This is a genomic window from Arenimonas sp. MALMAid1274 (genome assembly GCF_049195245.1).
GTDB lineage: Bacteria > Pseudomonadota > Gammaproteobacteria > Xanthomonadales > Xanthomonadaceae > Arenimonas.
This window is the reverse complement of the sequence record NZ_JBMIRR010000025.1, coordinates 282,113-334,257: the sequence shown is the minus strand read 5'-3', so window position 1 is coordinate 334,257 and position 52,145 is coordinate 282,113. Positions and strand designations below refer to the sequence as shown.

45 protein-coding genes, 2 pseudogenes and 1 riboswitch (1 of these 48 cut by a window edge) are annotated in these 52,145 nt (G+C 69.3%); of the genes and pseudogenes, 24 read left to right on the top strand and 23 right to left on the bottom strand.

The window, feature by feature from the left end:
- Positions 1-463 (bottom strand): annotated as a pseudogene (locus ACOQFR_RS06380) (hypothetical protein); the annotation flags it as partial.
- Positions 460-2,079: a 4Fe-4S dicluster domain-containing protein gene (locus ACOQFR_RS06375; protein ID WP_421379784.1), complete on the bottom strand. Its 1,620-nt coding sequence runs from the start codon at positions 2,077-2,079 to the stop codon at positions 460-462. The gene ACOQFR_RS06375 and the pseudogene ACOQFR_RS06380, both read right to left, overlap by 4 nt.
- A gap of 101 nt (positions 2,080-2,180) precedes the next feature.
- Between ACOQFR_RS06375 and ACOQFR_RS06370 the strand changes: the two genes are divergently transcribed.
- The gene (locus ACOQFR_RS06370) at positions 2,181-3,527 is read left to right on the top strand and encodes an amidase (protein WP_421379782.1); all 1,347 of its coding nucleotides are present in this window, start codon (positions 2,181-2,183) and stop codon (positions 3,525-3,527) included.
- 72 nt (positions 3,528-3,599) lie between these two features.
- Entirely contained in the window at positions 3,600-4,193 is a 594-nt protein-coding gene (locus ACOQFR_RS06365) for an alpha-ketoglutarate-dependent dioxygenase AlkB family protein (protein ID WP_421379800.1), read from the top strand.
- Between the two features lie 82 nt (positions 4,194-4,275).
- Here the strand turns inward: ACOQFR_RS06365 and ACOQFR_RS06360 are convergent, their stop codons facing one another.
- From ACOQFR_RS06360 to ACOQFR_RS06340, 5 genes are read right to left on the bottom strand one after another with little or no spacing between them, the layout of a single operon-like run.
- Positions 4,276-4,887 (bottom strand): ABC-type transport auxiliary lipoprotein family protein, encoded by a 612-nt coding sequence (locus tag ACOQFR_RS06360; protein WP_421379779.1) that lies wholly within the window; start codon positions 4,885-4,887, stop codon positions 4,276-4,278.
- Positions 4,884-5,807 carry an MlaD family protein gene (locus tag ACOQFR_RS06355; protein ID WP_421379777.1) on the bottom strand — a complete coding sequence of 308 codons (924 nt, stop codon included), beginning with the start codon at positions 5,805-5,807 and terminating at the stop codon, positions 4,884-4,886. Before ACOQFR_RS06355 ends, ACOQFR_RS06360 begins: the two co-directional genes overlap by 4 nt.
- A gap of 2 nt (positions 5,808-5,809) precedes the next feature.
- Positions 5,810-6,619, bottom strand: coding sequence for an ABC transporter ATP-binding protein (locus ACOQFR_RS06350; protein ID WP_421379775.1), 810 nt, complete (start codon positions 6,617-6,619; stop codon positions 5,810-5,812).
- On the bottom strand, positions 6,616-7,725 hold the full coding sequence (locus ACOQFR_RS06345; RefSeq protein WP_421379773.1) for an MlaE family lipid ABC transporter permease subunit: 1,110 nt from the start codon (positions 7,723-7,725) through the stop codon (positions 6,616-6,618). Before ACOQFR_RS06345 ends, ACOQFR_RS06350 begins: the two co-directional genes overlap by 4 nt.
- A gap of 15 nt (positions 7,726-7,740) precedes the next feature.
- Entirely contained in the window at positions 7,741-8,625 is an 885-nt protein-coding gene (locus tag ACOQFR_RS06340) for a DMT family transporter (protein WP_421379771.1), read from the bottom strand.
- A gap of 94 nt (positions 8,626-8,719) precedes the next feature.
- On the opposite strand from ACOQFR_RS06340, the gene ACOQFR_RS06335 reads away from it, so the two are divergent.
- Positions 8,720-9,979 (top strand): threonine/serine ThrE exporter family protein, encoded by a 1,260-nt coding sequence (locus ACOQFR_RS06335; protein WP_421379769.1) that lies wholly within the window; start codon positions 8,720-8,722, stop codon positions 9,977-9,979.
- A gap of 276 nt (positions 9,980-10,255) precedes the next feature.
- Here the strand turns inward: ACOQFR_RS06335 and ACOQFR_RS06330 are convergent, their stop codons facing one another.
- The 4 genes from ACOQFR_RS06330 to ACOQFR_RS06315 form a co-directional block, all read right to left on the bottom strand.
- On the bottom strand, positions 10,256-10,492 hold the full coding sequence (locus ACOQFR_RS06330; RefSeq protein ID WP_421379766.1) for a hypothetical protein: 237 nt from the start codon (positions 10,490-10,492) through the stop codon (positions 10,256-10,258).
- Between the two features lie 17 nt (positions 10,493-10,509).
- A complete protein-coding gene (locus ACOQFR_RS06325; protein ID WP_421379764.1) occupies positions 10,510-10,893 on the bottom strand; it encodes an H-NS family nucleoid-associated regulatory protein in 384 nt (127 codons plus the stop codon).
- A 131-nt stretch (positions 10,894-11,024) separates the two neighbouring features.
- Complete coding sequence (locus tag ACOQFR_RS06320) at positions 11,025-12,725, bottom strand: proline--tRNA ligase (protein WP_421379762.1); 1,701 nt, start codon at positions 12,723-12,725, stop codon at positions 11,025-11,027.
- 116 nt (positions 12,726-12,841) lie between these two features.
- Positions 12,842-13,237, bottom strand: coding sequence for a DUF4124 domain-containing protein (locus ACOQFR_RS06315; RefSeq protein ID WP_421379759.1), 396 nt, complete (start codon positions 13,235-13,237; stop codon positions 12,842-12,844).
- Between the two features lie 102 nt (positions 13,238-13,339).
- Here ACOQFR_RS06315 and pssA point away from each other — a divergent pair, with 102 nt between their 5' ends.
- Genes pssA through rimI form a run of 3 tightly spaced genes read left to right on the top strand, consistent with a single transcriptional unit; the run spans position 13,340 to position 14,946 of the window.
- Positions 13,340-14,101, top strand: coding sequence for a CDP-diacylglycerol--serine O-phosphatidyltransferase (gene pssA, locus ACOQFR_RS06310; protein WP_421379757.1), 762 nt, complete (start codon positions 13,340-13,342; stop codon positions 14,099-14,101).
- On the top strand, positions 14,098-14,445 hold the full coding sequence (locus tag ACOQFR_RS06305) for a hypothetical protein (RefSeq protein WP_421379755.1): 348 nt from the start codon (positions 14,098-14,100) through the stop codon (positions 14,443-14,445). Before pssA ends, ACOQFR_RS06305 begins: the two co-directional genes overlap by 4 nt.
- Before the next feature lie 3 nt (positions 14,446-14,448).
- Complete coding sequence (rimI, locus tag ACOQFR_RS06300; RefSeq protein WP_421379753.1) at positions 14,449-14,946, top strand: ribosomal protein S18-alanine N-acetyltransferase; 498 nt, start codon at positions 14,449-14,451, stop codon at positions 14,944-14,946.
- A 40-nt stretch (positions 14,947-14,986) separates the two neighbouring features.
- On the opposite strand, the gene ACOQFR_RS06295 is transcribed toward rimI, so the two are convergent.
- Together ACOQFR_RS06295 and pepQ are read right to left on the bottom strand one after the other, a co-directional pair.
- A complete protein-coding gene (locus ACOQFR_RS06295; RefSeq protein ID WP_421379751.1) occupies positions 14,987-17,803 on the bottom strand; it encodes a valine--tRNA ligase in 2,817 nt (938 codons plus the stop codon).
- 116 nt (positions 17,804-17,919) lie between these two features.
- A complete protein-coding gene (pepQ, locus tag ACOQFR_RS06290; protein WP_421379748.1) occupies positions 17,920-19,239 on the bottom strand; it encodes a Xaa-Pro dipeptidase in 1,320 nt (439 codons plus the stop codon).
- A gap of 68 nt (positions 19,240-19,307) precedes the next feature.
- Here pepQ and ACOQFR_RS06285 point away from each other — a divergent pair, with 68 nt between their 5' ends.
- On the top strand, positions 19,308-21,953 hold the full coding sequence (locus tag ACOQFR_RS06285; protein ID WP_421379746.1) for a bifunctional diguanylate cyclase/phosphodiesterase: 2,646 nt from the start codon (positions 19,308-19,310) through the stop codon (positions 21,951-21,953).
- On the opposite strand, the gene ACOQFR_RS06280 is transcribed toward ACOQFR_RS06285, so the two are convergent.
- The 8 genes from ACOQFR_RS06280 to rph form a co-directional block, all read right to left on the bottom strand.
- A complete protein-coding gene (locus ACOQFR_RS06280; RefSeq protein ID WP_421379744.1) occupies positions 21,946-23,013 on the bottom strand; it encodes an FAD:protein FMN transferase in 1,068 nt (355 codons plus the stop codon). The genes ACOQFR_RS06285 and ACOQFR_RS06280 overlap by 8 nt on opposite strands.
- Before the next feature lie 7 nt (positions 23,014-23,020).
- On the bottom strand, positions 23,021-23,365 hold the full coding sequence (locus tag ACOQFR_RS06275; RefSeq protein WP_421379742.1) for a PilZ domain-containing protein: 345 nt from the start codon (positions 23,363-23,365) through the stop codon (positions 23,021-23,023).
- Positions 23,362-25,866: a DUF1631 domain-containing protein gene (locus tag ACOQFR_RS06270; protein WP_421379740.1), complete on the bottom strand. Its 2,505-nt coding sequence runs from the start codon at positions 25,864-25,866 to the stop codon at positions 23,362-23,364. The genes ACOQFR_RS06275 and ACOQFR_RS06270 overlap by 4 nt, the downstream gene beginning before the upstream one ends.
- 107 nt (positions 25,867-25,973) lie before the next feature.
- Positions 25,974-27,791, bottom strand: coding sequence for a TonB-dependent receptor domain-containing protein (locus ACOQFR_RS06265; RefSeq protein ID WP_421379738.1), 1,818 nt, complete (start codon positions 27,789-27,791; stop codon positions 25,974-25,976).
- Positions 27,792-27,924: 133 nt separating this feature from the next.
- Positions 27,925-28,113, bottom strand: a riboswitch (cobalamin riboswitch).
- Between the two features lie 13 nt (positions 28,114-28,126).
- Positions 28,127-28,312 carry a CPXCG motif-containing cysteine-rich protein gene (locus ACOQFR_RS06260; RefSeq protein WP_421379736.1) on the bottom strand — a complete coding sequence of 62 codons (186 nt, stop codon included), beginning with the start codon at positions 28,310-28,312 and terminating at the stop codon, positions 28,127-28,129.
- 51 nt (positions 28,313-28,363) lie between these two features.
- Positions 28,364-29,515: a radical SAM family heme chaperone HemW gene (gene hemW, locus ACOQFR_RS06255; RefSeq protein WP_421379734.1), complete on the bottom strand. Its 1,152-nt coding sequence runs from the start codon at positions 29,513-29,515 to the stop codon at positions 28,364-28,366.
- Complete coding sequence (rdgB, locus tag ACOQFR_RS06250) at positions 29,509-30,123, bottom strand: RdgB/HAM1 family non-canonical purine NTP pyrophosphatase (protein ID WP_421379732.1); 615 nt, start codon at positions 30,121-30,123, stop codon at positions 29,509-29,511. Before rdgB ends, hemW begins: the two co-directional genes overlap by 7 nt.
- Positions 30,120-30,848 (bottom strand): ribonuclease PH, encoded by a 729-nt coding sequence (rph, locus tag ACOQFR_RS06245; protein ID WP_421379730.1) that lies wholly within the window; start codon positions 30,846-30,848, stop codon positions 30,120-30,122. Before rph ends, rdgB begins: the two co-directional genes overlap by 4 nt.
- A 67-nt stretch (positions 30,849-30,915) precedes the next feature.
- Here rph and ACOQFR_RS06240 point away from each other — a divergent pair, with 67 nt between their 5' ends.
- The 9 genes from ACOQFR_RS06240 to ACOQFR_RS06200 all read left to right on the top strand — a co-directional run bounded on the left by ACOQFR_RS06240 (position 30,916) and on the right by ACOQFR_RS06200 (position 40,694).
- Complete coding sequence (locus ACOQFR_RS06240; protein ID WP_421379728.1) at positions 30,916-31,779, top strand: YicC/YloC family endoribonuclease; 864 nt, start codon at positions 30,916-30,918, stop codon at positions 31,777-31,779.
- Entirely contained in the window at positions 31,776-32,405 is a 630-nt protein-coding gene (gene gmk, locus ACOQFR_RS06235) for a guanylate kinase (protein WP_421379726.1), read from the top strand. The genes ACOQFR_RS06240 and gmk overlap by 4 nt, the downstream gene beginning before the upstream one ends.
- A 143-nt stretch (positions 32,406-32,548) precedes the next feature.
- Positions 32,549-32,851, top strand: a complete 303-nt coding sequence (gene rpoZ / locus ACOQFR_RS06230; protein ID WP_421379724.1) for a DNA-directed RNA polymerase subunit omega — start codon at positions 32,549-32,551, stop codon at positions 32,849-32,851.
- 166 nt (positions 32,852-33,017) lie between these two features.
- On the top strand, positions 33,018-35,189 hold the full coding sequence (locus ACOQFR_RS06225) for a RelA/SpoT family protein (protein ID WP_421379722.1): 2,172 nt from the start codon (positions 33,018-33,020) through the stop codon (positions 35,187-35,189).
- Between the two features lie 78 nt (positions 35,190-35,267).
- Positions 35,268-35,651 (top strand): RidA family protein, encoded by a 384-nt coding sequence (locus ACOQFR_RS06220; protein WP_421379720.1) that lies wholly within the window; start codon positions 35,268-35,270, stop codon positions 35,649-35,651.
- 4 nt (positions 35,652-35,655) lie between these two features.
- Entirely contained in the window at positions 35,656-37,785 is a 2,130-nt protein-coding gene (gene recG / locus ACOQFR_RS06215; protein WP_421379718.1) for an ATP-dependent DNA helicase RecG, read from the top strand.
- A 119-nt stretch (positions 37,786-37,904) separates the two neighbouring features.
- Complete coding sequence (locus ACOQFR_RS06210) at positions 37,905-38,837, top strand: nucleoside hydrolase (protein WP_421379716.1); 933 nt, start codon at positions 37,905-37,907, stop codon at positions 38,835-38,837.
- A gap of 87 nt (positions 38,838-38,924) precedes the next feature.
- The gene (locus tag ACOQFR_RS06205; RefSeq protein WP_421379713.1) at positions 38,925-39,167 is read left to right on the top strand and encodes a type B 50S ribosomal protein L31; all 243 of its coding nucleotides are present in this window, start codon (positions 38,925-38,927) and stop codon (positions 39,165-39,167) included.
- A gap of 237 nt (positions 39,168-39,404) precedes the next feature.
- Entirely contained in the window at positions 39,405-40,694 is a 1,290-nt protein-coding gene (locus ACOQFR_RS06200; protein WP_421379710.1) for a citrate synthase, read from the top strand.
- A 59-nt stretch (positions 40,695-40,753) separates the two neighbouring features.
- Here the strand turns inward: ACOQFR_RS06200 and ACOQFR_RS06195 are convergent, their stop codons facing one another.
- Together ACOQFR_RS06195 and ACOQFR_RS06190 are read right to left on the bottom strand one after the other, a co-directional pair.
- On the bottom strand, positions 40,754-41,380 hold the full coding sequence (locus ACOQFR_RS06195; protein WP_421379707.1) for a hypothetical protein: 627 nt from the start codon (positions 41,378-41,380) through the stop codon (positions 40,754-40,756).
- A 14-nt stretch (positions 41,381-41,394) separates the two neighbouring features.
- On the bottom strand, positions 41,395-43,920 hold the full coding sequence (locus ACOQFR_RS06190; protein ID WP_421379704.1) for a penicillin-binding protein 1A: 2,526 nt from the start codon (positions 43,918-43,920) through the stop codon (positions 41,395-41,397).
- Between the two features lie 244 nt (positions 43,921-44,164).
- On the opposite strand from ACOQFR_RS06190, the gene ACOQFR_RS06185 reads away from it, so the two are divergent.
- The 8 genes and pseudogenes from ACOQFR_RS06185 to ACOQFR_RS06150 form a co-directional block, all read left to right on the top strand.
- Positions 44,165-45,223 (top strand): pilus assembly protein PilM, encoded by a 1,059-nt coding sequence (locus ACOQFR_RS06185; RefSeq protein WP_421379702.1) that lies wholly within the window; start codon positions 44,165-44,167, stop codon positions 45,221-45,223.
- A pseudogene (locus tag ACOQFR_RS06180) lies at positions 45,223-45,834 on the top strand (PilN domain-containing protein); the annotation flags it as partial. The gene ACOQFR_RS06185 and the pseudogene ACOQFR_RS06180, both read left to right, overlap by 1 nt.
- Entirely contained in the window at positions 45,834-46,502 is a 669-nt protein-coding gene (locus tag ACOQFR_RS06175) for a type 4a pilus biogenesis protein PilO (protein WP_421379699.1), read from the top strand. The pseudogene ACOQFR_RS06180 and the gene ACOQFR_RS06175, both read left to right, overlap by 1 nt.
- 11 nt (positions 46,503-46,513) lie before the next feature.
- The gene (locus tag ACOQFR_RS06170) at positions 46,514-47,026 is read left to right on the top strand and encodes a pilus assembly protein PilP (RefSeq protein WP_421379798.1); all 513 of its coding nucleotides are present in this window, start codon (positions 46,514-46,516) and stop codon (positions 47,024-47,026) included.
- A gap of 15 nt (positions 47,027-47,041) precedes the next feature.
- Positions 47,042-49,207, top strand: coding sequence for a type IV pilus secretin PilQ (gene pilQ, locus ACOQFR_RS06165; protein ID WP_421379697.1), 2,166 nt, complete (start codon positions 47,042-47,044; stop codon positions 49,205-49,207).
- A gap of 90 nt (positions 49,208-49,297) precedes the next feature.
- A complete protein-coding gene (locus tag ACOQFR_RS06160) occupies positions 49,298-50,479 on the top strand; it encodes an EAL domain-containing protein (protein ID WP_421379694.1) in 1,182 nt (393 codons plus the stop codon).
- 32 nt (positions 50,480-50,511) lie between these two features.
- Positions 50,512-52,041: an alanine/glycine:cation symporter family protein gene (locus ACOQFR_RS06155; protein ID WP_421379692.1), complete on the top strand. Its 1,530-nt coding sequence runs from the start codon at positions 50,512-50,514 to the stop codon at positions 52,039-52,041.
- Positions 52,038-52,145, top strand: partial view of a dicarboxylate/amino acid:cation symporter gene (locus tag ACOQFR_RS06150; RefSeq protein WP_421379690.1) — the start only. Its footprint extends 1,209 nt past the window's final position; 108 of the gene's 1,317 nt are visible here — the first part of the coding sequence; its start codon is at positions 52,038-52,040; its stop codon lies beyond the right edge, outside the window. The genes ACOQFR_RS06155 and ACOQFR_RS06150 overlap by 4 nt, the downstream gene beginning before the upstream one ends.

The following is a 52,145-nucleotide window of genomic DNA, read 5'->3' as shown; positions in this document are numbered from 1 at the left end:
GGCGGGCATGGGCCAGCGCGGCCTCGCGCTCGCTGCGCAGGTAGCGCTGGGCATCGCGCGAACCCGCGCCGACGGTGGGCTTGACCACGAACTCTTCCAGGTCCGGCAGCGACGCGGGATCGTCGCCAGGCGCCAGGTAGTGGCTTTCGATCACCGGCACGCCGCGCGCGGCAAGTTCGCCCAGGTAGCGCTTGTCGGTGTTCCAGCGCACCACGTCCGGGCCGTTCCAAAGTCGCGTCACGCCGGCGGTGCGCTCGCACCAGGCCAGGAACTCCGGCAGGCGATCCACGTAATCCCAGGTCGAACGCAGCAGCACCGCGTCGAACCGGGCCCAGCTGACCGTGATGTCGTCCCAGGCCACCACCGTGGCGTCGATGCCGGCATCGCGGCAGGCGGCCAGCAGCGGATCGAGGTCTTCGTCCAGCGCGTAGGCCGCGATGGCGGTGGCGAGGGCGAGCTTCACAGGTTCTGGTAGTTCGGGCCGGCGCCGCCCTCGGGCGTGACCCAGGTGATGATCTCGTAGGGATCCTTCACGTCGCAGGTCTTGCAGTGCACGCAGTTGGCGGCGTTGATCTGCAGGCGCTTGCCGGTGGGCTGGGCGGCGTCGGCGACGATCTCGTACACGCCGGCCGGGCAGAAGCGCTGGCAGGGATTGCCGTATTCCTCGGCGCACTTGGTGACGCAGATGTTGGTGTCGGCGACCTTGAGGTGCACCGGCTGGTCCTCGTCATGCTCGGTGGCGGCGAAGTACACGCCGGCCAGGCGGTCGCGCGGCGGCAGCGTGCGCTCGACGTAGTCGCGTTTGGGCTTCTCGGCGTCGGAAAGCTTCTGCAGCGACGACCAGTCGGGCTTGCAGCGCCAGGTCCAGGGCGACAGGCCCGCAGTGATCGTTTCCCAGCCCGAGTTGGCCAGGCCGAACCACAGGCCTTTCTTGAAACCGGGCTTGATGTTGCGGACCTTGCGCAGCTCGGCCATCGCCGGCGACGCGCGCAGCTTGGCGTCGAAACCGGCGCTGCTGAGCGCGTCGGACTGCCCGGCCAGGTGCTCGGCCGCCAGCATGCCGCTGCGGATGGCCTGGTGCGTGCCCTTGATCTTGGGCACGTTGAGCAGGCCGGCGGTGTCGCCGATCAGCAGGGCGCCCGGCATCTCCACCTTGGGCAGCGACTGCCAGCCGCCGGTGACGATGGCCCGCGCGCCGGCGCTGAGGATCGTGCCGCCCTCGAGCAGCGGCTTCACCGTCGGATGGTTCTTCCACTGCTGGAAGGCTTCGTAGGGCTGGTAGTTCGGGTCGCGGTAGTCCAGGCCGGAGACGTAGCCCAGCGCGATCTGGTTCTTGTCCAGGTGGTAGAGGAAGCTGCCGCCGTAGGTGTGGCTGTCGGCGGGCCAGCCCAGGGTGTGCACGATCTTGCCGGGCTTCACGCGGCCCTCGGGTACCTGCCAGAGCTCCTTGATGCCGATGGAGTAGTTCTGCGGATCGGATTCGGCGTCGAGGCCGAACTTGCGGATCAGCTGCTTGGTCAGGTGGCCGCGCGCGCCTTCCGCCAGCACGGTCACCCTGGCCTTGATGTCGATGCCCTGGGTGTAGCCGGCCTTGTGGCTGCCGTCCTTGGCCACGCCCATGTCGCCGATGCGCACGCCGGCGACGGCGCCGGTGTCGTCATGCAGCAGTTCGGCCGCGGCGAAGCCCGGGTAGATTTCCACGCCAAGCGCTTCGGCCTGCGGCGCCAGCCACGCGCACATCGCGCCCAGGGACACGATGAAGTTGCCGTGGTTGTCCATCTGCGGCGGCACGATCGGCGACTTCGTGCCGCCGGTCTTGGTCAGGAACCAGAACTCGTCCTCGGTGGCGGGCACGCAGACCGGCGGCGGGTTGTCGCGCCAGCCCGGCAGCAGGGCGTCGAGCGGGCCGGGTTCGATCACCGCACCGGAAAGGATGTGGGCGCCGATGGTCGAGGACTTCTCGATCACGCAGACCGACAGCTCGGGCTTGAGCTGCTTGAGCCGGATGGCGAAGGACAGGCCGGCCGGGCCTGCGCCCACGGCCACCACGTCGTATTCCATGACATCCCGCTCGCTCATCTGGCTGGCTCCATACGCTGATGTCTGGATTGTCGCGGTTTGCCCGGGGCCGGGCAATCAAGGAAACTGCACGAAGCCCCCCGGACCGGACTGCCGTTCGCATGACCTCCAGCCCCGACGCCCTGCGCAAGGCCCCGCTCTATCGCGTGCTGCACGCCCTGGCCAAAGGCGAAACCAGCAGCGAGGCGCTGACCGGCGCCTGCCTGGCGGCGATTGCGCGGGATGGCCATCTCAATGCGTGGAGCTGGGTGGACGCGGCCGGCGCGCTGGCCGCGGCGCGGGCCAGCGACGAGCGGCGTGCCGAGGGCAAGCCGCTGGGGCGCCTGGATGGCGTGCCGATGGCGGTGAACGACAATTTCGACGTGGCGGCCATGCCCACCGGGCTGGGGCTGCCGGGACATCCGGGCCTGGCCGAACAGGACGCGCACGTGGTGCGGCGACTGCGGGGTGCCGGGGCCGTATTCCTGGGCAAGACGGCGATCGACGAGGCGGCCTTCGGCACCGTCGGGCGCAATCCGCACCATGGCGACGTGCGCAATCCGGTGCTGCCTGATCGCGCCGCCGGCGGCGCGTCGGCGGGCGCGGCGTCTGCGGTGGCCGCGGGGCACGCGGTGGCGGCGCTGGGCGCCGACACGCTGGGCGCGGTGCGGATTCCTGCGGCCTTCTGTGGACTGGTGGGCCACAAGCCCACCTTCGGTGAACTGAGCTGCCGTGGCCTGGCCGCGGGGTTGCGCCGGCTCGACTGCCCGGGACTGATCACGCGCACGGTGCAGGACGCGGCGCTGCTGCTGCCGGTGCTGGCGGGTTATGACGCGGGCGATGCGCGCTCGCGCAAGCGGCGCGTGCCGCTGTCGCCGCCGGACTGGGTGCCGGGCGAGCTGCGCGCGGGCGTGGTGGCGGATCTTTCGGTGCTGGGCGTGGATCCGTCGGTGGTGGAAAACTTCAGCGCGGTGATGGCGCGCGTGGCGCCGGTGTTCGGCAGTGCGCTGCCGGTGGCACTGGACGTGGCGCCGCTGGAAGTCGCGGTGACGCGCCGGGCCGCGCTGCTGCTGATGGAGGCCGAGATCCTGGCGGCGCACGAGCCGCGGCTCGACGCGGCGTCGACACGGCTGCGCTGGCTGCTGGACTTCGCGCGGCGCAAGACGGCGGTGGATTTCGCGCGTGCCGACCGTCGCCTGGACGAGCACGTGATCCAGGTGCGGCGCCTGTTCGAACAGTTCGACGTGCTGCTGCTGCCCACCACGGCCTCGCCGCCGCCGGCGTTCGGCGCCGAAGAGCCCGCGAACCTGGCCGACCTGACCGCGCTGGCCTCGCTGGCCGGCTGCCCCGCGCTCAGCCTGCCCCTGCCCGGCGGCCTGGGCCTGCAGCTGGTCGGCGCCCCCGGCAGCGACCTGCGCCTGCTCGAACTGGGCCAGGTCATCGCCTCCGTCGCCGACACCGGCGAATGATTCCCTACCCGGTATGTTTCCTTCCTGCCTGAGACAGGCAGGGAAAACATACCAGGTATGTTTTCTTTGACGATGAGACTTGAGCGGCTGCCGGTCGACGATGCCGAGCTGGCGTATGCGCCGGCCTGGTTGCCGCGCGAGCAGGCGGATGCGCTGCTGGCCGCGTTGACTGCGCAGATTCCCTGGGAAACCCACCGCATCACGCTGTTCGGCCAGCAGCATGACTCGCCGCGGCGCAGCTGCTGGATTGGCGATCCCGGCACCAGCTACGTGTACTCGCGCGTGCGTTTCGAGCCGCGGCCCTGGCCGGACGCCTTGCAGCCGCTTCGTGATCGCATCTCGGAAGCCAGCGGCGAGGCGATGAACAGCGTGCTCGCCAACCTCTACCGTGACGGCCGCGACGCCATGGGCTGGCACAGCGACGACGAACCCGAGCTTGGCCCTCGCCCGGTCATCGCGTCCCTGAGCCTGGGCGGCACGCGGCGCTTCGTCTTCAAGCACCGCGCCGACCCCTCGCGAAAATTCGAGCTGGCCTTGCCGCACGGCAGCCTGCTGGTAATGTCGGGGCCCACGCAGGCGCGATGGCGCCACGCCCTTCCGCGCACCGCCAAGCCGGTGGCGCCGCGCCTGAACCTCACCTTCCGCCGCATCCTCGGCGACCGCTGACCCGTCTCACCGAGAAAGAAAACATACCTGGTATGTTTTCCCCGCCTGTCTCAGGCAGGAAGAAAACATACCTGGTATGGATTCATTGCTTCAGGGTCTGGCCTTCGGTGAGGGTCCAGGCGACGAGGTCGGTGGAGATCTGGGACATGGCCTGGCCGAAGGCGTCGACCATGGATTCGATGTCGGGGGCGGTGCCGGGCACGGCGCGGCGGAAGCGTTTGGAGATCGAACCGTTGCCGCGCACGTTCACCAGCCGGGCCTGCACTTCGATCACCGCTTCCGGACTGCCCGAGGCGTAGTCGGTCTCGAACGCGCGCACCTCGACCACCAGCGCCATGTCGCTGCGGGTGCCGCCGCCGAAACGGGTGACCGTGCCGATCCGGTCGGAATCCTCGAAGCCCTCGACCAGTGCCGTCTGCAGCAGCTCCGGCGCCTTGTCGGCCCACAGCGCGCCCTTGTAGGTCTGGAACTGGTTGGGCGTGGGCCGCACCGCGATGCGCGGCGAATCCAGCAGTTCATTGGCCGCCTGCACGCCGATCGCCAGCTGCCAGTCGGCCTTCGGCCAGGACGGATCCGGTGTCACCGTGGTCGGCGGCGCGAACACCTTCACTTCCACCTTGGGACCGCCGATGGAACCGCACGCCGCCAGCAGCACGGTGGACACGCCCAGCGCGAACAGGAAAGCGCGGCTCATGGTTCGAACTCCTCGGGTTGTTCGCGGCCCAGGATGAAGCCGGCGGGATTGGACTCGACCTTCCCGGCCAGGTCGTCAAGCTCTCGTATCAGCGAACGCAGCTGCCGCATCGTCGGGCCCACCTGGCCCAGGCCGTCCTGCGCGAATTCGGAAATCGCCTGCCGGTTGTCGGTGAGGATGCCGTCGGCACTCTTGCTGGCCGACTCGAGCTGGGCCAGCGTGCGGTCCAGCTTGGCCACCAGCGCCGGCAGTTCCTGCACCAGCCCCTGGTCGAAGTTGTTGACGGTGCGGTCCACGCTGGCCAGGGTCTTGTCCAGCCGCTCGCTGGCCGACCGCGCGTTGCGCAGCAGCGCCGCGATCTCCTCCTTCTCGGCCGCCACCGATCCGGTGATCTGGTCGAGCTGGTCCAGCGTGCGCGTGATGCGCTCGATGTTGCCGTCGCTGATCAGCAGGTTGACCCGGTCCACGATCTCGCTGGCGGTGGCCGCGATGTTCTGCAGTGCCGACGGCTCGCTGGGAATGATGGCCACGCGCTGGTCCTCCTGCGGCTCCAGCGGCGGGCTGCCGGGGCTGCCGCCGGTGAGCTGGATGATGGCCACGCCGGTCAGGCCGGTCATCGTCAGCTTGGCGCGGGTGTCGGTCTTCACCGGCGTGTCGGACGACAGCCGGATGCGGGCGACGACCTTGCGCGGATCGTCCTTCATCAGCGACAGCCGCCGCACCGCGCCGACGCTGATGCCGCTGTAGAGCACCTGGCTGCCGACGCTGAGTCCGGTCACCGCTTCCTGGAAGACGATGTCGTACTCGTCGTAGGACTTCTCGGTGGTGTACTTGGCGGCCCACAGCGCGAACAGCACGGCGAACAGACAGACGCCGAGCGTGAATGCACCGATGAGCACGTGGTTGGCGCGTGTCTCCATGGTCAAGCCTCCTTGGCCTGGGCAGCCTGCGCGGCGCGTCCGCGCGGGCCGTGGAAATATTCCTGCACCCAGGGATGGTCGAAGCGTTCCACTTCGGCCAGCGGGGCGTTCACCAGCACGCGCTTGTCGGCCAGCACGGCCACGCGGTCGCAGATGGTGTACAGGGTATCGAGGTCGTGCGTGATCAGGAACACGGTCAGGCCCAGGGCCCGCTGCAGCGTCTTGATCAGGTTGTCGAAGGCGGCGGCGCCGATGGGGTCCAGGCCTGCGGTGGGTTCGTCCAGGAACAGCAGGGCCGGGTCCAGCGCCAGCGCCCGCGCCAGCGCCGCCCGCTTGCGCATGCCGCCCGAGAGCTGCGAGGGCAGCTTGGCGCCGGCATCTTCGCCCAGGCCCGCCATGCGGATCTTGAGCATGGCCAGGTCGTGGATCATGTCCGCGGGAAGCTCGCCGTAGTGTTCCTTCAGCGGTACCGACACGTTCTCGGCCACGCTTAGCGAGGAGAAGAGCGCGCCGTTCTGGAACAGCACGCCGGTATTGCGCTCGATCACGCCTGCCGCGCGCGCCTTGTCCGACAGCGCGTCCACGCCCAGCACCTCGATGCGCCCGCCCTGCGGCTCGCGCAGGCCCAGGATGGCGCGCATCAGCACCGACTTGCCAGTGCCCGAGCCGCCGACCACGCCGATGATCTCGCCGCGCCGCACTTCAAGGTCCAGGTCCTCGTGCACCACCTGGGTGTCGAAGCTGTTGCGCAGCCCGCTGACCAGGATGGCCGGACCTTCGTCGTCGCTGATGTCGTGCGGCACCGCGCTCACCAGTCCATCTCCAGGAAGAACAGCGCCGCGAAGGCGTCGAACAGGATCACCAGCGAAATCGTCTGCACCACGCTGGAGGTGGTGCGTTCGCCCACCGACTGCGCCGTGCCCTGGGTCTGGAAGCCCTCCAGGCAGCCGATCAGCGCGATGATCATCGCGAACAGCGGCGCCTTCGACAGCCCGACCCAGAAATGGGTGACCGAAATGGTGTCGTGCAGGCGGGTGACGAACATTTCCGGCGTCAGGCCCAGGCTGCCCAGGCTGACCACCATGCCGCCAGTGATGCCCGAGACCATGGCCAGGAAGGTGAGCAGCGGCAGCATCACCAGCAGCGCCACCATGCGCGGGATCACCAGCAGCTCGATCGGGTCCAGGCCCAGGGTGCGGATGGCGTCGATCTCCTCGCCTGACTGCATCGCGCCGATCTGCGCGGTGAAGGCGCTGGCGGTGCGGCCGGCCAGCAGGATGGCGGTGAGGAGCACGCCGAACTCGCGCAGGAAGGCGATGCTGACCAGTTCGACCACGAAGATCTCGGCGCCGAAGTCGCGCAGCACGGTGGCGCCCAGGAAGGCGATCACCGCGCCCACCATGAAGCTCAGCAGCAGCACCAGCGGCACCGCGTCCAGGCCCACCTGCTCCATGTGGTGCACGGTCGGCGTGAGCCGGAAGCGCGCCGGCCGCAGGATCACGCCCAGCGTGGTCTTCAGGGTCAGGCCCAGGAAGGCCACCAGCGCCAGGATCTCGCGCGTGTAGTCCTCCACCGCGTAGCCCATGCGCGCCAGCATCTCGTTGAAGCCGGTGCCCTTGCGGCGCTTGCGTCCCGGGTTCTCGCAGATGGACTGCACGGTGCCGGTGAGCGAGGCGTACTGCGGCTGCACTTCCACCGTGGCCAGGCCCAGCCCGACCTTCACCGCGTAGCGCGAGAGCATCATGGCGCCGGCCGAGTCGAGCCGGCTGATGTCGCGGCCGTCGATGTCCTGGGCCTGGTCCGGCGCGGCCTCGAGCAACTCGAGCAGGCGCGGGGCATGGGCCAGGGTCCAGTCGCCACTGGCCACCAAGATGCCCGGGTGGCTGTCGCTGGGTTCGATGCTGGGCCGCTCGCTCATTCCGCCGCTGTTTCCTCAATGGACCAGCATGAAGGCTACCCCGGACAGGGTGAGCGCCACGCCAGTGATGCCGCGCCGGGTCAACGGCTCCTTCAACCAGAACGCAGCCAGGAGCAGGATGAAGACAGACGCGGTTTCATTGAGGATAGCCGCGACCGAGGCCTGGGTGTACTTGTAGCCCGCCAGCCACAGGATCATGGCCAGGAACTGGCCGACAAACGCCGCCAGGGCCAGCCGGCGCCAGGGCAGGCCGGCGGTGGGCGGGTGCAACAGGGCAATTTGCCTTGTCAGCGCCGCCACCAGCACCATGCCGCCCAGCGCGCCGACCATGCGCAACCCCGTCACCCACAGCAGGGGCTGGGCCTCGAGCACGCGCTTGACCATCACGATGGCCACGGCCATCAGCGCGATGGACAGCAGGGCCAGGCCCAGGCCGCGCAGCACCTGCGGCGGCCGGCCGCCCGGGCTGGCCTTGGGCCAGGCCGCCACGAACACGCCCACGCTGACCAGCACGAAGCCCCACAGCTGCAGCGCCGTCAGCCGCTCGTCCAGGAACAGGTAGCCCAGCACGATCACGAACGGGCTGTAGAAATTGCCCAGCACGCCCATGCGCCCGGCGCCCAGGGCGTTGAGCGCGCGGAAGTACAGCGTGTCGGCGATGCCGATGCCGATCGCGCCGCTGGCCAGCGCCAGGGCGATGTGCGCCGCGGAGAAGCGCGGGATGGCCAGGCCGTGCAGCAGCGGAATGGCCGGCAGCAGCATCAGCAGCACCAGGCCGTTCTTCAGGAAGTTGAGCTGCAGCGGCGGCAGCGTCGCGCCCAGCTGCCGGTACAGGATCACGCCGACGGCCCAGGCCAGGGCGCTGAGCAGGGAAAACAGTTCGCCGAGGCCGAGGCTCACGAGGGGTCCGGGTGCGTGGGAGGGCGGCATGATAGCGGTCCCCCAGGCGCGGTGGCGCTGGACGCCCGGTGGATTCGTGCCAAACTTTCGCGCGATGAACGCCCCCGTCCTCACCAGCCAGGCCACTTACGAGGCCCAGGCCAGCTTCGTGGCCGAGCTGGCCACGCGCCTGCACGCCTACGGCACCTCGGCCCAGCGCCTGGAGGGCGCCGTGGCTGCGGTCGCGCACCGGTTGGGCCTGGCTTGTGAGATCTGGTCCAACCCCACCGGCATCATCCTGAGCTTCGCCGATCCGGTGCGCGGCCAGCACAACGGCATCACGCGCGTGATCCGGCTCGAGCCCGGCGACCAGAACCTGGGTCGCCTGGCCGCCACGGATGCGATCGCCGAGGACGTGCTGGCCGGCAAGCTGGATCTGGTATCGGGGCTGGCCGCGCTCAAGGCGCTGGACCGCGTGCCGGGCCGGCGCGCGCAGGTGCTGACGGCGCTCAGCTTCGGCCTGTCGGCCGCGGCGGTGGCGGGCCTGCTCAGTGCGATCTGGGCCGACGTGCTCACCGCCGGCGGCATCGGCATCGTCATCGGCGTGCTGTACGTGCTGGCGGCCGGCCGGCCGAGGCTGTCGGAGGCGCTGGAGGCGATCGCCGCGCTGATCGCGACGCTGCTGGCGGCGGCGGTGGCCAGCTTCGTCGAGCCGCTGTCGCTCAAGACCGTGATCGTGGCCTCGCTGATCGTGCTGATGCCCGGCCTGATGCTGACCAATGCGGTGAGCGAGCTGTCGAGCCAGCAGCTGGTGTCGGGCACGGCGCGCTTCGCCGGCGCCATGATGATCCTGATGAAGCTCACCTTCGGCACCGTGGCCGGCATGCAGATCGTGCGCCTGGCGGGCTGGTCGCCGCAGGAGGCGGCGGTGGCGCCGCAGTCGTTCTGGATGGTGGCTGGTGCGCTGCTGGTGGCGGCGTATGCGTTCGCGGTGCTGTTCCGCGCCGCCACCCGCGACTACCCGCTGGTGATGGCCTCGGTGCTGCTGGGCTACGGCCTCACGCGGCTGGGCGGCGACGTGCTGGGCCTGGCCACCGACAGCTTCGCGGGTGGCGCCTTCTTCGCGGGCATGGGCGTGGCGGTGGTCAGCAACGCCTACGGCCGCGTGTTCAACCGCCCGGGCGCCCTGATCCGCGTGCCGGGCATCATCCTGCTGGTCCCGGGCAGCGTGGGCTTCCGCAGCCTCAACTTCGTGATGGAGCGCGACGTGATGCTGGGCCTGGATACGGCCTTCGTGCTGCTCTCGGCCTTGATCGCGATTGTCGCCGGGTTGCTGTTTGGAAACCTGCTGATTCCGTCGCGTCGGAATCTTTGAAGGGCTTTTTTTGCCGCGGATTTACGCGGATGGACGCGGATAAAGGCGGATTTTCAGACGCGGACAAGAGCGGATTTTTGGACGCGGATCAACGCGGACGAGCGCGGATAAAGCGGAAGAACCAAATGGATCGGTTCGGGCAGACGCCGATTGCCTGCGTCACTCCACCTCAACTCTTTGCTCCTATCCGCGTTCCTCTGCGTTAATCCGCGTCTAAATATCCGCTCTTATCCGCGTGTATCCGCGCAAATCCGTGGCCAACCCGCCCTTAACGAATCACCCGCGCGACCAGACGATGTCGGTGCCGCCCGTGGTGCCGATGGCCTTGCGGAGCAGGGCGCAGAGGGTGGGTTCGGCGCCGTTGTCCTGCAGCATCTGCACGGTCTGCTCGTCGATGTAGTAGTCGCGGTCGGTCGAGCTTTCTTCCTCGAACGAATCCACCAGCAGCTTGAGGTCGGCTTCGGTGATGGTGCCGATGACGGCGCCGCTGTCTTTCTGGGTGAGGGTGATCATGGGCGGCTCCGGGGGGATTACTTGCGGATGAGGAAATCTTCGAGCTTGCTGCCCTTGGCCAGTTCGGCCGACAGCCACTTGGGCGGCATGCCGCGGCCGGCCCAGGTTTCGGCGCCGTTGGCGGGATTGCGGTACTTGGGTTCGACCTTGCTGCCCTTCTGGGCGGACTTCTTCGCCGGGGCCTTCTTCGCGGCGGCGTCGACGCCGGCCTTTTCGCGCACCATGCGGCCGGTGCCGAAGAGTTCGTCCACGCTGTAGCCCTCGGCCTTGGCCAGGGACACCAGCTTCTTGCGCACGGCCGCGACCGGCTTGCGCTTGGCCAGGGTCTTCTTGCGCTGGTTGGCCTTGGCGATCAGGGCCTGCAGTTCCTTGGCCGAAAGGCCTTCGAGATTGATCGGCATGGCGGCGTCCTCGGATGGGTGGCTTGCGGCAGGCGCCGCATCCGCCGATGGTAGCCGCATCGCGCGGCCCGCACAAAACAAGGCCCGGCGATTGCCGGGCCCCGGGGTGCAGGAAAATTCCGAAACGCGGGTCAGCCGATGCCGAGCCGGGCCATCAGCGCCGCGCGGTCGAGGTTCTCGCTCTCGGCGTCGCGCCGGCCGCGGTACTCGAACTGGCCCGACTCCAGGCCACGGCCCGACACCACCACGCGATGGGGGATGCCGATCAGCTCGATGTCGCCGAACATCACGCCCGGACGTAGGCCGCGGTCGTCGATCACCACGTCCAGGCCGGCCTGCTGCAGCTCGGCGTACAGCGCGTCGGCAGCTGCGACCACGGCCGGGTCGTTCTTGGGGTTGATGATGCACACCGCCACCTGCCAGGGCGCCATCGGCGCGGGCCAGCAGATGCCGTTGGCGTCGTTGTTCTGCTCGATGGCGGCGGCGACGATGCGCGACACGCCGATGCCGTAGCAGCCCATGTGCATGACTTGGGCCTTGCCCTCGTGGTCGAGCACGGTGGCCTTGAGCGCCTCGGCGTATTTCTGGCCGAGCTGGAAAACATGGCCCACCTCGATGCCGCGTGCCAGGCGCAGCGTGCCCTGGCCGTCGGGCGACGCGTCGCCGTCCACCACGTTGCGCAGGTCGGCCACCAGGGCCGGTTCGGGCAGGTCGCGGCCCCAGTTCACGCCCGAAAGATGGAAGCCCTTGCGGTTGGCGCCCACCACGAAGTCGGCCATCGCCGCCACGCTGCGGTCGGCGATCACCGTGATGGCCTTGGCCGGGTTCACCGGGCCGATGAAACCCGGCTCGGTGCCCAGGTGCTCAAGGATCTCGGCCTCGGTGGCCATGCGGTACTCGGCAAGGCCCGGCAGCTTGGCCAGCTTGATCTCGTTGACCATGTGGTCGCCGCGCACCAGCGCCAGCACGAAGCCCTGCTCGCCCACGATCGCCACCGACTTCACGGTGCGGTCCAGGCCGATGCCCATCAGCTTGGCCACTTCCTCGCAGGTGCGCTGCCAGGGCGTCGTCACGTCGGCCATCGCGGCGGCGGCGGCGGGACGCGCGCCGGGTGCGACCGCCTCGGCCATCTCGACGTTGGCCGCGTACTGGCTGCCGTCGGAGAACGCGATCGCGTCCTCGCCCGACTCGGCCAGGACGTGGAACTCGTGCGAGGCGCTGCCGCCGATGGCGCCGGTATCGGCATTCACCGCGCGGAACGTAAGGCCCAGCCGGGTGAAGATGCGCGAGTATGCGTCGTACATCGCCTGGTAGGTCTGCGCCAGGCTGTCCTGGCCCAGGTGGAAGGAGTAGGCGTCCTTCATCAGGAACTCGCGCGCGCGCATGACGCCGAAGCGCGGCCGGATCTCGTCGCGGAACTTGGTCTGGATCTGGTAGAAGTTCACCGGCAGCTGCTTGTAGCTGCGCAGCTCGTTGCGCGCGAAGTCGGTGACCACTTCCTCGTGGGTGGGCCCGTAGCAGAACTCGCCGTCCTTGCGGTCGCGGATCTTGAGCAGCTGGCCGCCGAACTTCTGCCAGCGCCCGGTCTCTTCCCACAGCTCTCGCGGCTGGATCGACGGCATCAGCATCTCGATCGCGCCGGCGCGGTCCATCTCCTCGCGCACCACGCCCTCGACCTTGCGCAGCACGCGCAGGCCCAGCGGGCTCCAGGTGTAGAGGCCGGCGGCCAGCTTGCGGATCATGCCCGTGCGCAGCATCAGCTGGTGGCTGACCACTTCGGCGTCGGCGGGGGTTTCCTTGCTGGTGTTGAGGTGGAACTGGGAAAGACGCATCGAGGGACCGGACCGCAGGGAGGGTCGGCCATTGTAGCGGCGACGCGGCCGCGCCGCCGGGGCGCGGACGGATCACGGCCCAGGCACGCGTGCCCGGGCCGGAGGAGCCCCCGGGATCAGGACTGGGGCGCGTCCGACGGGCAGTAGGCGGTGGCCTGGCGCTGGGCCAGGTCCTTCTCGGTGGCCATCTCTTCGGCGCTCAGGTCCTCGGGCGTGCCGTCGCCGTCCTTGTCGCGGCGCACGGGATTGCCCGAGGCCAGCAGCTTGAGGTTGAGCTGGGCGCGTTCGCAGGCCTGCTCGACGTCTGTCTTGGGCTTGGCCTCCGGGGCGGCGGCGGGCGCGGCCGGGTCGCGGCCGTTGACCTGGCGGGCCTCGGCGTCGCGGGTCTCGATCTGGGTGTAGACCGAGGTGCCGTCGGCGTTCTTGGACTTGTAGACGGTGGTGTCGTCGGCGAGCGCCAGGCCAGGAAGCAGGACGGCGGACAGGGCAAGCAACAGGGTGGCGCGGGACATGGCGGGGGCTCCGGCGTAACGGTCCGCCCGTGATACCACCATGGCCTGCGAGCCGCAAGGCGCGGGCTATGGGGCATTCAGCCGAGCCGCTACACTGGCGCCATGGAACCCAACGACGACACTGGCCCGACCCGCAGCCGCGGCATCTACCTGCTGCCCAACCTGCTGACCACGGGCGGGCTGTTCGCCGGCTTCTACGCCATCCTGGCCGCGGCCAGCGGCAATTACGAGAATGCCTGCATCGCGGTGTTCGTAGCCGGCCTGTTCGACGGCCTCGATGGCCGGGTGGCGCGCATGACCGGCACCACCAGCGAGTTCGGCGTGCAGTACGACTCGCTGGCCGACCTGGTCAGCTTCGGCATGGCCCCGTCGCTGGTGATGTACCACTGGGCCCTGGTCGGCTTCCGGGCCGACGGTCCGGTGCTGGCCAAGGTGGGCTGGGCCGCCGCCTTCCTCTATGCCGCCTGCGCCGCGCTGCGGCTGGCCCGGTTCAACACCCAGGTCGGGTCCACCGACAAGCGCTGGTTCATCGGCCTGGCCAGCCCGGCCGCGGCCGCGCTGGTGGTGTCCTTCGTCTGGGCCATGAACACCCTGGGCTACAGCGGCCAGGGCCTGCGCTGGCTGGCGCTGGCGGTGACCGTGGGCGCCGGCCTGCTGATGGTGAGCCGCATCAAGTACTTCAGCTTCAAGGGTTTTCCGAAGGGCGACCGGGTGCCGTTCTTCGTGCTGCTGCTGATCGTGCTGGTGATCGCGGCGCTGTTCATCGCCCAGGCCAAGGGGCTGTTCGCGATCGCGCTGATCTATGCGTTGTCGGGACCGGTGTACTGGACCTGGACCAAGCTGCGGCGCAAGCCGGCGCCATGAGCTGGAGCCCGCAGCAGCAGGCCATGCTGGGCGCGATGGGCTACACGCTCTACCGGACGGCCGGGCCGGGCGCCGCGTTCGTCGCCGGACCGGCGCCGGAGGCGACCGACGTGGCCGCGGCCGAACACCGTGCCGCCGGAGCCGCCACGTCGGTTGCCGCACCCCGCACCGCCGGGCCCGGGGTTGCCGGCGCGCACGACCGCCTGATGCAGGCCCTGGTGCGCGCCGCCGGTGGCCGCGACCCGGGCCAGCTGCCGCTGCCGCCGCTGGACCAGCTGCGTTCGGACGCAGCCGCCAAGCGCGCGCTGTGGCCGGCGCTGCGGGCGCTGCGCCGCCGGCGCTGAGCCATGAACGCGCGGCCCGCTCCCGGCAGCCAGGTCCGGCCCATGCGCCAGGCCGACATCGATGCCGTGGCCGACATCGAAAACCGGTCCTACGTGTTTCCCTGGACGCCCGGCATCTTCCGTGACTGCCTGCGCGCCGGGCACCAGTGCTGGGTGCTGGAGGCCGACGACAAGCTGCTGGGCTATGGCGTGCTCAGCGCCGCCGCCGGCGAGGCGCACATCCTCAACCTGTGCATCGCCCCCGAGTACCAGGGCCGCGGCCACGGCCGCCGCCTGCTGCGCCGGCTGGTGGACCTGGCGCGCTGGCACCAGGCCCAGCAGGTCTTCCTGGAAGTGCGTCCGTCCAATCCGCGCGCGATCGCGCTTTACCTGGACGAGGGCTTCAACGAGATCGGCAACCGGCCGAATTACTATCCGGCCGAGAAGGGTCGGGAGAATGCCATCGTGATGGCGATGGAGTTGTTGCCGCCGGAAGGCACGGAGTCGGAGAACGGGAACTAGTTCCTATCTTCTGGTTCCTGTTTCCTGCCCCCACACGCCTCTAGCCCAACTTCGCCCGCTGTTCCGCGAGGGCATCGTGCTGCGCGGTCCACTCCACCAGCCGCGCGCGCTCCTGCTCGACCACGGCCGCGGGGGCGTTGCGCACGAAGGTGTCGCTGGACAGCTTGCCCTGGCACTTGGCGATCTCGCCGGCGATGCGCTTGAGCTCCTTGTCCAGGCGCGCGGTTTCGGCGCCCAGGTCGATCAGGCCTTCCAGCGGGATCAGCAGCTTCAGGCTGCCGAGCACGGCCGCGGCCGAGGCCGGCGATTCACCTTCGCTCCAGGCGATCGACTCCAGGCGCGCGAGGAAACGCAGGGCAGCGCCGTGGCGTTCGACCCGGGCGCGATCGTCCACGCTGCCGTCCTGCAGCAGCAGCGGCACGGCCCTGGCCGGCGAGATGCTCATCTGGCTGCGGATCGAGCGCAGCTGGGTGACCGCGGATTTGAGCCATTCGATGTCGGCCGCGGCCGCGGCGTGCCGGAAGGCCTCGTCGGCGACCGGGTAGGGCTGGGTGCTGATGCTGTTGCCGGTGATGCCCAGCGAGGGCGCGACCGACTGCCAGATTTCTTCGGTGACGAAGGGCGTGAGCGGATGCAGCGCACGCAGCACGTTCTCGAGCACGAACAGCAGGGTATGGCGCGTGCTGTCGGCCGCGGCCTTGTCATCGCCCATCAGGGCCGGCTTGGCCAGCTCCAGGAACCAGTCGCAGAAATCGTTCCAGGTGAACTCGTAAAGTTCCTGCGCCACCAGGTCGAAGCGGTAGGCGGCGATGTGCGCCTCCACCTGGGCCAGGGTGTGCTGCAGGCGGTCCAGGATCCAGCGCTCGGCGTCGGTTCGCGGCTGCGGCGCGCCGCTGGCGGTGTAGCCCTCGCAGTTCATCAGCGCGAAGCGCGCGGCGTTCCAAAGCTTGTTGCAGAAATTCTTGTATCCCTCGCAGCGCTGCAGGTCGAACTTGATGTCGCGGCCGTGGGTGGCCAGCGAGGCGAAGGTGAAGCGCAGCGCGTCGGCGCCGAAGGCGGGGATGCCGTCCGGGAATTCCTTGCGCGTGGCCTTCTCGATCCGCGGCGCGTCGGTGGGCTTCATCAGGCCGCTGGTGCGCTTGGCCACCAGCGCGTCGGCGCTGATGCCGTCGATCAGGTCGATCGGGTCAAGCACGTTGCCCTTGGACTTGGACATCTTCTGGCCGTCCTTGTCGCGCACCAGGCCGGTGATGTAGACGTCCTTGAACGGTACTTCGCCCGTGAAGTGGTCGGTCATCATGATCATCCGGGCGACCCAGAAGAAGATGATGTCGAAGCCGGTCACCAGCACCGAGGTCGGCAGGCGTTTGTCGAAACCCAGTTCCGCCATCGCCTCCGGCTGGGGCCAGCCCAGCGTGCTGTGCGACCACAGCGCGGAGGAGAACCAGGTTTCCAGCACGTCGCTGTCCTGGCGCAGCGCCACGTCCGGCCCGAGGCCGTGGCGCGCGCGCACGTCGGCCTCGTCGCGGCCGACCCAGGCCTGGCCGGCCTCGTCGTACCAGGCCGGGATGCGGTGGCCCCACCAGAGCTGGCGGCTGATGCACCAGTCCTGGATGTTGCCCATCCAGTGCCGGTAGGTGTTGATCCAGTTCTCCGGCACGAAGCGCACGCTGCCGTTCTCGACCAGTTCCAGGCCGCGCGCGGCCAGCTGTTCCATGCGCACGAACCACTGGTCGGTGAGGTAGGGCTCGATCACCTGGCCGGTGCGGTCGCCGCGCGGCACCTGCAGCTTGTGCTTTTTCTCCTCGACCAGCAGGCCCAGTGATTCCAGGTCGGCCAGCACCGCCTTGCGCGCGGCGTAGCGGTCCAGGCCGCGGTACTGCTCCGGCGCATTGCCGTTGATGGCGGCATCGGGGGTGAGGATGTTGATCATCGGCAGGGCGTGGCGCTGGCCTACCGCGTAGTCGTTGAAGTCGTGCGCGGGCGTGACCTTCACCACGCCGGTGCCGAAGGCGCGGTCCACGTAGTCGTCGGCGATGATCGGGATCTCGCGGTCCGACAGCGGCAGGCGCACGGTCTTGCCGACCAGGTGCGCGTACCGCGCGTCCTCGGGATGCACCATGGCGGCGGTGTCGCCGAGCATGGTCTCGGGGCGGGTGGTGGCCACGACCAGGTAGTCGCGGGTCTCGCGCAGGGTTTCGTTGCCGTCGGCATCGTGCTCGACGTGTTCATAGCTCGCGCCGCCGGCCAGCGGGTAGCGGATGGACCACAGCTTGCCGTCTTCCTCCTCGCTCACCACCTCCAGGTCGGAGATGGCGGTCTTGAGCACCGGATCCCAGTTCACCAGCCGCTGGCCGCGGTAGATCAGGCCTTCGGCGTGCAGGCGCAGGAAGGTTTCCAGCACGGCCTCGCTCGGGCCCGGGTCCATGGTGAAGGCCTGACGCGACCAGTCGCCCGACGCGCCCATGCGGCGCATCTGCCGGGTGATGGTGTCGCCCGACTCCTGCTTCCACTCCCACACCTTTTCGATGAAGCGCTCGCGGCCGAGGGAGTCGCGGGTCTCGCCTTTGCCTTCCAGCGCCAGGTTGCGCGACACCACCATCTCGGTGGCGATGCCGGCATGGTCGGTGCCGACCTGCCAGAGCGTGTCGAAGCCCTTCATGCGGTGGTAGCGCACCAGCGCGTCCATCAGCGTGTGCTGGAAGGCGTGGCCCATGTGCAGGGTGCCGGTGACGTTGGGCGGCGGCAGCATGATGGTGTAGGCCGGGCCCTGGCCGGAGGGCTTGAAGCAGCCGGTGGCTTCCCAGTGGGCGTACCACTTGGTCTCGAAGGTCTGGGGCTCGAAGCTCTTTTCCATGTCACTCAATGCGTTACGCCCGGCGCAGGGCCGGGCGGTAGGGATGGGGCGGTGCGCAAATCCTAGCAAATCAGGGGCTTGGGCGCGATTGCGGCCAAGCCCCGCGGGCCGTCGCGTCAGACGGCGGCGGCGAAGGCGTCGCGGGTGAGGTTTTCGGGCGCGCCGTCCGTGCAGTGCACTTCGTCCTCGATGCGCACGCCGCCGAAGGGCAGCAGGTGCTCCACCTTCGCCCAGTCCACCGATTTCGCCTGCGGCTTTTCCTTGAGTTTCGAAAGCAGCGTCGGGATGAAGTAGAGGCCCGGCTCGATCGTCACCACCATGCCCGGCGCCAGCGTGCGGGTCATGCGCAGGTACGGGTGGCCTTCCGGCCGCGCGATCAGCCCGCCGTCCTCGTCGCTGAAGCCGGCCACGTCGTGCACCTGCAGCCCGATGGGATGGCCCAGGCCGTGCGGGAAGAAGGTGGAGGTGACGCCGGTGGCCAGCATGTCGCCCGGGTCCATGTCGACGATGCCCAGGGTGCGCAGCACGCCGCCCAGGCGCAGGTGGCATTCCAGGTGCAGGTCGCGGTAGTCGGTGCCGGCGCGGACCTTGCCGCACAGCGCCTGCTGCTCATTGTCCACCGCGTTGAGCAGCGCGCCGAACAGCTCGTCGCCATCGCCCCAAGTGCGGGTGATGTCGGAGGCGTAGCCGTCCACTTCGGCGCCGGCGTCGATCAGCAGCGACCGGTTGCGGGACGGCGCGACGATATCCTTGTACTGGTAGTGCAGCGTCGCTCCGTTCTGGTTCAGCCCGATGATGTTGTTGTAGGGCAGGTCGAGGTCGGTGTGGCCGGTGGCGGCGAGGTAGGCCGCGTGCACCTGGGCCTCCGAAGCGCCGGCCTGGAACGCGGCGCGCGCGGCAAGGTGGCCGGGCACGGCACGGCGCTGCGCCTGGCGCATCACCGCCAGCTCGTACGGCGTCTTGAAGGCGCGGTGGTAGTGCAGGTAGTCCAGCAGCACCTTGGGGTTGTTGGGCTCGAAGCCGGGAAGGGCGGCATCTGACTCGCCCACGATGGCCAGTTTCCCTGACGATGGCAGGTGCGCTGTCGCTTCGGCCGGGTCGCTGATGATGCGGATGTCGAAATGATCCACCCAGGTGCCGGACGGGGCGCTCGGCGGCACGTGCCAGTAGTCGTCCGGCTGGAAATACACCAGGACCGGCTTGCGGCCCGGGGTGTAGCTGATCCAGCTGTGTGGATGGCGCGTGAGGGGCAGCCAGGCCTTGAACTGGGCGTTGGGCTTGAACGGATAGGGACGATCGTCGAGGAATTCGTGCTTTTCGACGCCGGACGTGACCAAAAGGTGATCGAAGCCGCTTTTTTGCAGTGCCAGGTTCGCCCTTTCCTTGATTGTGGACAGGTGCGCGGGATATAGAGAGGTGGCGTCTTCGGGCTTCATAGTCCGTATCTCTTGTACAGGGTTGTCCGGATTCTGACGGATTGTACGCAGGCACGCAGGAGGCGGGATTGGATCGCAGGCGCAATGATGGAGGCTTCCTGGGGCAACCGGCCTGGCTTTGGAGCCTGGGCGCCCTGGTGCTGGGTGCGTTGCTCAGCCTGTATGCGGCCAATTACCATCGCCAGACGCTTGCACGCACCGAGGCGGTTCGGCTCGAGCGGCTGGCTGAACGCAGCTTCGACGCGATCGAAGTCAAGCTGCAGACCTGCGGCCTGCTGGTGCGTTCCGTGCAGGCACTGTTCCTGTCCTCCGATCAGGTGACGTCGGCCGAGTTCCAGGCGATGTATGCCAACCTGCGGCCGCGCGAGCAGTTCCCGAGCCTCCAGGCGCTGGCCTACGCGCCACGCACGGTGGTGGACGGTGTCGAGAGCTACCGCACGTCGCTGGTGGCGCCCGAAGCGGGCAACCATGCGCTGCAGGACCTGGACATCGCCAGCCAGCCGGCCAACCTGGCCGCGGCGCATTTTTCCCGCGATGCCGACCGGCCGGAAATGTCGGCGGCGTTCCAGCTGGTGCAGCGTTCGGGCATGCCGGGCCCCAATGACGGCATCACCATCCGCCTGCCGGTGTTCAGCCCGGGCGCGCAGCCCCGCGATGTCGCCGAGCGCCGCCAGCGAGAAATGGGATCGCTGGCGGCGTCCTTCCGGGTCAGCAGCCTGATCGAGGACGCGCTGCCGGCCGAGACCCGCGACCGGTTTTCGCTCCGAGTGATCGACGTCACCGACGGCGGCAGCAAGCAGCTGTACTCCAACGACGACCACGAACAGCCGCTGGCGGGCAAGGGCCTGCTGTCGCGCGACCTGGTGTACGGCAGCCGTACCTGGCGCATGCAGGCCCTGCCGCGCGAGATCGAAGGCGACGCGACGTGGCTGCCGGCGATCACACTGGGCATCGGCCTGCTGGCCAGCGTGCTGCTGGCCACGCTGGCGTGGTCCATCGCCGGTACCCGGGCGCGCGCGCTCAGCCTGGCGCGCGACCTGGCGCGCCAGTACCGGCAAAGCGAGGAACGCTTCCGCGCTCTCAACGACCTGCTGCCCGCGCTGGTGCTGCTGGCCCGCACCAGCGACGGCCAGCTGGTGTACGCCAACCAGGCCTGCAAGGACCGTTTCTCAATCGGTGATCCGGCCAGGCAGACCAGCCTGCTGGACCTGGTAGAGGATGCCGAGCTCAAGACCCGGATCGCGGCGATGGACGAATCGCCGGGCGCCATCCTCAACGAATCGGCGCGGCTGCATGCGCCGGGCCAGGAGCCCTTCTGGGCCACGCTGTCGGTGTCCCGCATCCTGCTGGACGACCAGCCGCACCTGCTGGCGGTGGCCAACGACATCACCGAATTGCGCGTGCTGAGCGAGGAGCTGAGCTACCAGGCCACGCACGACTCGCTCACCCACCTGTACAACCGCCGCGAGTTCGAGCGCCGGCTCAGCGCGGCCATCGTCGCGCTCGATGCCGGCGGCCCGCCCGGCGCACTGCTGTACATGGACCTGGACCAGTTCAAGCTGATCAACGACACCTCCGGGCACCATGCCGGCGACCAGCTGCTGGCGCACCTGGCGACGCTGTTCGCCGGCATCCTGCCCGCCGAGGCCGTGGTGGCACGCCTGGGCGGCGACGAGTTCGCGATGCTGGTGCCGGACATGGACGAAATCCGCGCCGTGGCGCTGGCCGAACGCGTGCGGCTGGAGATCGACGGCTACGTGTTCGGCTGGGAGCAGCGCAACTACACCGTCAGCGCCAGCATCGGGGTGGTGATGCTGCGGGGCGCCGGGCTGAGCCAGCGCGCGCTGCTCGCGCACGCCGACACCGCCTGCTACATGGCCAAGGAGCGCGGCCGCAACCGAGTGCACCTGTTCTCCGAGGACGACCTGGAGACCACCCAGCGCCGCAGCGAGATGGAATGGGCCGGCCGCATCCGTCAGGCGCTGGTGGACGGCCGCTTCGTGCTGCATTTCCAGGAGCTGGCGCCGCTGTGGTACGGCGAGCAGGAGGAAGGCGTGCACATGGAGCTGCTGATCCGCCTGCGCGACGAGAACGGCGGCATGGTGCCCCCGGGTGCGTTCATCCCGGCGGCCGAGCGTTTCGGCCTGATGCCGCAGCTCGACCGCTGGGTGGTGGACACGGCGCTGGCCAACTTCAACCGCCTGCATCCTTCCGGCAAGCCGGTGAAGCTGTGCGCAATCAACCTGTCGGGGCCGACCTTCGAGGACGACAGCTTCGCCGATTTCGTGCTGCAGCGGCTGGAGGACTACGGCGTCTCGCCGCAGCGCATCTGTTTCGAGATCACCGAGACCGCCGCCGTGAGCAGCATGACGCGCGCGGTCGAGTTCATGCAGCGCCTGCGCAGCGCGGGCTGCAAGTTCTCGCTGGACGATTTCGGGTCGGGCATGGCCTCGTTCGGCTACCTCAAGAACCTGCCGGTGGACTTCATCAAGATCGACGGCAGCTTCATCCGCAACATCGAGACCGATCCGGTGAGCTATTCGATCGTGCGGGCGGTGACGGACATCGGCCACCAGCTGGGCCTGCAGGTGGTGGCCGAATGGGTGGCCGACGAGCGGGCGCGCGACCTGCTGCGCGGGCTCAGCGTGGACTATGCGCAGGGCTTCGCGATCCACAAGCCGGAAGCCGCGCTGTGCTTCCGCCCCCCTACCTGATCCCGGCGCAGTCCTGCCCCAGGTCCAGCGGCGCGCCCAGCGGCACCGGGTCCCGCAGCAGCTGCGCACGCGCCGTCATCGCGGTGGTGATGAGCAGCTCGTTTTCCTCGGTCACCATCAGCGCGCAGGCCAGGCGCATGCGCCGGGCCAGGCGTTCGAAGCCGGACGGGCCGGCGACGAACAGTGCCGTTGCGCCGGCGTCGGCCAGCAGCGGGTCACGGTGCAGCACCACGACCGCGGCCGCTCCGCGCGCGGGGTAGCCGGTGCGGGGATCGAGGATGTGCGACCAGCGCGCGCCCGAGGGTGATTCGCGGAATTTGCTGTAGTTGCCCGTGCTGAACAGGGCTTCGCCGTCGGCCAGTTCGATGCTGCCCAGCACGCCGCCGAAGGGATCGCGCAGGCCCACGCGCCAGGGTTTGCCGTCGCCGTCGCCCAGCGCCATCACGTCGCCGCCCATGCCCACCAGTGCGTGCCGGATGCGGTGGCGCACCAGCACCTCGATCGCGTCGGCCACGGCCACGCCTTCGGCGAGCGCACCGAAATCCAGCTGGACGCGCGGGTTGCGGCTGCGCACCTGGTTGCCGACCACGGTGACGTCGGCCAGGCGCGGGCGTTGCGCGCGCCACGCCGCCAGCGTGTCGGGCGAGGGTGGCGGCGTCAGCACCGGGTAGGACGAGGTGTGGAATCCCCAGGCGGCGATCAGGCCGCCGATGGCGGGATCGAACAGGCCTTCGCTGGCGTCCGACAGCGGCTGCGCCCGCCGGATCAGGTCGAGCACCGAGGGCGGCGCCTCGGCCGGACGGCCCGCGGCGAACGCGGCATTGATGCGGGTTAGCTCCGAGGGCTCCCACGCATGCCACTCGCGGTGCCGACGGTTGAGCAGGGCGCTGATCTCGGCCAGGGCCGCCTGCGACTGCTCGGGCGTGGCGTCGCGCAGCTCGATCTCGGTGGTGGAGCCGAACACGTGCAGGGTCTCGACCCGCGGTGGCTCGCCGCGCGTGCAGGCGCCCAGCAACAGTGCCGCCGCCAGCAGGCCCCAGGCCTGCCGGCGAACAGGCACGGGGGGCTCAGACGTACTGGCTTCCCGGGGCATCCACCCACTCGCGGATGTAGGCCACGTCTTCGGGGCCGACGTCGATGAAGCGGAAGCCGGTCCAGACCTGGCCGGGCGCCGCGGCCTCGTCCGACCACAGCTCGTGCGCACCCACATCCACCACGCGACCGGGGTGGTTGTCCTGCGGCAGCGAAAATCGCAGCTGGAACAGCGCATCGCTGATCACCGGTTCGCCCAGGATCAGCAGCATGCCGGTCTCGGAGAGATTGCTGAGCTTGCCGATCGGCTGGCCGGTCATGGTGTCGATGACGTCGATGTTGCCGGCCTTGCGGCGCTTGGCGCGACGGTATTCGTTCATCGGGCAGGCGCCTCGGCAGGGGCCTGGCCGGCGAAGGAGCGCAGGGCACTCATCACCGTGTTCCAGGCGCGGTCGATCAGGGTGCCCTTCTCTTCTTCAACCACCCGAACCTGGCCCTGCACCATGGCCTTGGCCAGGCCTTCGAGGGTGTGTTCGCCGACCTTCTGGCCGCGGTGGTTCACGAACAGCACGTGGCCGGTGACGGTGGAGAACCACGACAGCCGGCGCCGCACCTTCTCGCCCTGCTGGTTGAGGATGAACTCGAACCAGGTGCCAAACGCGAGGTGGCGGATCTGGTCCAGCCGCATCTGCTCCTCGGGCGTAAGCACGGCCTTCTTGCCTTTCTTGGCCTGCTGCAGGTCCTCGCCCAGGCGGGCGCGGGCCTTCAGACGCATCGTCAGTTCGGTGCGGCTGGCCGAAGAGTCGTCCTCGGTGCCGGCCTGCGGGTCGACCAGGCGCTGGGCGATCGCGGTGGCTTCCTCGGCGTGGTAACCGACCTGGGTGAGCGAGGACTGGATGTCCTGGCGCAGCGCATTGGCTTCCTCGCCGGAGATCGGCGCAGCGCCCGGCGCGGCCTTCGCCACGGTGATCAGGCGCTCGGCGATTTCCAGGTGCTGGCGCCAGGCGTCCGAATCCTCGCCCTGGCGCAGCGAAGTCAGCGCCATCACGTCGGTCCAGGCCTGGCTGAGCAGGGTGTGGGTGAATCGCGGCAGGTTCTGCTTCTTGAGCAGGTTCTCGACCACGGTGGACGCGCGTTCGCGCGCCAGGGCCAGTTTTTCCTTGCCGCGCGCGGCCTCGACGTGGCGCTTCTCGGCCACTTCGGCCTTGCGGGTCACCGTCTGCAGGTGGCCGCTGAGGTCTTCGAGCAGGTTGTTGAACAGGCCCAGGTCGCCGTCGAAGTCGCGCACCGTGCGGTCGACCACGGCCTGCATCTTGCCCACCAGCTGCTGGTCGGCATCGTCCTCGCCCAGCCAGTAGGCGCCGGTCTCGGCGATGGTGTTGAGCATCTGCCGCGCCGGATGCTGCTGGCGGGTGAAGAACGCCTTGTCCTGCAGCGCCACGCGCAGCAGCGGAACCTGCAGCTTGGCCAGCAGGGCCGAGGCCGGGCTGTTGGGCCGCACGTCTTTCATGATGTGGTCGAACAGCATGCCGACCAGGTCGATGGCGTCCCCGTCCTCCTCGGCCAGCGCGGGCGCCTTGTTGTCCGGCGTGCTCTGGCGCAGCTGCGCCAGCAGGTCCTGCTTGAGGTGGGTGACGGTGCGCTGGGTCGGCTTGCCGTTAACCATCACGGTGGTGTTGGTCTTCTGCTGCAGCTTGCCCAGCACGTCCTGCACCTGTTCGGTGGAGACCTGCACGCCCGGATCGGACTGGGTGGTGCGGCCGCCCACCAGCTTGCCCAGCAGCTGGCGGCGGCCGGCCAGCAGGTGGCGCATCTGCAGGAAGGCATCCTCGGCGGCGCCTGCCTCCTGGGCGGTAGTGGCGGCCTGGCTGCCCATGGCCGGTCGCGCCGCGCCCGCAGGCGAGCCCGGGCCCACGCCTTCGGATCCGTCCATGCCTGGCCGGCCCGGCCCCGGGCTGCCGCCGGCAGCACCGACATTTCCACCGGTGGCAACGCCGGGGTAGCCAGCGCCGGCACCGGCCGCGGCGGGTCCCGGCCCGGCGGCCGGTCTCGCTCCTCCCCCGAGGCCGCCGGGGGAGACGCCCAGGGCTTTCGGGGTGGGCGGCGCGTCCGCGGCCGAACCGGCCGGCGCGGGGCGCCGGCGGTCGGTGACCGCACCCGGCGTCGCAGAGCGCGGACGCACGGGTACGTAGTGCAGGTGGGGCAGCACCCCGTTCTTGGACAGGTAGGTGTTGACCGATTCGACGAAGCTGCCGTACAGCGGCATCAGGTGCCGCTCGAAGGTGCGGAACAGCAGAAGGCGATGCTCGCCGCTGAGTTCCAGGCATTCCGAGGCCTGGCGGATCATGCGGCACAGCGCCTGCGGGCCGATCGGCAGGTTCTCGGCATCAAACGCAGGTTTGCCGGCCAGCACGCCGAAGCGCTGGCCCAGCAGGTAGAGCGGCAGGCTGTTGCGGACCTCGGCGCGGCTGGCCACTTCGGCCAGCACCGTGGTCTCGTCCATGTCGAGGTTTTCCACCAGCGACAGCTCGGTGCGGGTGAGGCGGAAGTTGCCGGTGACCACATTGGCGCCCGGCGGATCCTTGATGCAGGCCAGTTCGGCCTCCAGCGCGATCAGGAATCGCGGCACCAGGTCCGGGCGCGTGCGCTTGACCAGGCGCTGCGCTTCCAGCCAGCGCGTCTGCACCATGTTGCTGCGCGCCTGTTCGGCGTACTTGAACAGCTGCTGCTCGAACTCGTTGAGCATCGAGACCAGCGTTCGCTCGATCTCGTCGGACGAGTACTCGAGGATGCCACCCAGCAATGCCTTGACGCGTTCCGGCAACGGCCGCGACGCCAGCGTCGGTGCAGACGCGTGCGGAGTTGTGGCCGATGCGGACATGCGGCGCTCCGTAGTGAATTCCCCAACCTGATTCTAGGCACAGCCCGGGCCTGACGCATAGGCCCGGACTGCCCGCCTGCGGATCGCGGGCGGCTTGGCCGCTGGGTTCAGTCTTTGCCGTTCCAGACCAGATTCAGCATCGTGCTGCGCCCGGGGGTGTTGTAGCCATAGGCCAGGGCGTAGTCCCGGTCGGTCAGGTTCTCCAGCCGGGCTTCGACCCGCCAGGCCGGCGTGAACTGCCAGGACACTCGCAGGTGGGCCAGGGCATAGGCGTCCAGGTCGGCGCCGAAATCGGCCCGGTCCGAAACGTAGTCGCCGTCCAGGCCGAGCTCGAGGCCGTTGCCGAGGCGATAGCCCAGGTCCAGGTGCGCCTTGCGCTTGGCCCGGCGCAGCAGGGGATCGCCGGTGCCGGCGTCGATGGCGTCCTGCCAGGTGAAGTTGCCGCCCAGGGTCCAGGCCTCGCGGCGGAAACGGTACTCGAGCTCCACGCCCTCCAGTTCGGCCCGGTTGATGTTGATGGCGTTGTTGGTCAGCGGCGCGGCGAAGGCGATCAGGTCGCGCACCCGCGAGCGGTACACCGACGCGCCGAGGCGGTGGCCGGCGGCCGGCTCGACCTCCAGGCCGAATTCCCAGGTGCTGGACTGTTCGGGGCGCAGGTCGGGATTGCCGGCATAGCCGAAGCCGCTGTCCGGGTAGTAGAGCTCGTTGAAGTTGGGCGCCCGGAAGCCCTCGCCCCAGGACAGGCGCAGGCGCGCGAGCTCGCTGAACGCCCAGCCCCAGCCGACATTGCCGGTGGTGGCGCCGCCGAACTGGTCGCTGTCGTCGCGGCGCAGGGACAGGTCGAGCACGTGCGCACCGAAACGGCCGCCGTAGCCGGCGAACAGCGCCTTGCTGGTGCGCGACCGGTCGAATACGTCACCGTCGAAGACATTGCTGTTGGCGCCGGTCTCGCGCTGCCAGTTCAGGCCGAAGTGCACCGCCTGGGCGTCACCGGTGCGCAGGTGGTTGACCCAGTCCACGCTGTTGCGCCGGCTGTGGAATTCATTGCTGAAGCTGCTTTCCGACGCGAGGTCTTCGCGGGCATGGCCGGCGGTGAGCTGGTGGGTCCAGCGGTCGGTGAGCTCGCCGGCGAGGGTCACGCCGCCGGACGTATTGCGGGCCTGGGTGAGGCCCTGGTCGAACTCGACGTCGGCATCGGTGCTGATCACCTGCACGGCCAGCCGGTGGCTGCCCAGCTCGGTGCGGCCGCGCAGGCTGAGGTTGCGATTGCGGTAGCCGTCCTCGTCCGTATCGAAGGCGAAGGTGGCGTCCGGGTTGGTGGCCGAGAAGCCATCCAGCCGCTGGTAGCCCGCGGTGAAGCCCAGGCCCTGGCGCGAATCACCCAAGCCTGCCCCCGCGCTGGCACCCCGCCGGCCGTAGCTGCCGACGGTGGCGCGCGCCGACGGCGCGGACGGGTCGCGGGTAAAGACATGGATCACGCCGCCGATCGCATCCGAACCCCAGAAGGCCGCGCGCGGGCCGCGCACGATCTCGATGCGCTCGATCTGCTCCAGCGGCAGGTGGGCGAAGTCGAACACGCCCTGGCCGGTGGACCCGACCCGGATGCCGTCGATCAGCACGAGCGCATGGTTGGAATTGCCGCCGCGCAGGAACACCGTGCTGGCGCCGCCGGGGCCGCCGGTGCGGGCGATGTCGATGCCGGCCTGGCGACCCAGCAGGTCGATCAGGTCCGGGGCCTGGCTGGCTTCGATGTCGGCCCGGTCGATCACGGTGACCGAGGCCAGCGCCTCGTCCAGCGGCTTCTCGATGCGCGTGGCGGTGACCTGCACGCTGTCGAGGGTGGGGGCATCCTGGGCGCGTGCGACCGGCACGAGGCAAAGGCTGATGGCCGCGCAAAGCGCGGTGCTGCGGAAATCGGGGTTCATTGGTGTCCTCCTGGAACGCTCACCCGCGGATCGGATGACGCGGACGGGGACACCGGGGAACGCGATGGCGGAACGCGGAACGCAGGCCATGACGCCGCCCCGTTGCCCTCCGCAACGCGCCGTGATGGCCCCCGAGGGGGCCAGGCACCAGGCCGGTCTCCGGACTTGCCAGTGGAAGCGCGCGATTGCGCGGTTCCCGCCTTCCGCCTTCCCATGTCCCGGGGGACACAGTGGCTTGCTGGAAGGGTGACCTGGCCTACCGTTGCGGGGGCAGCGCCGGATTTGGACCGGCTTCCCGAACACCTGTTGCGGCGCGGATTCTAGCCCAGTCGGGCTCAGTCGTCGCGGTCGGCGTCCAGGCCCAGCAGTTCGCCGTCGTGCCCCGCCTGCAGGCGCAGGCGGATTGGTCGGCAGCACACGGGGCAGTCCTCGACGTAGTCGGCATCGCCGGCCGACGGATCGGCCAGGGCCTCGAAGCGTTCGCCGCAGTGCGGGCAGGTGATCTGGATGGCATCGAGCATGGAGCGAGGATGCGGGGAGGCGGGTTGGGGCGGCGTGAGGGGAGCCGCGGGTCAGTGGAGGAACAGGGCGATGACGTCGTTGGTGAAACGGCGACCGAGCTCGGTGGGCCGGATGCGGTCGCCGATCAGGTCCAGCCAGCCCAGGTTCTGGGCCTTGGAGAGTTCATCGACGATGGCGCTGCGGTCCAGGCCGGTGCGGGATTCGAAGTCGCGCAACGAGAAGCCGTCGACAAGGCGCAGGGCGTTGAGCATGTAGTCGAAGGGCAGGTTGGCCGGGGAGATCACATCGTCGCCGCCGATGCCGGCCGCGGTGCCCGCGTGGGCCAGGTAGTCGCGTGGATTCTTGGGCTTCCATCGCCGCAGCACCTCGCCCGTTGCACCGGAGCTGATCTTGCCGTGCGCGCCGGCGCCGATGCCCAGGTAGTCGCCGAAGCGCCAGTAGTTGAGGTTGTGCGCGCACTGCCGTCCGGGCCGGGCATAGGCCGAAACCTCGTAGGCGGCGTAGCCGGCGTCCTCGAGGCGTTCGACGCAGCGCTCCTGGATGTCCCAGGCGCTGTCCTCGTCGGGCAGGCCCGCCGGCGGCTTCACCGCGAAGGCGGTGTTGGGCTCCATCGTCAGCTGGTAGTGCGAGACATGGGCCGGCTGCAGCGCGATCGCGCGCTCGACGTCGGCCATGGCCATGGCCAGGTCCTGGCCGGGCAGGGCGTACATCAGGTCCAGGTTGAGGTTGTCGTAGCCGGCGTCCTGCGCCAGCTTCACCGCGCGCTCGGCTTCGCCGCTGTCGTGGATGCGGCCCAGGCGCTGCAGGCAGCCGTCGTCGAAGCTCTGGATGCCGAAGCTGATGCGGTTCACGCCGGCCGCGCGGTATTGCTCGAAGCGGCCGTGTTCGGCCGTTCCCGGATTGCATTCCATGGTGATCTCGGCGCCGGGCGTGAAGCGCAGGCGCGCGGCGCACGCGTCCAGGATCGCGCCGATGGCCTCGGGCGCGAACAGGCTGGGCGTACCGCCGCCGAAGAACACGCTGTGCACGGGCCGGCCCCAGACCAGGGGCAGGTCCTGCTCCAGGTCCCGCACCAGGGCCTGCACGTACTCAGCCACGGGCAGCGCGCCGGACTGGCCATGGGAGTTGAAGTCGCAATACGGGCACTTCTTCACGCACCACGGGATGTGGATGTACAGCGACAGCGGCGGCGGGATCAGCACGCGGTGAACTCGTGCAAGCGTTCGCGCAGGCGCGCCAGGGCCAGGCCGCGGTGGCTGATGCGGTTCTTCAGCGACGGCTCGATCATCGCCGCGGACGCGGCGTGGCGCGGGTCCAGGAAGACGGGGTCATAGCCGAAGCCGCCGTCGCCGCGGGGCGCTTCAAGCACTTCGCCCTGCCAGACGCCTTCGGCGACCAGGGGCTGCGGATCCTCGGCGTGGCGCAGCAGGACGATGACGCAGTAGAAGTGCGCGCGGCGCTGGGCGCCCTTCAGGTCGCGCATCTCGTGCAGCAGCTTGGCGATGTTGGCACCGGCATTGCCGTGTTCGCCGGCGTAGCGCGCGCTGTACAGGCCGGGCGCACCGCCCAGGGCGTCGACGACCAGGCCCGAGTCATCGCCCAGGGCCGGCAGGCCAGTGGCGCGGCAGGCATGGCGGGCCTTGATCAGGGCGTTTTCGAGGAAGGTCAGGCCGTCCTCGACTGCGTCTTCCACGCCCAGTTCGCCCTGCGTCACCAGCGTGAAGCCGGCGTCGGCCAGCAACGGCTGCAGCTCGGCCAGCTTGCCGCGGTTGGAGGTGGCGAGGACGAGGCGGTTTGGAGCTGTTTTCATCCGGCCAGGGCGCGACGCTGCAGGGCGATCAGTTCGGCGATGCCGGACGACGCCAGGCCCAGCAGGGCGTCGAGTTCCTCGCGCCGGAAGGCGTGGCCTTCGGCGGTGCCCTGCAGCTCGATGAAGCCGCCGCCGTCGTTCATGACCACGTTCATGTCGGTGTCGCAGTTGCTGTCTTCGCGGTAGTCCAGGTCCAGCACCGGCGTGCCCTGGTAGATGCCGACCGAGACCGCGGCCACGGCGCCCAGGATCGGGTCGCGGGTGATCTCGCCGCGCGCCTTGAGCCAGCTGACCGCATCGCACAGGGCCACGTAGGCGCCGGTGATCGCGGCGGTGCGGGTGCCGCCGTCGGCCTGCAGCACGTCGCAGTCCAGGGTGATGGTGCGCTCGCCCAGCGCCTTGCGGTCGACGCAGGCGCGCAGCGCGCGGCCGATCAGGCGCTGGATCTCCAGCGTGCGGCCGCCTTGCTTGCCGCGCGAGGCCTCGCGGTCGTTGCGGGTGTTGGTGGCGCGCGGCAGCATGCCGTACTCGGCCGTGACCCAGCCTTCGCCCTTGCCGCGCAGGAAGCCGGGGGCCTTGTTGTCCACGCTGGCGGTGCACAGCACCTGGGTGTCGCCGAAGCAGACCAGCACCGAGCCCTCGGCGTGCCGGGTGTAGTGCCGCTGGATCCGGATGTCGCGCAGCTGGTCCGGGGCGCGGCCGCTGGGGCGGGTGGGGCTGGTCATGGCAGGCAATCCGGCATTCGTTGGCCGGCTAGATTACCATTCGCCCTCAGCCAAACCGGGCCCGCCCATGATCCGCAGCATGACCGCCTTCGCCGCCTGCGAGCGCGCCGCCACCGGCGGCACCCTGGGCTGCGAGCTGCGCGCGGTGAACCACCGCTTCCACGAGCTCAGCGTGCGCGCTCCCGAGGAACTGCGCGCGATCGAGCCGGCGCTGCGCGAGCGCGTGGCCCAGAAGGTGTCGCGCGGCAAGATCGACCTGGTGCTGCGCTTCCGGCCGGCGCCGGGCGGCCGCACGGCGTTGAAGGTCAACGAGTCGCTGATGGACCAGCTGGCCGACGCGGCCACCCGCGCCCATTCCCGGTTCCCCGGCCTGCGCACCGAATTCACCGAGCTGCTGCGTTATCCCGGCGTGGTCGAGGAGGAGGCGCTGGACCAAGCCGGCCTGCAGGCCGAGGCCCTGGCGCTGCTCGATGCCACCCTGGTGGAGTTCGTCGCGGCCCGCGAGCGCGAGGGCGCCAAGCTGGCCGCGGTGATGCACGAGCGGCTGGACGGCATCGAGCGCATCACCACCCAGGTCCGCCAGTGGCTGCCCGAGATCCGGGCGTCGCTGCGTTCCAAGCTCGATGCCCGCCTGGCCGATCTCAAGCTGCCGCTGGACCCGGGCCGGCTGGAACAGGAAGTGGTGCTGAACCTGCAGAAGATCGACGTGGACGAGGAGCTCGACCGCCTGGCCAGCCACGTCGCCGAGGCGCGCCGCGTGTTCGCGCTGCCCGAGGCCGTGGGCCGCCGCCTGGACTTCCTGATGCAGGAGTTCAACCGCGAAGCCAACACCCTGGGCTCGAAGTCGGTGGACAGCCGCACCACCCAGGCCGCCGTCGAGCTCAAGGTCTTCATCGAACAGCTGCGCGAACAGGTCCAGAACCTCGAATGAGCGCTCTCCGCGGAACCCTGTACATCGTCGCCGCGCCCTCGGGTGCGGGCAAATCCAGCCTGGTCAACGCCGTGCTGGCGCGCGAGCCGGGCATCGCGCTGTCCATCTCGTTCACCTCGCGCGCGGCGCGGCCGGGCGAGCGCCATGCCCAGCACTACCACTTCGTGGACAAGGCCGGGTTCGAAGGCATGATCGCCGCCGGCGATTTCTTCGAACACGCGCTGGTGCACGGCGACTACAAGGGCACGGCGCGGCAATCGGTGGAGCCGCAGCTGGCCGCCGGCAAGGACGTGCTGCTGGAGATCGACTGGCAGGGCGCGCGCCAGGTGCGCGAGAAGATGCCCGACTGCATCAGCGTCTTCATCCTGCCGCCGTCGCTGGACGCGCTGGAGACCCGCATGCGCAACCGCGGCCAGGACAGCGAGGAAGTGATCGCCCGGCGGCTGGCGGCGGCGCGGGAAGAGATGTCGCACTACAGCGAATTCGACTACGTCATCGTCAACGAGCACTTCGACGCCGCCGCGGCCGAGCTGCGCGCGATCTTCGTCGCCCAGCGGCTGCGTCGCCCGGTCCAGGCCCTGCGCCACGACGCCCTGATCCGCGAGCTGCTCGCACCCCCCGCCTGACCCGGCGTCCCCGGGGCACACAGGCCCGCCCGCCTTGCCCCGGTTTGCGCCTGGGGTGGCCCGGGCGTACAATGCACGGTTCGCGTAACCCCTTGATTTGCCGTGGGTGCCCAGGCCGGGTGCCGTGCGGTTGAGGAGATCCAATGGCCCGCATCACCGTGGAAGACTGCCTGTCCGTCGTCGACAACCGCTTCGAGCTGGTCCTGATGGCGTCCAAGCGCGCCCGCCAGCTGGCCAAGGGCGTCGAGCCGACCCTGGACAACAGCGAGCACCAGGACAAGCCGACCGTGCTGGCCCTGCGTGAGATCGCCGCCCGCAAGATCGACGCCAAGCTGATCGACGAAGTCGAGAAGTCCGAGCGCGAGCGCGCCGAGCGCGAAGCCCTGGAATGGGCCGCGGCCGAAGTGGTCGACGACGACCTGTCCAAGGGCGGCGACGACCTGTAAGCCCGCGATCGCCGGCTCCGCGCCGGCGTCGCCCCGGCCTTCCCGGTCCCGGGAAGGTCGCTCCGCCCGGCCGGCATACGCCCGCGGTGAAGTCCCGATGAATCCCGCGCACGGCCCGCAAAGCCGCGCCATTGATGCCTCTGGCGCGGCCGCGTAGTCTGCGGTCATGTCTTCATTCTCGCCCCCGCAGCTCGCCGACATCGGCCCGGATCCCTGCCCGGAAGCCGTGCTCGGCCTCGAGAAGCGGCTGGCTGAATATCTTCCGCCCGACCAGGTCCGCCAGGTCCGCCGCGCCTACGAAATGGGCGCCCGCGCGCACGAAGGCCAGACGCGCCGCAGCGGCGAGGCCTACATCACCCACCCGGTGGCGGTGGCCGGCATCCTGGCCGAGCTCAGGCTGGACGCCGAGACCCTGTGCGCCGCGATCCTGCACGACGCGCTGGAAGACACGCCGCTGCCGCGCAGCGAGATCGAGGCCGAGTTCAGCCCCACCGTGGCCGAACTGGTGGACGGCGTCACCAAGCTCGACAAGCTGCAGTTCCGCGACCGCCAGGAGGCCGCCGCAGAAAGCTTCCGCAAGATGATGCTGGCGATGGCGCGCGACCTGCGCGTGATCCTGATCAAGCTGGCCGACCGCCTGCACAACATGCGCACCCTGGACGCGATGGCGGCCGAATCGCGGCGCCGCATCGCCCGCGAGACGCTGGAGATCTACGCGCCGATCGCGCAGCGCCTGGGCATGAACCGCATCAAGGCCGAGCTGCAGGACCTGGGCTTCCGCGCGCTGTATCCGTACCGCCACGCGGTGATCTCCCGGCGCATCGCCGCCCAGCCGGTGATGCGGCGCGAGGCCCTGGTGACCATCGAGGCGCAGATGGCGCAGCGGCTGGCCCAGGAAGGCCTGCGCCACCACCTGGTCAGCCGGGTCAAGGCGCCCTGGAGCATCTACACCAAGATGCGGCAGGAGAACAAAAGCCTCGAGCAGGTGCTGGACGTGTTCGGCTTCCGCATCGTGGTGCCCACGGTGATGCAGTGCTATCACGCGCTGGGCGCCGTGCATTCGATCTACAAGCCGCTCGACGCCCGCTTCCGCGACTTCATCGCCATCCCCAAGGCCAACGGCTACCAGAGCCTGCATACCGTGCTGTTCGGCCCCTACGGCGCGCCGGTGGAAGTGCAGATCCGCACCGAGGACATGGACCTGGTGGCCGAGCGCGGCATCGCCGCGCACTGGGTGTACAAGAACGCCGGCTCCGGCGGCAGCGCGGCGCAGGCGCGCGCGCAGGACTGGGTGCGCAACCTGATGGTGACCCAGCAGAGCGCGGACTCGTCGCTGGAGTTCCTGGAAAACGTCAAGGTCGACCTGTTCCCCGACGAGGTCTACCTGTTCACGCCCAAGGGCGACATCCTGGCGCTGCCGCGCAATGCCACCGCGCTGGACTTCGCCTACGCCGTGCACACCGACGTGGGAAACCACGCGGTGGCCGCGCGCGTGGACAAGAAGCTGGTGCCGCTGCGCAGCAAGCTGGCCAGCGGGCAGAGCGTGGAGATCATCACCGCGCCTTCGGCCACGCCCGGTCCGCAGTGGCTGGAGTTTGTGGTCTCGAGCAAGGCGCGCACCGCGATCCGGCATTTCCTCAAGCGGCTCGAGCATGAAGACGCGGTGGACCTGGGCCACCGCATGCTCGACCGCGCGCTGGAGGCCATGGACAGCTCGCTCGACCGCGTCACCACCGACCGGGTCGAGCAGCTACTGGCCGAGCTGCGCTATCGGCGGCTGGAGGAGCTGCTGGCCGACATCGCCCTGGGCAACCGCATGCCGGCCCAGGTGGCACGCATGATGCTGCACGGCCAGGACGAGCTGCCGCTGTCGTCGTCGGCCCTGTCGCGCGCGCCCTCCGAGCGCATCATGATCAGCGGCAGCGAGCGCGGCGTGCTCAGCTTCGCGGCCTGCTGCCATCCGATCCCGGGCGACGAGATCATGGGTTACCTCAGCGCCGGCAAGGGCGTGGTGGTGCACCGCACCGACTGCCCGAACGTGGCCGAGTACCGCAAGTTCCCCGAGCGCTGCGTGCCGATGGCCTGGGACCGCAACGTCGAGGGTGACTACCGCGTGGCCCTGCGCATCGACGTGGAGAACAAGCCCGGCGTGCTGGCCCAGGTGGCCGCGGCGGTGGCCGAGAGCAACTCCAACATCGACTCGGTCGAATACCGCGAGCGCGACGCCGCGATCTCGGTGATGGAATTCTCCATCGAAGTGCGCAACCGCAAGCACCTGGCCGACGTGATCCGGCGCATCCGGCGCCTGGGCGTGGTGCACGGCGTGCAGCGGGTTTAGCGCGCCCCGCGCCGTGCTGGCCGCTGCGCCGCGCGGCTCCTACAATCGCGGTTCCCGTCCTGCAGCCAAGGTGGCCCCATGCCCCGCGATCCGATCAGCACGCCGAACGCTCCCGCCGCCATCGGCCCGTATTCGCAGGCGGTGCGCGCCGGCGGCACGGTCTACCTTTCCGGTCAGATTCCGCTCGACCCCGTCACCGGGGAACTGGTCACGGGTGACATCGCGCGCGAGGCCCGGCGCGTGTTCGACAACCTGCGCGCCGTCTGCGAGGCCGCCGGTGGCTCGCTGGACGACGTCGCCCGCGTGGGCATCTACCTCACCGACCTGGGCGACTTCGCGCAGGTGAACCAGGTGATGGCCGAGTATTTCCAGGCACCTTACCCGGCGCGCTCCACCATCCAGGTGTCGGCGCTGCCGCGCGGTGCGCGTGTCGAGGTCGATGCCGTGCTGGTGACCGGCTGAGCCCATGGCCCGTGCGCCGCGCCGCCGCGGCGACAGCAGTCCCGGCCCGACCCTGGCGCCCTCGGGTGCCGGGGCGCTGTCGACCCTGCCCGGCGTCGGGCCCAAGGTCGCGGAGAAGCTGGCCGCGCGTGGCCTGCTGAGCCTGCAGGACCTCTGGCTGCACCTTCCTCTTCGCTACGAGGACCGCACGCGCATCACCGCCATCGCGACGCTGCTGCCCGGGCAGTCGGCGCAGGTGCTGGCGCGGGTGGAGGCGGTGGAGCGCAGCTTCCGGTTCCGGCCGACGCTGCGCGTGGTGGTGCGAGACGAGTCTCGCGCCAGCCTGGCCTTGCGTTTTTTCCACTTCAATCGGGCGCAGGTGGCGCTGTTCGTGCCGGGCCGTCGCCTGATCTGCTACGGCGAGGCGCGCCCGGGGCAGCACGGCCTGGAAATGGTCCATCCCAGCTACCGGCTGCTGGCCGACGAGGCCGAGGCCGTGATCCACGACCGGCTCGACCCCGTCTATCCGGCGGTGGAGGGACTGGGCCCGCAGTCGCTGTCGCGGCTGATCGGCGAGGCGCTGAAGCGCTTGCCGCCGGCCGAAGCGCTGGAGCTGTTGCCCGATGGCCTGCGCGAGCGCCTGGCCTTGCCGACCCTGCGCGAAGCGCTGCTCACCGCGCACCGCCCGCCGCCCGACTGCGACGTCACCGAGTTCGCGCTGGGCCAGCATCCGGCGCAGCGACGCCTGGCGCTGGAGGAACTGCTGGCCCACCACCTGAGCCTGCAGCGCCAGCGCATCGCGCTGCGTGCGCACGGCGCGATGCCGGTGCGCGGCGCCGGCAAGCTGGCCGCCTCCCTGCGACGGCAGCTGAAGTTCACGCTGACCGGCGCGCAGCAGCGGGTACTGGACGAGGTGGCGCGCGACATGGCGCGGCCCGAGCCCATGCTCCGGCTCGTGCAGGGCGACGTCGGCAGCGGCAAGACCGTGGTGGCGGCGCTGGCTGCGGCCAACGCAGTCGAAGCGGGTCGACAGGTCGCGTTGATGGCGCCTACCGAACTGCTGGCCGAACAACATCTGGCGAACTTCCGCGCCTGGCTCGAGCCGCTGGGCCTGCGGGTCGCCTGGCTGGCCGGCAAGGTCACGGGCAAGGCGCGCACGGCGGTGCTGGCAGAGATCGCCTCGGGCCAGGCCCAGGTGGTGGTGGGCACGCACGCGCTGATGCAGGACAAGGTGGTGTTCTCCAGCCTGGCCCTGGCGATCGTGGACGAGCAGCACCGCTTCGGCGTGCACCAGCGCCTGGCGCTGCGCGACAAGGGCCTGAGCGGCAGCCAGGTGCCGCACCAGCTGGTGATGACCGCCACGCCGATCCCGCGCACGCTGGCGATGTCGGCCTACGCCGACCTGGACGTGTCGGTGATCGACGAGATGCCGCCGGGCCGCACCCCGGTGCAGACGGTGGCGATCAGCGGCGACCGCCGCGGCGACGTGGTCGAGCGCATCCGCGGCGCGTGCGCCGAAGGGCGGCAGGCGTACTGGGTTTGTACGCTGATCGAGGACAGCGAAGAGGTGGAGGCGCAGGCCGCGCAAACCACCTTCGAGCAACTGGGTGCGTTGCTGCCCGAGCTCAGGCTGGGCCTGCTGCACGGGCGCATGAAGCCGGCGGAGAAGCAGGCGGTGATGGCGGAGTTCAAGGCCGGACGCCTGCACCTGCTGGTGGCCACCACGGTGATCGAGGTGGGCGTGGACGTGCCCAATGCCAGCCTGATGGTGATCGAGAACGCCGAGCGCCTGGGCCTGGCCCAGCTGCACCAGCTGCGTGGCCGGGTCGGGCGCGGGGCGGCGGCGTCGAGCTGCGTGCTGATGTTCCGGCCCCCGCTGTCGCAGATGGCGCGCGAGCGGCTGGAGGTGATGCGCGCCAGCACGGATGGCTTCCTGATTGCGGAAAAGGACCTGGAGCTTCGCGGGCCCGGTGAACTGCTGGGCACCCGCCAGACCGGGCTGGCCAGCTTCCGGGTCGCCGACCTGGCGCGCGATGCGCACCTCTTGCCCGAGGTGCACCGGGCGGCGGCACAGCTGCTGGCCGAGGCGCCCGCGCTGGCCGAGCAGTTGGTGGAGCGATGGGTGGGCGGGGCGGCCCGGTTCGCCGGGGCCTGAAGCTTCGGCGCGAAGCGCGAGGCGCCCCACCGCGCCGGATTTCCGCCCGCCTGCGCCCTGCACGCCGCGGTGGCCGAGCGGGTACTCTGTCCGCCCGATTTGCCTGGACCGGCCCCGCGATGAGCGCACGCATCCCGCTGTTGATCGACACCGACCCCGGCGTGGACGACGCCCTGGCCCTGCTGATGGCCTTCGGCGATCCCCGCCACGAGCTGCTGGCACTGACCATCGCGGCCGGCAACGTGGGCCTGGGCCACACCGTGGCCAATGCGCTGAAGCTGTGCGATGTCGCGGGCGTGGACGTGCCGGTGCATGCCGGTTGCCCGGTGCCGCTGGTGCACCCCGCGGCCGACGCGGCCTACGTGCATGGCCAGGACGGCTTCGGCGACACCGGCTACGTCCCCAGTGCGCGCCAGGCCGATCCGGAGCACGCAGCGCTGGCGATCGTTCGCCTGGCAAAGGCGCATGCCGGCCGCTTGCTGCTGGTGATGCTGGGGCCGCTGACCAACCTGGCCCTGGCGCTGCGGCTCGACCCCGACCTTCCTTCACGCATCGGGAGGCTGGTGGTCATGGGCGGCGCGGTGACGGGGCAGGGCAACACCTCGGTGCCGGCGGAATTCAACATCGCCTTCGATCCCGAAGCGGCCGAGGTGGTGTTCCGGGCCTTCCCGCAGTTCGAGCTGGTGGACTGGGAGGCGGTGGTGCGCCACGGCTTCCTGCACCGGGATTTCGAGGCCTGGCTGGCCCGCGGTGACGCCCGGGCCGAGTTCTACGGGGCAATCTCGGCCCACACCCGGCGCTGGTCGGAGGGCAAGCGCGGGGACCACTGGCACAGCGCCGATGCCCTGGCGATGGCGGCCGCGCTGCAGCCCGAGGGCGTGCGCCGGGCCGAGCACCGGCCGCTGGCGGTGGAGCTGGAAGGGCGCCTGAGCCGGGGCGCGACCGTGGTGGACTGGCTGCGCCGCTCGGGCCGGCCGGACAACGCGCGGATCGTCATGGACTACGACCAGGCCCGGTTCGAGGCCCAGGTCCGGGCGGCCCTGGGCGCCTGAACGCGACCCGACCCCGGCTTGCGGCGGGGCGCCGCGGCTGCCTATAATGACGGTCTTTTCCCACGATAACCCGGCGGAGCACCAGCCATGAAGGCCGACATCCATCCCAATTACAAAGAAGTCGTCTTCCAGGACCTGTCCTCCGACTTCGCGTTCCTCACCCGCTCGACCCTCTCCAGCAAGGAGACGATCAAGTGGACCGACGGCAACGAATACGCCCTGATCAAGGTCGACATTACCTCGGCTTCGCACCCGTTCTACACGGGCAAGCAGAAGGTCATGGACACCGGCGGCCGCGTCGACCGCTTCCGCAAGCGCTACGCCAAGTAATCCCCCGCACCCGGGCCTCCCGGGCGGCGACTGCAGCGGCCACCTCCGGGTGGCCGTTTGCATTTCCGGGGCACACCCCCGACCAAGGTTCATGGCACCGTCACTGACTTGCCCGCAGGGCCTGTGAGATACTTCGGCGAATGGTGCCCGCCCCGGCGGCGCCTTCCATTTTGTAGCGATCGCCGCGCCAGAGCCTTCGTGGATGCGGGTCGCGCCATCCCTGAAAGGAGTCAGCCCGTGTCCGACAACAAGAGCGTCGTGCTCAACGCCGCCGGCAAGACCGTCGAGCTTCCGATCCACACCGGCACGCTCGGCGCGCCCTGCGTGGACATCGGCAAGCTGCCCAAGGAAACCGGCCTTTTCACCTACGACCCGGGCTTCGTGGCCACCGCCAGCTGCCGCAGCGCCGTAACCTACATCGACGGCGACGAGGGCGTACTGCTTTACCGCGGCTATCCGATCGAACAGCTGGCCAAGCACTCCAACTTCCTGGAAGTCAGCTACCTGCTGATGAACGGTGAACTGCCCAACAAGGACCAGTTCAATTCGTTCGAGCACGAAGTCACCCACCACACGATGATGCATGAGGCCTTCAAGGGCTTCCTGGGCGGCTTCCGCCACGATGCGCACCCGATGGCGATGCTGTGCGGCATGGTCGGCTCGCTGGCGGCGTTCTACCACAGCGACCTGGACCTGGAAGACCCCGAGCAGCGCCGCCTGGCGGCCATCCGCCTGCTGGCCAAGGTGCCCACCATCGCGGCGGCCTGCTACCGCTATTCGATCGGCTGGCCGGTGCGCTACCCGCGCAACAACCTCGAATACGTCGAGCGCTTCCTGCACATGATGTTCGAGGTGCCCAGCGAGCCGCTGATGCTCAAGCCGGTCGCCGCGCGGGCGCTGGACCTGCTGTTCATCCTGCACGCCGACCACGAGCAGAACGCGTCCACGTCCACCGTCCGCCTGGTCGGTTCCACCGGCGCCAACCCCTATGCGTGCGTCGCCGCCGGCGTGGCGGCGCTCTGGGGGCCCGCGCACGGCGGCGCCAACGAGGCGGTGCTCAAGATGCTCGCCGAGATCGGCCGCCCGGAAGACGTGGGCAAGGCGGTCGAGCGTGCCAAGGACAAGAACTCGGGCTTCCGCCTGATGGGCTTCGGCCACCGTGTGTACAAGAACTTCGACCCGCGCGCGACCATCATCCGCGAGATGTGCCACCAGGTGCTCAACGAGCTGGGCGTGAACGACCCCATGCTTGAGGTCGCGATGAAGCTGGAGGAAGCGGCGCTGAAGGACGAGTACTTCGTGCAGCGCAAGCTTTACCCGAACGTCGATTTCTACTCGGGCATCATCTACAAGGCATTGGGCATCCCGACCGAAATGTTCACGGTGATGTTCGCCATCGCCCGCACGGCCGGCTGGGTGTCGCACTGGCTCGAGCAGCAGACCGATCCGGAAGCCAAGATCGGCCGTCCGCGCCAGATCTATACCGGCGCCGCCAACCGCGATTACGTGGCGCTCGACCGCCGCTGATTCACACCCTGCCCGCAAGCCATGACGCCCCGCCCTGCGGGGCGTCGTCGTTTGCGGGGTCAGGCCACCGGCGTTGCGCTGCCGCCTTCCAGGAGCGCCGCCACGCCCGCCGCGTTGGCGCGGGGCAGGGGACGGTCGTCCATCGGGTCCCAAGGGCCCTGGCGACGCGAGGCGGCCGGCAGGAGCACCAGCTCAAATCCGACGCCGTCGGCCTCGAACTCCCAGGCTGGGCAATCACGCGCTTCGCTGCGGTCCACCCAGACCCGCCTCGTGCGCTGCGTGGCGGGGATACGCTGGTCGCTGAGCAGGTGCACGAGCGGTTCGGACTCGTCGGCATGCAGGTGCAGCGTCACGGGCGTGGCGCGCCCCGCGCTGCCGTCCAGCACCGGCCCCACCAGGCACGGCGAGTACGTGGAAAAGAAGGCCATGGCCTCGCGCGCGGCCTGGCGCTGGCGGCGCAACGCGCCCCCGTCGGCGGCCGCGGGCTGGAACAGGCGCTGGCGTTCCTGCAGCGCCGCCCGGATCTCGTCGCCGCCGGGCAGGCAGGCCTCGTCCCGAACGCCCAGGCGGGCCGCGGCCTTGCGCCGCGCCTGGGCCACATCGGCCAGGCCCTCGGCCATCAGCTTCGCGGCTTCCTGGGCCACCTGGCGCCGCAGGCGGCCGGCATCGTGTTGTCGCGCCGCCATGGCCTGCTCCCGGCTCAGAAGATGTCGAAGGCCTCTTCGTTGCTCAGCTCCGGATCCAGGTCGAAGCCGCTGCTGGTGATGCGGTCGTAGTCCTCGCTCTTGAAGTACTCCTGGATCGAGCCGGGGCTGCCCTCGGGCACCAGGCGGCCCGTGGCCGGGCTGATGGACGCCGTGACGATGCCGGCCGGCACCACCGGTTCGACGTCCGGGATGTCCTTGAGCGCCGTGCGCATGAAGCTGATCCAGATCGGCAGCGCCGCACGGCCGCCGTACTCGCCGCGGCCCAGGGTGTTGAAGTCGTCCTTGCCAACCCAGACTGTGGTCACCAGGTCGCCGCCCAGGCCCGAGAACCAGGCGTCGCGGTGGTCGTTGGTGGAGCCGGTCTTGCCGCCGATGTCGTTGCGTTCCAGCACTTTGGCCGCGGTGGCGGTGCCGCGCTTGACCACGTCCTTCATCAGCGACACCACCAGGAAAGCGGTGCGTTCGTCGATTGCGCGCGGCGCCAGCACCAGTTCCCCCTCGGGCACGTCGGTGGTCGGGGTCGGCGGTGGCGGGGCGGCTTCCGGCGGCGGGGTGGCTGCCTCGGGGCTGAAGTCGAAGCCGTCCACCACGGTGGTGGCACGCTGCTCCCCAGCCAGCCGGCCCGGGCAGCCACGGCAGGCGCGCGGCGGCGCGGCCTGCGACAGCACCACGCCGTTGCGGTCGAGCACCTTGTCCACGAACCAGGGGTCGACCCGGAAGCCGCCGTTGGCGAACACCGCATAGCCGCGGGCGATGGACAGCGGTGTGAGCGAGGACGTGCCCAGCGACATCGACAGGTTCGGCGGCAGGCTCTGCTGGCTGAAGCCGAACTGGGTGATGTAGCGGCTGGCGAAGTCCACGCCGATCGCGTCGAGCAGGCGCACCGACACCAGATTGCGCGACTGCACCATGGCTTCGCGCAGGCGCATCGGACCGGCGAAGTTGCCGGCGTCGTTCTGCGGGCGCCAGACGTTGCCGGCGCGGTCGCGGAACACCACCGGCGCATCAAGCACGATGCTGGCCGGCGAGAAGCCGCGCTCGAACGCCGCCGCGTAGACGAAGGGCTTGAAGCTCGAGCCCGGCAGCCGCTGGGCCTGGGTGGCGCGGTTGAACTTGTTGAGGCCGAAGCTGAAGCCACCGACGAGCGCGCGGATCGCGCCGTCCTCCGGCTGCAGCGACACCAGGGCCGATTGCGCTTGCGGTATCTGCGCGATCATCAGCTCGAACTTCGGTTCGGGCGGCGGTGCCGTGCTCTCGGCGGCCGCGGCGCCGGCGGCAGGCTTGGGCTTGGCCGGCACCGGCACCGGAACAAAGGTGTAGCGGACCACGTCGCCGCGCTTGAGCAGCACCTGGGGCGTCTTGCCGGTCCACTTGGTCGCCTTGGCGTCGAGCAGGACCGGCTCGCCGGCAGCGGTGACCAGGCGGGCGCTGCCGCCTTCGAAACCGGACACGATGCCGGCGGCCAGGCCGCCCAGCGACGGGTAGGCGCGCAGCCGCTTGCGCAGCGCCGCGTCGTCCTCGTCGGCGGCCACGTCCAGCTGCGCCTCCGCGCCGCGCCAGCCGTGGCGGCGATCGTACTCGAGCAGGCCGGCCTGCACGGCCTGCGCGGCGGCCGCCTGGTGCACGCTGTCGAGCGTGGTGTAGACCTTCAGGCCGCTGCTGGTGGCCTCGGCCCCGTAGCGCTGCTCCATCTCCGCGCGCACCATTTCCGCCACGTACGGCGCCTCGACCTCGACCTTGGGCTCGTGCGGGCTGGCGTTGATCGGCTCGGCCTGCGCGGCCAGTTCCTGAGCCACTGTGATCAGGTTTTCCTCGCGCATGCGCAGCAGCACGTAATTGCGGCGGATCAGCGCGCGCTCGGGGTTGATGATGGGGTTGCCGCTGGACGGGAACTTCGGGATCGAGGCCAGCGTCGCGGCCTCGCTCAGGGTCAGCTGGTCCAGCGTCTTGCCGTAGTAATAATCGGCGGCGGCGGCGACGCCGTAGGCGCGGTTTCCGAAGAAACTCTTGTTGAGGTAGAGCTCGAAGATCTCGTCCTTGCTGAGCTCGCGCTCCATCTTCAGCGCGAGGAAAATCTCGGTCATCTTGCGGGTGTACGAGTATTCCGAGCTCAGGAAGAACTGCTTGGCCACCTGCTGGGTGATGGTGCTGCCGCCCGCCACGCGGCGGTCGTCGGTGGTGGCCAGCAGCCACACGGCACGGCTGATGCCGCGCCAGTCCACGCCGGGGTGCTCGTAGAAACGGGCGTCCTCGATGGCGATGAAGGCGTGCTTGACGTGCTCGGGCACGTCGCCGATCTTGACCGGGAACCGGCGCGTCTCACCGATCAGTGCGACCAGCTTGCCATCCCGGGTGTAGATGCTCAGCGGCACCTGCAGCTGGACATTGCGCAGCTCCTGCACGTCGGGCAGGCGGGGGGCGATCAGCCAGTAGATGACGCCCAGGGCAAGCACGCCAAGCAGGCCCAGGCCCACGAAAAACAGCGCCAAACGGCGGAGCCAACGAACGAAACGGGCCATCCTGGGCCTCTCCCGAGGTTTACATCGACATGGGGCAGGGAGTATAGAACGTGCCATGACCCGGAACATGTCGTGGGGGCGGCCGGATTCCGGGGTTGATTGCGTCTAGTTAGGGGAGCGCGAGGGGCAGGTCGACGTGGTCCAGTCGTCCCGAAAGGGGGGGCATTGCCATTTGGCAATTTTTCGTTATTTAATGTAACGGCGCACCTATCTGCTGTAAGCGCCCGTCGGAAGGGGAGAAACCGTGGGTCTTTTCGGAAATGCCAAGACACCGCTCGTCGGTCTGGACATCAGTTCCACGGCCGTCAAGCTTTTGCAGCTCACCGAGTCCGGCGGGCGATATCGCGTGGAGCACTACGCGGTTGAGCCGCTGCCTCCCAATGCCGTGGTCGAGAAGAACATCGTCGAGGTCGAGGCCGTCGGCGAGGCCATCAAGCGGGCCGTGGCCCGCTCGGGCACCAAGGCCCGGCACGCCGCGGCCGCGGTCTCGGGCTCGTCGGTGATCACCAAGATCATCCCGATCCAGGGCGACCTGGACCAGGACGCCCTCGAGGACCAGGTCCAGCTCGAGGCCTCGAACTACATCCCGTACCCGATCGACGAAGTCAGCATCGACTTCGAGGTTCTTGGCCCGGTGCCCAGCAACCCGGAGATGATCCAGGTCATGCTGGCGGCGTCCCGCACCGAGAACGTCGAGCTGCGCCAGTCGGCGCTGGAGCTGGGCAACCTGGTGGCCAAGGTCATCGATGTCGAAGCCTTCGCCATGGAAAACGCCTTCAAGCTGGTCGCCGACCAGCTGTCGGTCCCCAAGGACGCGATCGTCGCCCTGGTGGACATCGGCGCAACCATGACCACGCTCAACGTGCTGCGCAGCCAGCGCAGCATCTACACCCGCGAGCAGGTCTTCGGCGGCAAGCAGCTCACCGACGAAGTCATGCGCCGCTATGGCCTGAGCTACGACGAAGCCGGACTGGCCAAGCGCCAGGGTGGCCTGCCCGAGAGCTACGAGGTCGAGGTGCTCGAGCCGTTCAAGGAAGCCCTGGTCCAGCAGGTCAGCCGACTGCTGCAGTTCTTCTATGCCGGCAGCGATTTCAACCGTGTCGACCAGGTCGTGCTGGCCGGCGGCTGCGCGTCCATCGCCGGCATCGCCAACCTGGTGGAAGAGCAGCTGGGCGTACCAACCGTCATCGCTAACCCGCTCGCCAACATGGCGCTCGGCCCCCGTGTCCAGGCCCATGCCCTGGCGCAGGATGCCCCGGCGCTCATGATCGCCTGCGGCCTGGCCCTGAGGAGCTTCGACTGATGGCCAGAATCAATCTACTTCCCTGGCGCGCAGAGCGGCGCAACCAGCGCCAGAAGGAATTCTTCGCCATGCTTGGCCTGGCGTCCGGTGCTGCGCTGCTGATCAGCTTCCTGATCGTGATGTATTACAGCGGCCAGGTCGAAGGCCAGCAGATGCGCAACCAGTACCTCACCGATCAGATCACGCTGGTTGACGAGCAGATCAAGCAGATCGACGAGCTGGACAAGAAGAAGGCCAACCTGTTGGCCCGCAAGCAGGTCATCGAGGAGCTGCAGGCGAGCCGGTCCCAGATGGTCCACCTGTTCGATGAGCTGGTCCGCACCATTCCTGAAGGCGTGCGACTGAATTCAATCAAGCAGAACGGCCAGACCCTCACGCTTGACGGCCTGGCCCAGTCCAACGCCCGCGTCAGCTCGTACATGCGCAACCTTGAGGCCTCGGGCTGGATGTCCAATCCGGACCTGACCATCATCGAGGCCAAGGGCGAGGACAAGGGTCTGCCGAACGTCTTCTCCCTGAAGGTCACGCTCAAGAGCCCGGAAACCGAAGCAGAAGCAGCCGCAGCCGAGGCGCCCGCCGCCGCCGCGCCGGCCGCCGCAGGAGGTGCGCCATGAGCAGCAAGAAAGTCGACCTCCGGAGCCTGGATTTCAACAATTCCGGCGCGTGGCCGTTCCAGGTCAAGATTGGTGCCTGCCTGGTCGTGGGCGCCGTCATCATCGGCCTGGCCTGGTATCTGTTCGTAAGTGACCAGCGCCTGACGCTGGCCGCCGAGGAGGCCACCGAGGTCACCCTGCGTGAACAGTTCCAGGAGAAGCAGGGCCGGGCGGCCAATCTGGAACCGCTGAAGCAGCAGCTGGCCCAGATGGAAGTGATGCTGCAGCAGATGCTGCGCCAGCTGCCCAGCAAGAACGAAATGCCGGACCTCATCGTGGACGTGTCGCAGACGGCCCTGGCCAGCGGCATCAACAACGAGCTGTTCCAGCCGGGTGCGGAGACGATGCTCGAGTTCTACGCGGAGAAGCCCATCTCCCTGCGCATGGCTGGCACCTACCACCAGTTCGGCGCCTTCGTCAGCGGCGTTGCATCCCTGCCGCGCGTGGTGATCATGACCATGCACGACATCTCGCTCAAGCCGCGCGGGCCGGGCGACAGCACCCTGGTTCTGGAGGGCACCGTGAAGACGTATCGCTACCTGGACGAGGACGAGGTGCCGGCTCCGGCGCCTGATCCCGCCGCCGCTGCCGCGGCACCGGCCGCGCTGAGCGGAGGTGTTCAGTGATGACTGCCCCGATGACCAGGAAACTTGCCACCGGGCTGCTGCTTGCCACCGTGGCCGTGGCGTTGACGGCCTGCACCCGCGGCAGTCGCGACCTCGAGGCCTGGGTGGCCGAGGTCAAGGCCCGCCCGGCGCCGCCGCTGGACCCGCTGCCGGTGATGAAGCAGTTCGAAACTTTCGAATATGCCGCGCAGAACCTGCGCGACCCCTTCAGCCCGCCTGAAGCCGACCGCGATGGTGCGGCCGGCCTGCGCCCCGATCCCAACCGTCGCAAGGAAGTGCTCGAAGCCTTCCCGCTCGACAGTCTGGACATGGTGGGCACGATCGGCGCCGGCGGTTCGATCATCGGCCTGGTCATGGGGCCGGACAAGGTGACCTACCGGGTTCGCCCGGGCAATTACATGGGGCTCAGCGACGGTCGCATCACCGCGGTTACCGATGACCGCATTGAGATGGTCGAACTCGTACCTGATGGGGCCGGCGGTTGGCTTGAGCGTCAAGCCAAAATCGCCCTTGAAGACAATTGATTGGGGGAATGCACGATGACCGCGAATAAAACGATCGGCCAGGCGATGGGCACCAAGCGCACTTGGTTGCTGGCCATGGGAGCGCTCGCCGTCGGCCTGACGACGTCGCTGTCGGCCATGGCCGCGAACGTCCTCCAGGACGTGCGCTACGCATCGGCCCCCGGAGGCAAGGTCGACATCACCCTGCAGTTCGCAGAGCCGGTGGGCGACGTCCAGGCCTTCACCACGGATACGCCGCCGCGCATCGCGGTGGACATCCCCGACACCACCAACGGCCTGAGCCAGCGGCGCGTGGTCATCGGCAGCGGCGCCACGTCCGCCGTCTCGGCGGTCGAAGCCGGCGGCCGGACCCGCGTGGTGGTCGACCTGTTCCGCCCCGCCAGCTACACCACCCGCAGCGCAGGCAACCTGCTCGTGCTCACGGTGGACGCCGGTGCGGTGCAGAGCAACGCGGCCAACGCGATGACTAGCGCCTCCGACCCGACCAAACGCGTCGCCTCCGCGATCGAAGTCGCCAACATCGACTTCCGCCGCGGTGAAAACGGCGCCGGCCGGGTGGTCTTGCGCTTCAGCAGTGACGGCGCTACCGCCGACATGCGCAATGAAGGTTCCAAGATCGTCGTGGACGTGCCCAACGCCAGCATCCCGGAGAACCTGCGCCGGCGCCTGGACGTGGTGGACTTCGCCACCCCGGTCCAGAGCCTCGAGCCCAACAGCAACGCCGGCAGCACCCGCCTGGTGATCAATACCAACGGTGCCTTCGACTCCATGGCCTACCAGACGGGCAACGAGTACGTCATCGAGATTTCGCCCAAGCGCGGCGCGGTCATTGCCTCCGCCGCCGCCCCGCGCGCCGCGGGTGCCGTCGCCGGCCAGGCCGCCCCGGGTCGCTACGCCGGGCGCCCGGTGACGTTCAACTTCCAGGACGTGCCGGTGCGCACGGTGCTGCAGCTGATCGCCGAGGAATCCAACCTCAACGTCGTGGCCTCGGACACGGTGCAGGGCAACGTCACGCTGCGCCTGATCAACGTGCCTTGGGACCAGGCGATGGAAATCGTCCTGCGCGCCAAGCAGCTCGACAAGCGGCGCGACGGCAACGTCATTTGGGTCGCCCCGCAGAAGGAGATCGCGGAGTTCGAGAAGGCGCAGGCGGATGCCCGCATCGCGCTTGAAGACCGTGAGGAGATGGTCACCGAGTACATCCCGATCAACTACGGCAATGCCGAGGAAATCGCGAAGCTGCTGACGGAAAACAGCAAGAACTCCGGCAGCGGTGGCACGTCCGGCGGTGCGGGTGGCAGCTCGAAGGGCTTCCTGTCGCCCCGCGGCAGCGTCAGCTTCGACAGCCGCACCAACACGCTGCTGCTGATCGACATTCCGAAGAAGATTCAGGAGATCCGCGCGCTGTTGGCCACGCTTGACCGGCCGGTCGACCAGGTGCTTATCGAGGCCCGGATCGTGGTCGCCTCCGAGACCTTTGCCCGCGAGCTGGGCGTGATCTTCGGTGTCCAGGACCGCGTTGGCACCCTGCCGGCGGCTGCGGCGGCGGGTGAAACCACCACCGACTCCGGTTTCCAGGTCGGTCTGCCCGTGGCTACCCCGGCCGGCACCCTGAACCTCAGCATCCTGCGCAGCGACATGTCGCTCGACCTGGAGCTGTCCGCGCTTGAGGAAGAAGGCCGCGGCGAAGTGGTGTCCAACCCGCGCGTCATCACCGCCAACCAGCGTGAAGCCATCATCCGCCAGGGTGATGAAGTGGGCTACCTGACGATCCAGCCGGCCACCACCCCGGGTGCCGTCGCGCAGGCCACGGTGGAGTTCAAGGAAGTGCTGCTCGAGCTCAAGGTCACCCCGACGATCACCCAGGATGGCCGCGTCTACCTCAACCTGATGGTCAAGAAGGACGAGGTCAGCGAGCTGATCACCAACCCGGCCGGTGGCTTCGTGCCGCAGATCGCGCGCCGCGAGGTCAGCACCGCGGTGCTGATCGACAACGGCCAGACGGTCGTGGTCGGCGGCGTGTACGAGTTCACCAACCGCGAGGACCTGCGCAAGGTGCCCTTCCTGGGCGACCTGCCGGTGCTCGGCAACCTGTTCAAGAACAAGAACAAGACGGCGAACAAGGCCGAGCTGCTGATCTTCGTGACCCCGCGCATCCTGCAGGTCGCCAAGAAGGCCTGAACAGGCGTCAGGTAGAAGACCCGCACAGGGCCGCGCAAGCGGCCCTGTGCTTTTGTGGCCCGCGGGCGCGAAGGGAAGAGGGCGGCGGCGATGAAACACCTGCGCGTGCAGCTGCAGCCCGGCGAAGTCCTCTTTCGCGAAGGCGACGACCCCGGCACGGCCTATTTGATCGAGGCGGGCAGCGTCGAGGTCCGCACCCGGCAACGCGGCCATGACGTCGTGCTCAGCCTGCTCGGGCCGGGCGAGCTGGTGGGCGAAATGGCCGTCATCGACGACTCGCCCCGCACTGCGACGGCCACCGCCACCAGCGCCTGCACCCTGTTTCCCATCGACCGACAGCAAATCGCCGAGCGGTTGGCCGCCACCGATCCGATCATCCGCTCGCTGCTGGAAGGCCAGCTCAAGCGCTACCGCGGTGCGCTGGCGGCCCTGCAGGGCAAGGAGCCTGCAGCGGATGCGCCCTCGGCCTGGGAGCAGCTGGGCATCGGCAAGATCCGGCTCGAATCCCAGCTGCGCGAAGCGCTGGCCAGCCGCCAACTGGAGCTGAGCTACCAGCCGCTGTCGCACATCGCCAGCAGCCAGATCGCCGGCTACGAGGCGCTGGTGCGCTGGAACCATCCCGAACGGGGACCGGTTTCACCAGCAGAGTTTGTCGCCCTGGCCGAAGAGACCTCGCTGATCGTTCCGGTCGGCGAATACGTCATCGACACCGCCTGCGAAGCCATCGCCGCCCTGATCGCCGCGGGGCACGTGCCCGCACCGTTCGTAGCCGTCAATGTTTCCGCGCGCCAGCTTTCGCATCCGGGCCTGATCGAGCGCATCGTCGCGCGCGTGGACGCCGCCAGCCTGCCGCGCGGCAGCCTGAAGCTCGAGATCACGGAGAGCCAGGTGCTGGACTACACCCACGTCGCGGCCATCATCGACCTGTGCCACGTGCATGGCATCCGCGTGGCGCTGGATGACTTCGGCACCGGCTATTCGCACCTGTGCCATCTGCACCGGCTGCCGTTCGACACGCTGAAGGTGGACCAGTCCTTCTCCCGGCACATGCTGGAAGACAAGCGTTCGATGGCGATCGTGGAAACCATCGTACAGCTGGGCCGTGCCGTGTCGGCCGAGATCGTGGTCGAGGGCATCGAATCGCAGGCCCAGCTCGAGGCCCTGCGCCGTCTGGGTTGCGACTATGCCCAGGGCTACCTGGTCGGCCGGCCTCGATCGCTGGATCAGATCCTGGCCGTGGACCGGGACCGGCCCGCGCAAGGGCTGGTGTAAGCTTCGAACGCCTCGTCAATCAGGGTTGCTGCGTGACCAGACTGCTTTCGAACATTCCGGCTGCCGCCGCGGACGCCAGCGCGCCCGCCGCCGCAGGCATCGACCAGGCGATCCAGTCCGTCTTCGGCCCGGTCGCCGATGCCCTGGCCCGCATCGTCTTCGTCGAGATACCCCTGCCCGGCGGCCTGTCCGCCTCCGCCATCGTCATCTGGCTGGCGATCGCCGCCTGCGTCTTCACGGTGTACTTCCGCTTCATCAACCTGCGCGGCTTCGTGCACGGCTTCCGCATCCTGCGCGGTGACTATGCCGATCCGACCGGGCCGGGCGAGGTCAGCCATTTCCAGGCGCTCACGTCGGCGGTTTCCGGAACCGTGGGCCTGGGCAACATCGCCGGCGTCGCGGTCGCGATCACCGTCGGCGGACCGGGCGCGACCTTCTGGATGATCGTGGCGGGCCTGCTGGGCATGTCCTCGAAGTTCGTCGAGTGCACCTTGGGCGTGATGTACCGCCGACAGAACGCCGACGGCAGCATTTCCGGCGGGCCGATGTACTACCTGAGCCAGGGGCTGGCGGTTAACCGCCCCCGGCTGGCGGGGCTGGGACGCGGGCTCGCGATCTTCTACGCCGCCTGCATCGTCGGCGGCGCGGCCGGTTCCGGCGCGCTGTTCCAGGCCAACCAGACCTATGCCCAGGTGCTCAGTGTCACCGGCGGCGCCGAAGGGCCGCTGGCAGGCCGCGGCTGGCTGTTCGGCCTGGGCCTGGCGGTGCTCACCGGCATCGTGGTGGTCGGCGGCATCTCCCGCATCGGCCGCGTCACCGCCAAGCTGGTGCCGGCCATGGCGCTGCTGTACGTCACCGCAGGCGCCGCCGTGCTGGCCGTGCACGTGGACCAGATCCCGGCGGCGGTGGGCGCGATCCTGCATGGCGCCTTCACCGGCGAGGCCGCCTACGGTGGCGTGCTGGGCGCGCTGATCGTTGGCTTCCGCCGCGCCGCCTTCTCCAACGAAGCGGGCCTGGGTTCTTCGGCCATCGCCCATTCGGCGGTGCGTACCCGCGAACCGCTGACCGAGGGCTTCGTCGCGCTCTGGGAACCCTTCATCGACACCGTGGTCATCTGCACCATGACCGCGCTGATCATCATCGTCTCGGGCCAGTACCTGCAGCCCGGCCCCGACGGCGTGGCGCTCACCTCGCGCGCCTTCGCTTCGGTGTTCAGCTGGTTCCCGTACGTGCTGACGGTGGCGGTGTTCCTGTTCGCCTATTCGACGATGATCACCTGGGGCTACTACGGCACCAAGGCGGTGGGCTTCCTCACCGGCGAGTCGAAGCTGGCGATGAACGTGTTCAAGCTGGTGTTCCTGGCCATGACGGTGGTCGGCTGTTCGATGCAGCTGGGCAGCATCGTCGGCATCGCCGATGCGATGCTGCTGCTGATGTCGGTGCCCAACCTGATCGGCGTGTACCTGCTGATGCCGGTGGTGCGCCGCGAGCTCGACAGCTACCTCGCCCGGCTCAAGTCCGGCGAGATCCGGCCCACGGCTGACCTGGAGACCCCACGATGAGCCCCCGTCCCGCCCTGCCGCTGCACTGGAAGATCGCCATCGGCTTCGCCACCGGACTGGCCGCGGGCCTGCTGGTGCACTATACGGCCGGCGCCGACGCCGGC

What these genes read in the sequence shown, in the direction of transcription:
- ACOQFR_RS06210 (WP_421379716.1), top strand. Translation starts at nt 37,905, where the DNA reads ATGAGCGCACGCATCCCGCTGTTGATCGACACCGACCCCGGCGTGGAC.
- ACOQFR_RS06220 (WP_421379720.1), top strand. Translation starts at nt 35,268, where the DNA reads ATGCCCCGCGATCCGATCAGCACGCCGAACGCTCCCGCCGCCATCGGC.
- ACOQFR_RS06270 (WP_421379740.1), bottom strand. Translation starts at nt 25,866, where the DNA reads ATGTCCGCATCGGCCACAACTCCGCACGCGTCTGCACCGACGCTGGCG.
- ACOQFR_RS06375 (WP_421379784.1), bottom strand. Translation starts at nt 2,079, where the DNA reads ATGAGCGAGCGGGATGTCATGGAATACGACGTGGTGGCCGTGGGCGCA.
- ACOQFR_RS06170 (WP_421379798.1), top strand. Translation starts at nt 46,514, where the DNA reads ATGACCAGGAAACTTGCCACCGGGCTGCTGCTTGCCACCGTGGCCGTG.
- ACOQFR_RS06240 (WP_421379728.1), top strand. Translation starts at nt 30,916, where the DNA reads ATGATCCGCAGCATGACCGCCTTCGCCGCCTGCGAGCGCGCCGCCACC.
- ACOQFR_RS06320 (WP_421379762.1), bottom strand. Translation starts at nt 12,725, where the DNA reads ATGCGTCTTTCCCAGTTCCACCTCAACACCAGCAAGGAAACCCCCGCC.
- pssA (WP_421379757.1), top strand. Translation starts at nt 13,340, where the DNA reads ATGGAACCCAACGACGACACTGGCCCGACCCGCAGCCGCGGCATCTAC.
- ACOQFR_RS06195 (WP_421379707.1), bottom strand. Translation starts at nt 41,380, where the DNA reads ATGGCGGCGCGACAACACGATGCCGGCCGCCTGCGGCGCCAGGTGGCC.
- rpoZ (WP_421379724.1), top strand. Translation starts at nt 32,549, where the DNA reads ATGGCCCGCATCACCGTGGAAGACTGCCTGTCCGTCGTCGACAACCGC.
- ACOQFR_RS06305 (WP_421379755.1), top strand. Translation starts at nt 14,098, where the DNA reads ATGAGCTGGAGCCCGCAGCAGCAGGCCATGCTGGGCGCGATGGGCTAC.
- rph (WP_421379730.1), bottom strand. Translation starts at nt 30,848, where the DNA reads ATGACCAGCCCCACCCGCCCCAGCGGCCGCGCCCCGGACCAGCTGCGC.
- ACOQFR_RS06325 (WP_421379764.1), bottom strand. Translation starts at nt 10,893, where the DNA reads ATGCCGATCAATCTCGAAGGCCTTTCGGCCAAGGAACTGCAGGCCCTG.
- ACOQFR_RS06370 (WP_421379782.1), top strand. Translation starts at nt 2,181, where the DNA reads ATGACCTCCAGCCCCGACGCCCTGCGCAAGGCCCCGCTCTATCGCGTG.
- ACOQFR_RS06365 (WP_421379800.1), top strand. Translation starts at nt 3,600, where the DNA reads ATGAGACTTGAGCGGCTGCCGGTCGACGATGCCGAGCTGGCGTATGCG.
- recG (WP_421379718.1), top strand. Translation starts at nt 35,656, where the DNA reads ATGGCCCGTGCGCCGCGCCGCCGCGGCGACAGCAGTCCCGGCCCGACC.
- ACOQFR_RS06315 (WP_421379759.1), bottom strand. Translation starts at nt 13,237, where the DNA reads ATGTCCCGCGCCACCCTGTTGCTTGCCCTGTCCGCCGTCCTGCTTCCT.
- ACOQFR_RS06160 (WP_421379694.1), top strand. Translation starts at nt 49,298, where the DNA reads ATGAAACACCTGCGCGTGCAGCTGCAGCCCGGCGAAGTCCTCTTTCGC.
- rimI (WP_421379753.1), top strand. Translation starts at nt 14,449, where the DNA reads ATGAACGCGCGGCCCGCTCCCGGCAGCCAGGTCCGGCCCATGCGCCAG.
- pepQ (WP_421379748.1), bottom strand. Translation starts at nt 19,239, where the DNA reads ATGAAGCCCGAAGACGCCACCTCTCTATATCCCGCGCACCTGTCCACA.
- ACOQFR_RS06265 (WP_421379738.1), bottom strand. Translation starts at nt 27,791, where the DNA reads ATGAACCCCGATTTCCGCAGCACCGCGCTTTGCGCGGCCATCAGCCTT.
- ACOQFR_RS06190 (WP_421379704.1), bottom strand. Translation starts at nt 43,920, where the DNA reads ATGGCCCGTTTCGTTCGTTGGCTCCGCCGTTTGGCGCTGTTTTTCGTG.
- ACOQFR_RS06260 (WP_421379736.1), bottom strand. Translation starts at nt 28,312, where the DNA reads ATGCTCGATGCCATCCAGATCACCTGCCCGCACTGCGGCGAACGCTTC.
- pilQ (WP_421379697.1), top strand. Translation starts at nt 47,042, where the DNA reads ATGACCGCGAATAAAACGATCGGCCAGGCGATGGGCACCAAGCGCACT.
- ACOQFR_RS06345 (WP_421379773.1), bottom strand. Translation starts at nt 7,725, where the DNA reads ATGAGCGAGCGGCCCAGCATCGAACCCAGCGACAGCCACCCGGGCATC.
- ACOQFR_RS06175 (WP_421379699.1), top strand. Translation starts at nt 45,834, where the DNA reads ATGAGCAGCAAGAAAGTCGACCTCCGGAGCCTGGATTTCAACAATTCC.
- ACOQFR_RS06295 (WP_421379751.1), bottom strand. Translation starts at nt 17,803, where the DNA reads ATGGAAAAGAGCTTCGAGCCCCAGACCTTCGAGACCAAGTGGTACGCC.
- ACOQFR_RS06360 (WP_421379779.1), bottom strand. Translation starts at nt 4,887, where the DNA reads ATGAGCCGCGCTTTCCTGTTCGCGCTGGGCGTGTCCACCGTGCTGCTG.
- ACOQFR_RS06335 (WP_421379769.1), top strand. Translation starts at nt 8,720, where the DNA reads ATGAACGCCCCCGTCCTCACCAGCCAGGCCACTTACGAGGCCCAGGCC.
- ACOQFR_RS06275 (WP_421379742.1), bottom strand. Translation starts at nt 23,365, where the DNA reads ATGAACGAATACCGTCGCGCCAAGCGCCGCAAGGCCGGCAACATCGAC.
- ACOQFR_RS06355 (WP_421379777.1), bottom strand. Translation starts at nt 5,807, where the DNA reads ATGGAGACACGCGCCAACCACGTGCTCATCGGTGCATTCACGCTCGGC.
- ACOQFR_RS06205 (WP_421379713.1), top strand. Translation starts at nt 38,925, where the DNA reads ATGAAGGCCGACATCCATCCCAATTACAAAGAAGTCGTCTTCCAGGAC.
- gmk (WP_421379726.1), top strand. Translation starts at nt 31,776, where the DNA reads ATGAGCGCTCTCCGCGGAACCCTGTACATCGTCGCCGCGCCCTCGGGT.
- ACOQFR_RS06225 (WP_421379722.1), top strand. Translation starts at nt 33,018, where the DNA reads ATGTCTTCATTCTCGCCCCCGCAGCTCGCCGACATCGGCCCGGATCCC.
- rdgB (WP_421379732.1), bottom strand. Translation starts at nt 30,123, where the DNA reads ATGAAAACAGCTCCAAACCGCCTCGTCCTCGCCACCTCCAACCGCGGC.
- ACOQFR_RS06330 (WP_421379766.1), bottom strand. Translation starts at nt 10,492, where the DNA reads ATGATCACCCTCACCCAGAAAGACAGCGGCGCCGTCATCGGCACCATC.